This window comes from Kitasatospora sp. NPDC024654, from assembly GCF_055559155.1.
In genome coordinates this window covers 89,957-147,045 of record NZ_JBVHLF010000005.1, presented here as the reverse complement: position 1 = coordinate 147,045, position 57,089 = coordinate 89,957, and the positions used below count along the sequence as shown (strand labels likewise).

Sequence of the window (57,089 nt, the reverse complement as noted above, 5' to 3'; positions counted from 1 at the left end):
ACCGCCCCCGAGCTGTTCGACCAGGCCCCCGAGGACGGCACGGTGATCCTGCTGGCCCCCGAGCCCCCGCCCGAACTCGCCGCCCGGGCCCGCCAGGCCGCCGAACTCTGCCCGGCCGGCGCGATCAGCCCCCAGTGACTTCGCCCTCTTCCCGCCCCGTCCGTCGCGAGCCGAGGCCCGCCGACGGTGAGGCGGGCGAGGCGGCGCACCTGGAGTCGACCTCCGGACGGCCGCACGGCCGTGCCGTGGGCGACAGCCGTACGACGTCGACCGTGAGGTGACGCCACCGGGGCCGGGACCCCGCACAGGTGTGGGGTCCCGGCCCCCGTGCCATCCGACGCTGCCGTGCCCAGGACGTTCCCGTGCGGTCTCACACCGTGTCAGCGACCGCCCCCGTCCCGCCGGGAGGAACAGCTCCTCACGCGCCTCGAGAAGGGCCGGTGACCTCCCAGGCCGCCTCGATCATCCGGAAGATCTCGTCCACCGCGGCCTGCGGATCGGCCGCCTCACGGGCCAGCGAGTAGGCGTCGATCACGAACCTCGCGATCGTCCGGCAGACCGTCGTGGTCCGTGACAGGTCGGGATCGGCGGCGATGGCCGTCGCCAGCGACTCCGCATGGCGCAGTCTCATCGACTCCTCGTACTCCCGCAGGGCGGGTGACCCGTCGATCATGTGCCAGGTCGGGGCGGCGCTGTCCGCCGTGCAGTGTCGCACCAGGGCCTGGATCTCCCGGCGCAGCGCGGGGACGAGCGGTTCGTGCGGTGCCCGGCTGGTGACCGCCTGCGTGAGGCGTTGCTCGAAGTCATGGTCCTGCTCGAACACCAGGGCCTCTTTCGAGGCGAAGTGGGAGAAGACCGTGGTGACGGCCACGTCGGCCTCGGCGGCCACGTCGCGGATGCCCACCGCGTCGTACCCGCGCTCCAGGAAGAGTCGCAGGGCGGTGTCGGCGATCTTCTGGCGGGTCGCGGCCTTCTTGCGTTCGCGGCGCCCGGACGGCACGGTCATGCCCTAACACTATCAGATCCAAAGACACAACCGTTGTTAAACACTAACCGTTAGGCTTATGGTCGACGGCATGAAGAGAGTGAGCTTCGCCGAGTTCGGCGGTCCGGACGTCCTGCGACTCGTCGACGCCGAGGAGCCCCACGCGGGCCCCGGCCAGGTACGCATCGCCGTACGGGCGGCGGGCGTGAACCCTGTCGACTGGAGGATCCGCGAAGGCCAGATCCTGGAGGCCCATCCGCTCGAGTTGCCCTCCGGAGTCGGGCTGGACGCCTCCGGGGTGGTGGACGAGGTCGGCCAGGGCGTCGAAGGGGTCGAGGTCGGCGACCACGTGTTCGGCGAAGGCTCGAGCACCTACGCCGAGTTCGCCGTGCTGTCGGCCTGGGCCCGGATGCCCGAGGGGCTGACCTTCGAAGAGGCGGCCGGGTACCCCTCCGTGGTGGAGACCGCGCTGCGGATCATCCGCGAGGTCGGTGTGCAGGCCGGGCAGACGCTGCTGGTCAGCGGTGCGTCCGGAGGAGTCGGATCGGCGGTGCTGCAGATCGCCCGCGACCGCGGCATCACGGTGATCGGCACGGCCGGAGCCGCGAACCAGGACTACCTGCGCGGCCTGGGCGCCCTCGCCACGACGTACGGCGAAGGCTGGGTCGAGCGGGTGCGGCGGCTCGGCCAGGTCGACGCGGCTCTCGACCTGGCCGGCTCCGGCGTGATCCGCGAGCTCGTCGAACTGACCGGGGATCCGCGGAAGGTGATCTCCATCGCCGACCTCGCCGCGCCGCAGTTCGGTGTCCGGTTCTCCGGCGTGGCCGGGAGCGTGCCGGAAGCACTCGCCGAGGCCGTCGGCCTCATCTCGCGGGGAAGGCTCCACATCCCGGTCGAGAGGTCGTACCCGCTCGCCGAGGCCGCGGCGGCCCACATCGACAGCCAGACCGGTCACACGCGCGGGCGCCGGGTCCTGGTCGTCTGAGCCGTTTCCCGCGCGGTTGTACGGCCCGGCGCGCTGATCCCCTCCCGGAGGTCCCGGAGGGGCCGGGTTCTCGGCGCGCCTTGCGCGTCGCACAGCTGCCGGGTGGGTCCCCGCACGCGAGCAGGCGCTGTTCCCCGCAACAGGCCTGTTGGTGTGTGCCACGCCGGGTTCGCCGGATCTCAGGCTGGCGTCGGCCCCGGTCCGGAGCGACGAGCCCTGTCGTGCGTGCCCGCGTTCGGACGTGACGTGGTGGGTGGTCGTCCCGTCCATCCGGTGTGGTGCAGCCAGTCCTCGAAGGTCATCAAGTCGGGGTGCAGGCGGCGCAGGAGGTTGATGTCCCGGTCTCGGGCGTAGGGATCACGGTCGGCGAAGAACTGGAACATCGCTGCGTAGTCGTGGCTGAAGTCGGGGACGGCGGCGCGCAGGTCGCCATGCGGCATCGGGATGTACGTGCTGGGGTGCCCGTGACCTGGGCGAAGGTCGCGGCGATCTCGTCGCCGGTGAGGCTGTCACCGATCACCGCGAGGTCGCGGGCGCCCCAGGACTGCCAGTTGTCGAACATGTGGCAGGCGAACCAGGCGATGTCGTCGAGGGCGACCAGCGGGTAGTGGGCGGCGCCGAGGGGGAGCCTGAAGGTCGGGCCGCCCCGGCCGTCCGGTCGGGGGGGTGAGTCGGTCCCGCAGGTTCTCGAAGTACGGCGCCGTGGTCAGTACCGAGACGTGGTCCGTGTACCAGCCGTCGGTCTCCTCGCGGAGCATTTCCTCCGACCGCATCAGGTCGATGTGGGCGGCGACGGCGGCTTTGCCGTCGAAGTGCGGGACGGGGTGGCCGGTCAGGGACACCGCGCTGTCCAACGAGGACCAGATGAAACGCTCCACGCCGGCCCGCTCCGCGGCGGCCAGCAAGTGCGGCCCTTGCCGACACTCACCCACGGCGCTGCCCGTCGCGAAGAAGTCGGTGTTGGCGAACACGCGGTCGGCCTGCCCGATCAGGACCTCGAGGGCCGCCGGGTCGGAGCGGACCAGTCGCACGCGGTCGGGCGCGGTGGCGGCGAGTTCGGTGGCGTGGGCGGACTCCGGGTGGCGGGTGGGGACGGTGATGGTGGCGTCGGTGGTGGCCAGCAGGTGGTGGATCACGTGGCTGCCCATGGCTCCGGTGCCGCCGACGACGAGGACGTGGGTCATGGCGTTCTTCCCTGGTGTGTCAGGACGTGGTCGGCCACCTGGGCGTGGGTGGCGACCCAGACGTCGCCGGACTCACGGATGTGGTCGAGGATCTGGCCGACCATGCCCGCGAGGAGCGGTCGGCCTCCGACGTGGGCGTGGATGGTCAGGCGGAAGACGCCTGGGCCGGGAGCGGCGAGCATCTGGTTCAGTAGCTCAGGGTGCAGGTCGCGGTAGGCGTACGGGCCGGCCGCAGCGTCGCGGACGTCGGAGTGGTCGCTGTGCATGAAGGGAGACCAGAGGACCGTGAGCGGTGGACAGGACCTGCGGGAGGTCGTGGTCGCCGTGGTCGCCGGTCCAGCGGTAGCCGGCCTCGGCGAGCAGGTCGACAGTGCGCCTCGAACCGGTGGCGCGTGGGCTCATCCACCCCGTCGGGCGGACGCCGGTGACTCGGCGAAGGATGTCGGTGCAGCGACGGATATTGGCCCGCTCGGCATCGACATCGAGCAGCGCGGGCACCACGTCCTGGGCCCAGGAGTGTGCGGCGATCTCGTGCCCCGCCTCGTGCACGGCCATGACGGTCTCGGGGTGCCGCTCGGCCACCAGTCCATTGACGCCGACGGTGGCGGGCAGGTCACCGAGGACGTCGAGCAGCCGCCAAATGCCGGTGGTGACGCCGTAGTCCGCCCAGGAGGTGCTGTGCGTGTCGTCGACGCCGGACAACGGCCACGCCGCGGCCATCGGCGCGTAGGCGGGCCAGTGCCCTGGTGACCACAGCTCCAACGCGACGGTGACCAGCGCGACGACCTTCCGCCCGCCCGGCCAGTCGGTCACTGCCCTCATTCGGTTCCCCCACTCGGTAGCCTCCGCCGTGGACGCTGGTGAGGCGGTAGGTACCTCCAGGTTCCTGGCAGCGGGCTACCGTCGGGGCATGCGTGAGTACTCCGGCAGCGTCTTCCTCGCCGACTGCCCGGCTCGGCTGGCGATCGAGATCATCGCCGACAAGTGGGCGGTGGTCGTGCTGTTCGCGTTGAGCCGGGAACCGTGCGGGCACGGCGAGCTGGTCGACCTGATCGGCGGAATCTCGCGGAAGGTGCTGACCCAGACGTTGCGGCGGTCGCAGGGGTACGGCCTGGTCGACCGCCACGCCGAGGCCGGGAAGATCGAGTACGTGCTGACAGACTTGGGCCGGACGCTGGTGAAGCCGATCGCGGTGCTGACTGCGTGGGCTCACGAGCACGGCGCGGCCGTGGTGGGATTCCAGGAGTCCAAAACGGACTAGCCTACTCGGCCTCCCCCTCACGTCCGCCACCGCCGTTCGAGGGCAGACGGTGCCTGGCCTCGGATGCGGGCGATAGTCGGCGACGAGTGACTGGCTGATCGGCGCGGGGCCGGACCAGAATCACCGTCACCCGAAAGGGTGAAAGCTCCGACCAGGGAGTCTCACAACGCCGGCACAAGTGCCACGGTTGTGCCACCGCGACTGAGCTTAGCTGAGACCATGCCACGAAATCCGAGGCCCCTACAGGCCCGGATCAGTCCCGGGTCATGTCGACGAAGCGCGAGTAGTGGCCCTGGAAGGCCACGGTGATGGTGGCGGTGGGGCCGTTTCGGTGCTTGGCGACGATCAGGTCGGCCTCGCCGGCGCGGGGTGACTCCTTCTCGTAGGCGTCCTCGCGGTGCAGCAGGATGACCATGTCGGCGTCCTGCTCGATCGAGCCCGACTCGCGCAGGTCGGAGACCATCGGCTTCTTGTCGGTGCGCTGTTCGGGACCACGGTTCAGCTGGGAGAGCGCGATCACCGGCACCTCCAGCTCCTTGGCCAGCAGCTTGAGGTTTCGCGACATGTCGGAGACCTCCTGCTGCCGGCTCTCGGCCCGCCGGGAGCCGCCGGACTGCATCAGCTGGAGGTAGTCGATGACCACCAGCTTCAGGTCGTTGCGCTGCTTCAGCCGGCGGCACTTGGCGCGGATCTCCATCATCGACAGGTTCGGCGAGTCGTCGATGTAGAGCGGGGCCGCGGTGACCTCGGGCATCCGGCGGGCGACCCGGGTCCAGTCGTCGTCCGTCATGTTGCCCGAGCGCATGTGGTGCAGGGCGACCCGGGCCTCGGCGGAGAGCAGGCGCATGGCGATCTCGTTGCGCCCCATTTCGAGCGAGAAGATCACGCTGGGCAGGCCGTTGGTGATCGAGCAGGCCCGCGAGAAGTCGAGCGCCAGGGTGGACTTACCCATCGCCGGCCGGGCCGCGATGACGATCATCTGACCGGGGTGCAGGCCGTTGGTGAGCTGGTCCAGGTCGGCGAAGCCGGTCGGGACGCCGGACATCTGGCCGGCCCGGGAGCCGATCGCCTCGATCTCGTCGAGCGCGCCCTCCATGATCTCGGAGAGCGGCGCGTAGTCCTCGCTGGTGCGCTGCTCGGTGACGGCGTAGATCTCGGCCTGCGCGGCGTTGACGATCTCGTCCACGTCGCCCTCGGCGGCGTAGCCCATGCCGGCGATCCGGGTGCCCGCCTCGACCAGCCGGCGCAGCACCGCGCGCTCGTGGACGATCTCGGCGTAGTACTCGGCGTTGGCGGCGGTCGGGACGGAGTTGACCAGGGTGTGCAGGTAGCCCGGGCCACCGACCCGGCTGAGCTCACCGCGCTTGGTGAGCTCGCTGGCCACGGTGATCGGGTCGGCCGGCTCGCCGCGGGCGTAGAGGTCGAGGATCGCGCTGTGGATCAGCTCGTGGGCCGGCCGGTAGTAGTCGAGCGGCTTGAGCACCTCGACCACGTCGGCGATGGCGTCCTTGGAGAGCATCATGCCGCCGAGGACGGACTGCTCGGCCGCGAGGTCCTGCGGGGGGACCCGCTCGAAGCCCTCGACACCGCCGGAACGGTCGCCGTCCCGGCCGCGGTCCTGGTCACGGTCCCGCTTGCGGAACTCGCCGCCCTGCTGGCCGGCGGGAGCGCCGGAGCGGTTGCGGGAGACCGGCAGCCGGTCACTCGGACCGTCGGGCTGGTAAGGGCCGGCGAAGGCGTCGTCGGACGGCTGCCAGTCGTCCTCCGGGGGCGGAGGCACGTCGTGGGCGTCGTACTGGGGGCCGGTCACGCGTGTTCCCCGATCAGCGAGCGGTGCGAGTGTGGTGCGGGAGCCTGGGGGCCGAGACGGGTGGGTGCGGTCATGGCCGTGCCCACCTCTTTCTTACGCCACTCGGCCGACGAAACGGACGCCGGGTGCGAGCGTGGCGCGTCGGATGAGCGACCACGCTAAGGGGCCGGTGGGCTTTCGACCAAGATGGTTATCCACAGGGCGTGTGGATGATGGTCCCATCACTGTGGACAACTGCCCGAAAGCTGTGCACAAGCATGTGGACGACCCTGTGGATAACCAGACCATCCACCCGGTGTCAACTCGCTGACCTGCAGGGACTTAATCCACCGGCTGTGCATGAGAAATACTTCACACAGTTGGGGACAGTGCCCGACCGAGCACCGATCGACCTCACCGCCCCCAGTAAGAAGTAACAACCAATCAGCCATTGCGCCACTTACCTGTGGATGGTTACGGTGTCCCCATGACACCTCCGCCCGCCGTCCGGAGCACCCTGCCGCTCCGAATGCCCAGGCCGGACCGACCCGACCGGACCGAGCGGCGCCGCCAGGACCGGGAGATCCTCGCGCTCGCCGTGCCGGCCTTCGGCGCACTGGTCGCCGAGCCGCTCTTCCTGATGGGCGACTCGGCGATCGTCGGCCACCTCGGCACCGCCGAACTGGCGGGCCTCGGCGTCGCGGGCACCGTGCTCTCCAGCCTGACCGGTGTCTTCGTCTTCCTCGCCTACGCCACCACCGCCGCGGTCGCCCGCCGGATCGGCGCCGGGGACCGCCGGGCCGCCGTCCAGCAGGGCGTCGACGGCATCTGGCTGGCCCTGCTGCTCGCCGTCCCGCTGGTGCTGCTCACCCTGGTCGGCGCGCCCCTGGTGGTCGCCGCCCTGGGCGCCTCGCCCACCGCCGCCCCGTACGCGGTCGAGTACCTGCGGATCAGCGCGCTGGGCATCCCGGCGATGCTGATGGTGCTGGCCGCCACAGGGGTGCTGCGCGGGCTGCAGGACACCCGCACCCCGCTGCTGGTGGCGCTGGCCGGCTTCACCGCCAACCTGGGCCTGAACCTCGGCCTGGTCTACGGCGCCGGCCTGGGCGTGGCCGGCTCCGCCTGGGGGACGGTGCTGGCGCAGACCGGGATGGCCGCCTGCTACCTCGCCGTGGTGGTCCGCGGCGCCCGCCGCGAACGGGCCGGGCTGCGCCCCGACCGGGCCGGCATCCGGGCCTGCGCCCGGGCCGGCGGCCCGCTGCTGGTCCGCACCCTCAGCCTGCGCGCGGTGCTGGTGCTGGCCACCGCGGTGGCCGCCCGGCTGGGGGACCGTGAGGTGGCCGCCCACCAGATCGCGATGACCCTGTGGAGCTTCCTGGCCTTCGCACTGGACGCGATCGCGATCGCCGGGCAGGCGATCATCGGCCGCTCACTGGGCGCCGGCGACCTGCCGGGCGCCCGCGCGGCCACCCGGCGGATGGTCGAGTGGGGCGTCGGCTCCGGCGTCCTGCTCGGCCTGCTGGTGGTGCTCTGCGGGCCGCTCTACGTGCCGCTCTTCACCCCGGATCCGGCGGTCCGGCACCAGCTCGCCACCGTGCTGCTGCTGGTGGCGCTGACCCAGCCGACCGCCGGCCTGGTCTTCGTCCTGGACGGGGTGCTGATGGGCGCCGGCGACGGCCGGTACCTGGCCTGGGCGATGCTCGGCACGCTGGCCGCCTTCACCCCGGTCGCGCTGGCGGTGCCGGCATGGGGCTGGGGGCTGGTCGGCCTCTGGTCGGCGATGAACCTGTTCATGCTGGTCCGTGGCGCCTTCCTGGTCGCCCGGGCCCGCACCGGCCGCTGGCTGGTGGCCGGTGCGGTCCGTGGCTGAAACGCGGAAGCACGGTTGAGGGCCGGGGCTCGCGAGGAGCCCCGGCCCTCAACCGGTCACTGCGGGTGCTGCGCTCAGGCGGAGACGACGGCGACGTCGAGGTCGGCCTGGACGTCGGCGTGCAGCTTGACCGAGACCTTGTGGGTGCCCACGGTCTTGATCGGCGAGGCGATCGTGACGGCGCGCTTGTCCACCGCCGGGCCGCCGGCGGCCTTGACGGCCTCGACGACGTCGGCCTGGGTCACCGAGCCGAACAGGCGGCCGGCGTCGCCGGAGCGAACGGCCAGCTTGACCTGCAGACCCTCGAGCTTGGCCTTGAACTCGTTGGCCGCCTCGATGGTCTGGATCTCGTGGATCTTGCGGGCGCGACGGATCGCGTCCACGTCCTTCTGGCCGCCCTTGGTCCAGCGGATGGCGAAGCCACGCGGAACCAGGAAGTTACGGGCGTAGCCGTCCTTGACGTCGACGATGTCGCCGGCGCCACCGAGGCCGGAGACCTCGTGAGTGAGGATGATCTTCATTCTTCGGTCACCCTCTCTTAGCGCGCGGTGCTGGTGTAGGGCAGCAGCGCCATCTCACGGCTGTTCTTCACGGCCGTGGCGACGTCACGCTGGTGCTGGGTGCAGTTGCCGGTGACCCGGCGGGCACGGATCTTGCCACGGTCGGAGATGAACTTCCGCAGCAGGTTCGTGTCCTTGTAGTCAACGTAGTTGACCTTGTCCTTGCAGAAGACGCAAACCTTCTTCTTCGGCTTGCGAGCAGGCGGCTTCGCCATCATGTGCTCCAAAAGGGGTTCACGATCCGGACCGGTGCCAGGGCACCGGGCCGGGTCGCACGAAATCTGTCAGCTCTAGAACGGAGGCTCTTCCGAGTAGCCGCCACCGGCCGGGGCTCCCCAGCCGCCGCCACCCTGGTTGCCACCAGAGGGAGCGCTGGACGCCCACGGGTCGTCGGATGGGCCGGACTGGCCGCCGCCGGAGTTTCCACCCCAGCCGCCGCCGCCCTGCTGGCCGCCACCGCCGTAACCGCCGCCGCCCTGCTGGCCACCGAAGCCGCCACCGCCAGGACCGCCGGACCGGTTGGCCCGGGTCACCTTGGCGGTCGCCGAGCGCAGGCTCGGCCCGACCTCGTCGACCTCGACCTCGAAGACGGTCCGCTTCTCGCCTTCCTTGGTCTCGTAAGACCGCTGGCGCAGTCGGCCCTGCACGATGACGCGCATGCCGCGCTGCAGCGACTCGGCCACGTTCTCCGCAGGCTGACGCCAGACGTTGCACGTGAGGAAGAGGCTCTCGCCGTCCTTCCACTCGTTGGTCTGGCGGTCGAAGGTGCGGGGAGTGGACGCGATGCGGAACTTCGCGACCGCCGCACCCGAGGGGGTGAAACGCAGCTCGGGGTCGTCGACGAGATTGCCGACGAGTGTGATGACGGTCTCGCCTGCCATGGTGTGCTGACCTCTCGGGAGGAGGAGTTCCGTTCAGCGATGTTTCACGTGAAACATCGGACGCGAGCTACCGGAGGCCCGGGGGCCTCAGCGGTGGCTCAGTGGGTGTCCGGGCGCAGGACCTTGGTGCGCAGAACCGACTCGCTCAGCGACAGCTGGCGGTCGAGCTCCTTGACGACCTCGGGGGTGGCCTTCAGGTCGATGACCGTGTAGATGCCCTCGGACTGCTTGTTGATCTCGTACGACAGGCGACGCCGGCCCCAGGTGTCGACCTTCTCCACGTTGCCGCCACCGGTGCGGACGACGTTGAGGAAGTTCTCGATCATGGGGGAGACAGCGCGCTCCTCGACCGAGGGGTCGAGGATGACCATCACCTCGTAGTGACGCATGGGTAACCCACCTCCTTTGGACTCAGCGGCCACGGTCTCTCCGTGGCAGGAGGGTTGTACAGCGCCGGCACCGGTGCGGTGACGACACCGGCTCACCGTAGCGGCCGGGTCGGACATCGGTCGGCCACCCACCCACGAAGGGGTGACCCGCGAACGGGCACAAGGCGGCACAACTACACCAGTGCAGACCGCACAGCCTACCCGCACCCATCCGGCCGAACAAAACGCGTACGGGTTGAGATCAGGGGGTCAACCGGAGCAATCTGGGCAGAACGGGTTCACGCGCAGTCCTCGCCCCCGCAGGAGGTGGGTTTCATGGCACAGACGCTCCGCCGAATCCCCGTACTCACCCTCAACACCGACGGCCACCCCCACCCCAAGGAGAACACCCTGGTCGGACTGACCGTGGTCTTCGGCCTGGTGGCCATCATCTCGGCCTTCTTCGCCAATCTGCACATCCTCGGCTCGTGGGCCGGGCTGGCCGGCATCGTCACCGGCCTGTGGGGTCAGTTCATCTCGGCGACCACGGCCGAGCGGTTCGTGGTGGTGATCGCACTGGGCGCGTCAGCGGTGGGCTTCGGGATCGCCCTGGCCCACGGCGGGCTCTTCGGCGGGGCCTGGTAGCAGGCCGCGCACCCCGGGACGGCGCTCTCCGCACGGGGAGCGCCGTTCGCCGTCCAGGACAGGTTCTAGGGTTCCGTCAACGCGCCGCAGTGGGACCCACCCGAATCGGACTATTCGGGCATTAAGGTGCAATTAGCCCCTCCCGAAGCCAAGGAGCACCCCGAGCATGAGCCTGCGTCTGAGGACGATCACCCGCGAGGAGCACCTGGCCTTCGTGCGCAGCCGGCCCTCCGCGAGCCACATGCAGGTGCCCTCCTGGGGTGATGTGAAGGCGGAGTGGCGCACCGAGTCGATCGGCTGGACCGACGCCTCCGACGCGATCGTCGGAGCCGGCCTGGTGCTCTACCGGCAGCTGCCGAAGGTCAAGCGCTACCTGGCCTACCTGCCCGAGGGACCGGTGATCGACTGGTTCGACCCGGACCTCGACCGCTGGCTGCAGCCGCTGCTGGCGCACCTCAAGGCGCAGGGCGCGTTCTCGGTGAAGATGGGCCCGCCGGTGGTGATCCGGCGCTGGGACGCCGCCGCCATCAAGGAGGCGATGGCCAACAAGGACGCCAAGCGGCTGCGCGACCTGGAACCGGACTGGTACGAGCCGCGCGCCTTCGACCTGGCCGAACGGCTGCGCCGGTCCGGCTGGCTGCAGGGCGAGGACGGCGGGGCCGGCTTCGGCGACGTCCAGCCGCGCTACGTCTTCCAGGTGCCGCTGGCCAACCGCTCGCTGGACGACATCCAGCGCGGCTTCAACCAGCTGTGGCGGCGCAACATCAAGAAGGCCGAGAAGAGCGGCGTCGAGGTGGTCCAGGGCGGCTACCAGGACCTGGCGGTCTTCCACCAGCTCTACCAGGTGACCGCCGAGCGGGACCGGTTCACCCCGCGCCCGCTCGCGTACTTCCAGCGGATGTGGCAGGCGCTCACCTCCGAGGACCCCAACCGGATGCGTCTCTACCTCGCCTACCTGGACGGCGAACCGCTGGCCGCCACCACCATGCTGACGGTCGGCGACCACGTCTGGTACTCCTACGGCGCCTCCGCCAACCACCTCCGCGAGGTCAAGCCGTCCAACGCGATCCAGTGGCGGATGATGCGGGACGCCTACGCGCTCGGCGCGAGCGTCTACGACCTGCGCGGGATCAGCGACACGCTGGAGGAGGACGACCACCTCTTCGGGCTGATCCAGTTCAAGGTGGGCACCGGCGGCCAGGCCGCCGAGTACCTCGGTGAGTGGGACTTCCCGCTCAACAAGCTGCTGCACCGGGCGCTGGACCTCTACATGTCCCGCCGCTGAAACAGGAACCATCCGGCACCACCTCGGAGAGTCCGATGACCCTCTCGCTGTACGTGGACACCGAACGCTGGCGGGCCCATCAGCACGCGCTGCTCGCGGAGTTCCCGGGGCTGGTCCCGGTGGCCAAGGGCAACGGCTACGGCCTGGGCAACCGGCGGCTGGCCACCGAGGCCGGCCGGCTGGGCCGGCCGATACTGGCGGTGGGCACCGCGGCGGAGGCCGCCGAGGCGCTGCCGGGCTACCCGGGCGAGCTGCTGGTGCTGACCCCGTACCGGATCGGTGAGGAGGGCGGGCCGCTACCGTCCCGGGTGGTGCGGACGGTGGCGAGCGTGGAGGCGCTGCGGGCGCTGCCGGGGGCGCGGGTGGTGGTGGAGTGCATGACCAGCATGCGCCGGCACGGCATCTCGCGCGCCGAACTCCCGCACCTGGCCGCATCGCTGGGCGTGGTGAGCTTCGAGGGCTTCGCGCTGCACCTGCCGCTGGACCGGCCGGACGACTCCGACCCGGCACTCGAGGTCTCCGACTGGGTCCGGGCGATCGCGGCGGTCGGGCTGCCGGTCCGCACGGTGTTCCTGAGCCACCTCGGCTCGGCCGGGATCGCCCGGCTGGCCGAGCGGCACCCGGCCACCGAGTTCCGGTCCCGGATCGGCACCCGGCTCTGGCTGGGCGACATCGGCGCGCTGGAGGCCCGCGCCACCGTGCTGGACGTGACGCCGGTGGCGCGCGGCGAGCGGTACGGCTACCGCCAGCACCGGGCGCCCTCGGACGGCCACCTGCTGGTGGTCTCCGGCGGTACCGCGCACGGCGTCGGCCTGGAGTCGCCGAAGTACGTGCACGGCGTGCTGCCGCGGTTCAAGGGCATCGCCCGGGCCGGGCTGGCCACGCTCAACCGGGTGCTGTCGCCGTACCAGTGGAACGGGCGGCAGCTCTGGTTCGCCGAACCGCCGCACATGCAGGTGAGCATCCTGTTCCTGCCCGGCCCCGGCAAGCCGCCGGCCATCGGTGACGAGTTGAGCGTCAACGTCCGGCACACCACCACGCACTTCGACCGGGTGGCCGATCGTTAGGGGACGGGGACGGCGGGCTCCTCCGCGCGGTAGGACTCCTCCGCGCGCAGCCGGCGGGCCTGGCCCAGCGCGAAGACGTCCGCGGCGAAGTCCAGCACCCCGCCCGACGGGTCGTCGCTGCCGTCCCAGCGGACCGGGTCGAGCTCCGGGCGGAGGATGTCGCGGATCACCATGCCGCACAGGTAGAGCGTGCCCAGCAGGTGCAGCAGGACCGCGAAGTGGTACCAGTCCTGGCCGATGCCGTGCTGCTTGGTGTCCCCGAGGTAGGCCAGGTAGGACCAGATGCCGAGGAAGTACAGCACCTCGCAGGCCTGCCAGATCAGGAAGTCGCGCCAGCGCGGCCGGGCCAGCGCGGCCAGCGGGATCAGCCAGAGCACGTACTGCGGCGAGTAGACCTTGTTGGTCACCACGAAGGCCGCCACCGCCAGGAAGACCAGCTGGGCGTAGCGCGGCCGGCGCGGGGCCGACAGGGCCAGCCAGCCGATGGCCAGGAAGCAGAGCACCAGCAGCACGCCGATCCAGGTGTTCAGGCCGTCCAGGGACTGGTCGCGGTCCTGCATCAGGATCATCCAGAAGGACCCGTAGTCCTCCTTGCGGGTCTGGCTGAAGGTGTAGAAGGTCGCCCAGCCGTCGAAGTTGGCCAGCATGATCGGCAGGTTGACCACCAGCCAGGCCGCCACCGCCGCGCCGGTGGCCCGCCAGAACTCCCGCCAGCGGCCGGCCCGCCAGCAGAGCACGAAGAGCGGGAAGAGCAGCAGCACCGGGTAGAGCTTGGCGGCGGTGGCCAGGCCGATGAAGACACCGGCCCAGACCGGGCGGCGGCCGGACCAGTAGGCCATCGCGACCGCGGTCAGCGCGATCGCCAGCAGGTCCCAGTTGATCGTGGCGTCCAGCGCCAGGCAGGGCGCCAGGGCGAACAGCAGGGCGTCCCACGGCCGGCGGCGGTGGGTGCGGGAGAGCGCGATCACGGTGATCACCGCGCAGATCAGCAGCATCCCGGCGTTGACCATCCAGAACCAGCGCTCGCGGTCCTGGATGACCCCGGCGGTGGGGGTGAGCCAGCTGGCGATCTGCATGAAGAACCCGGTCAGCACCGGGTACTCCAGGAACTTCATGTCCGGGGTGGCCGAGGGGATCTGGTCGAGGTAGGGGTGCAGCCCGACCGAGAAGCCGCGCGCCGTGTAGAGGTGCGGGATGTCGCTGTAGCAGGCGTGGGTGTACTGCGCGGTGAGGCCGAAGAACCAGCCGCTGGTGTAGCAGGGCAGCTTCTGCACCATGCCGGCCAGGTAGGACACGATGGTCAGCAGGGCCAGCACCCGGGCCGGGATCCACCAGGAGACGCCCAGCAGGGCCCTGCGACCGGGCGGGCCGCCGAGCAGTTCGCTGCCGGCCGCCGCGACCGGATCCTCGTCCGCGGGAACGACCACGGTGTTGGCCGGGGGGCCCTCGACCATGGTCGGCCCGGGCTCGGCGGATTCGTCACGCGCGATCGAGGTCATGGCGGACATACTGCCGTACCTCCCGGGCCGCCACGAGGACCACCCCGGAAACGGCCGCGGCGGCCCTGCGAGGTGCAGGGCCGCCGCGGGCGGTCATCCTCCGACGAGTCCGCCCTCGCCGTCGGTGGGACCGGCTGTCGCGGTGTCGGTCGGGCTCGGCGAGTGGCCGTGGCCCCTGGTCGGCGTCGCCGTGGGCGGGCAGCCGAAGAAGCCGCAGCCGCCGCCGTTCGGCGGGCCGGTCGGGGTCGAGGTCGGCCCGGTGGTCGGCTCCTCGGTGGTCGGCGCCGGGGCCACCGGGGTCGGCGACGGCGACGGTGCCGCCGTGGTGGCCGGCGCGGAGACCGTCGGCGAGGCGGAGACCGAGGCGGAGACCGAGGGGGACGGCGAGGCGGTGCTCGGCGCGCCCGACTCGTCGACCTCGGTGTTGACCGGCTGCGGCGTCGGGAAGTCCTGGACCGGGGAGTTGCCCAGCGCGGCCTTCATGTACTGGGCCCAGATCTCGGTCGGGACGTCACCGCCGTAGAAACCGTCGGTCGAGCCGCCGGTGCCGTTCAGCGACATCAGCACACCCTTGTTCGGGTCCTCGCGGAAGATGCTGACCGCGGTGGCCAGCTGCGGGGTGTACCCGTCGAACCAGGCGGACTTGTAGTCGTCGGTGGTACCGGTCTTACCGGCCACCGGCCGGCCCACGGCCTGCGCCTTGGTACCGGTGCCGTTCTGCACCACGCCCTGCAGCACCTGGGTGATGTTGTCGGCGACCGCCTGGTCCAGCACCGGCTTGGGGGTCGGCTTGCCGAAGCCCGGCCGGGACTGGCCGCTGAACTCGACCTTGGTCACCGAGTACACGTCGGTCTGCTGGCCGCGGGCGGCGAAGACCGAGTAGGCGGAGGCCATCTGGATCGCGTTCGGGGTGGAGGTACCGAGGGCGAAGGAGGCCGTGTTGGGGTCGGCGAAGCTCGCCTTGCTCAACCCCATCTGCTGGGCCAGCGCCTCGACGTTGGTGCCGCCGACGTTCTCGCCGAGCTGCACGTACGGCACGTTGAAGGACTGCGCCATCGCCTTGGCCAGCGTGACGTACCCCTGCGGGCCGGGCTCGTCGTTCTTCTGCCGGAACGGCTGGTTGTTGCTGTCCAGCACCGGCGTGCCGTCCGGCTTGTAGATGATGCTCATGTCGTCGGCCAGGTACCGGCTGTCCTGGTTGATCTTCTTGGTACCGCTCGGCGTCTGCACCCCGACCTGCATCGCGGTGGCCAGCACGAACGGCTTGAAGGTCGAGCCGACCGGGACACCGGAGGCGTTGGCGTTGTTGGTGAAGTACTTCTGGTCGTACCCCGGACCGCCGTAGATCGCCACCAGCGCGCCGTCGCCCGGCACCACCGAGGCGGCACCGACCTGGACGTTGGTGTCCGTGTCGGGGCGCTTGGTGGGGTTCAGCTTCGCGTCGGCGTCGTCGACGGCCTGCTTCAGGTCGTCGACCTTGTCCTTCTGGAAGGTCGTGTAGATCCGGTAGCCGCCCCTGGTCAAGGTGGCGTCGGTGATCGTCGGATCCTTGCTCTCGATGTACTGGTTGGCGGTGTCGACCAGGTAGCCGATCTCGCCGGTCAGGCCGGCCTGCGGCTGGAGCTTGATCGGCTCCGGCAGCCCCGCGGAGATGCACTGGTTCATCTGGTCCTGGGTGATGGCCTTGGTGCTCACCATCTTGCCCAGGATCCACTCCCAGCGGCCGCTGGCCGGGTCGCTCGGGGTGCCGAACATCCGGGCGTGGTTGCCCGCGCTCAGGCTGGGGTCGTAGAGGCCGGCGCCCTTGAGCAGGCCGGCCAGCATCGCGGACTGGCAGGGGTTCAGGTTGCTGGCGTCGATGCCGTAGTAGGCACGGGCGGCGGCCTGGATGCCGTTGGCGTTGCGGCCGAACCAGCTGGTGTTCAGGTAGCCGTCGAGGATGTCGTCCTTGGACATCTTCTGGTTGATCTTCAGGGTGATGAAGATCTCCTTGAGCTTGCGGGAGACCGTCTGATCCTGGTTCAGGTAAGCGTTCTTCACGTACTGCTGGGTGATCGTCGAACCGCCCTGGGTCGACTGGCCCTCCGCCATGTTGACGATGGCTCGGGCCATGCCCTGGGGGTCGATGCCGCTGTCGGTGCGGAAGGTCTCGTTCTCGGCGGCGATCACCGCGTTCTGCACGTTGACGCTGATGTTGCTCAGCGGGACGATCTGCCGGTTGGTGCTGCCGGTGCGGACCATCTCCGAGCCGTCGGCCCAGTAGTAGATGTTGTTCTGGTCGTTGACGATGCTGTTGAGGTCCGGAACCGTCGTCTCGGCGTAGGCCACGCCGACGGCCGCGGTGGTGCCGCCGAAGAAGATCAGGAACAGCGACAGGATCAGCTTCCACGAGGGCAGCCAGCGACGGATGCCGCTCTTGCCCCAGCGCGGGTAGTCGATGAACCGCTTCTTGCCGGGCGGTTTGGCACCGCCGCCGCGGCCACCCCGGCCGCCACCGCCCGCGGGCGCCGCGTTGCGGCCCCCCTTCTGGGCGGCCTTGCGCATCTCGGCCCGGGTCATCCGGGGCTGCTGGGCGGTCTCCCGCAGGTTCTGCGGACCGCGCGCGCCGGCCCGGCCGGAGGCGCCGTAGGACGGCGCACCCTCCGGCGGCGTGCCGTAGGCGTACGGACGCCCGCCGCCATAACCGGGCGGTTGCTGATTGCCGTCACCATTCGGCGACCTTCGCCGTCGTTCGCTCATAGTCCAGTAACTCCTAGGCCAGGCACAGGCGCCTGGAGACGGATTCCACTTCCGATGCCCGCAACCGCCCTAGGCCTGTGGTCGTGCGGCCCGTTGCCCCGGTGGTGGTCCTCGTGCACACGCGACAGCGTACGCATCCAGAAATACGAGCTAATCGGGCATATCCCCACAAGAGTTACGAAACGTCAGCAGATCATTACATGGCCGTTGCCAATAACCCCCGAGTTGGCCTTGACGTGAGGGTGCCCGAACCCCCTCAGAAGTCCTGTGATCACATTCACCCGTGCCCCCCTTGCCCGAATCGTGACCCCGGCCTATCGTTCTCGATATATCGAGTCGATACATCGCAGCGGCATACCGCGTGCGATGTGTCCGCGGAGACACCGCAGGAGAGGAGGCCGGAGAGGGTGAGCAGGCGCTCTGGAGTGCTGGAGTTCGCCGTCCTCGGCCTGCTGCACGACGCCCCGATGCACGGGTACGAACTGCGCAAGCGCCTCAACGTGCTGCTGGGCTCGTTCCGCGCCTTCTCCTACGGGACGCTCTACCCGTGTTTGAAGGGCCTGGTCGCCCAGGGCTTCCTGGTGGAGGACAACCCCGACACCGAGTACGTCCCGGCGACCGCGCTCAACGGCAAACGATCGAAGATCGTCTACCGGCTCTCCGCCGAGGGCAAGCAGCGCTTCGAGGAGCTGCTCGCGGACTCCGGTCCGGACGCCTGGGAGGACGAGCACTTCGGGGTGCACTTCGCCTTCTTCGGCCAGACCGACCGGGCGGTGCGGATGCGGGTCCTGGAAGGACGCCGTAGCCGCCTGGAAGAGCGGCTGGAGCGGATGCGCAGCTCGATCGCCCGCACCCGCGAGCGGTTCGACGACTACACGCTCGAACTGCAGCGGCACGGGCTGGAATCGGTGGAACGCGAGGTCCGGTGGCTCAACGAGCTGATCGAGACCGAGCGGGCCAACCGAACCGGCCGGGACCGCCCCGGGCGCTCCGGCTAGGAGCAGCCCGCGCCACCGGCCCCGGTGCCACGTGGCGGGAGTGGGCGCAGCGCGCCATTCAGATTGTCAGATGAGTAGCAAAGAGGCCCGTCGATCTCCGGCGAGTCTCACGAGATCACAGGGAGCAACCGGAATGGGTTCGGTTCGCGTAGCCATCGTGGGCGTGGGCAACTGCGCCGCGTCGCTGGTGCAGGGTGTCGAGTACTACAAGGACGCCGACCCGGCCGGCAAGGTCCCCGGGCTGATGCACGTGCAGTTCGGCGACTACCACGTCCGTGACGTGGAGTTCGTCGCCGCGTTCGACGTCGACGCCAAGAAGGTCGGCGAGGACCTGGCGCACGCCATCACCGCCAGCGAGAACAACACCATCAAGATCTGCGACGTGCCGCCGACCGGCGTGACCGTGCAGCGCGGCCACACCCTGGACGGCCTCGGCAAGTACTACCTGCAGACCATCGAGGAGTCCGACGAGGCCCCGGTCGACGTCGTGCAGGTCCTCAAGGACAAGCAGGTCGACGTTCTGGTCTGCTACCTGCCGGTGGGCTCCGAGGAGGCCGCCAAGTTCTACGCGCAGTGCGCCATCGACGCCAAGGTCGCCTTCGTGAACGCCCTTCCGGTGTTCATCGCCGGCACCAAGGAGTGGGCCGACAAGTTCACCGAGGCCGGCGTGCCGATCGTCGGTGACGACATCAAGTCGCAGGTCGGTGCCACCATCACGCACCGCGTGATGGCGAAGCTCTTCGAGGACCGCGGGGTCATCCTGGAGCGCACCATGCAGCTGAACGTCGGCGGCAACATGGACTTCAAGAACATGCTCGAGCGTGAGCGCCTGGAGTCCAAGAAGATCTCCAAGACCCAGGCCGTCACCTCGCAGATCCGCGACCGTGAGCTGGGCGCCAAGAACGTCCACATCGGTCCGTCCGACTACGTCGCCTGGCTGGACGACCGCAAGTGGGCGTACGTCCGCCTCGAGGGCCGCGCCTTCGGTGACGTTCCGCTGAACCTGGAGTACAAGCTCGAGGTCTGGGACTCCCCGAACTCGGCCGGTGTGATCATCGACGCGGTGCGCGCCGCGAAGATCGCCAAGGACCGCGGCATCGGTGGCCCGATCCTCTCCGCGTCCTCGTACTTCATGAAGTCCCCGCCGGTCCAGTACTTCGACGACGAGGCCCGCGAGAACGTCGAGAAGTTCATCCGCGGTGAGGTCGAGCGCTGAGCGCAGCGAAGTTCGCGACTGTAGGAGCTTCGCGCTGAGCGCAGCGAAGTTCGCGACTGTAGGAGCTTCGCGCTGAGCGCAGCCAAGTTCGCTCCTGTAGCTTCGCGCTGAGCGGTCCGCGACCGTAGGGGCTCAGTGCCGGTCCGAGCGCCGAGCCCATGACGGCGGCCGATGTTTCACGTGAAACATCGGCCGCCGTCATGACACCCTGGGCGGGTGGCGATCACCCGACGGCCGGCTCCGGCTCCCGACAACCCGTCCACCGGCCGCGCCACGCTCGGCGCTCTGGTACGCACCCGCGACTTCCGCCGGCTGCTCACCGCCCGGCTGCTCTCGCAGCTCTCCGACGGGGTCTTCCAGGTCTCACTGGCCTCGTACGTGATCTTCTCGCCGGAGCGGCAGTCCAGCCCGGCCGACATCGCCTCGATGCTGGCCGTGTTGCTGCTGCCGTTCTCGGTGATCGGCCCGTTCGCCGGGGTCCTGCTGGACCGCTGGCGCCGCCGGCAGGTGCTCTACCTGGGCAACCTGGCCCGCTTCGGGCTCGGCCTGGTGACCGCCGCCCTGCTGCTCGGACAGGCCCCGGACTGGCTGTTCTTCGCCGCCGCCCTGCTGGTCACCGCGCTCAACCGGTTCATCCTGGCCGGCCTCTCCGCCGCACTGCCCAGGGTGGTCGACCCCGCCCAGCTGGTCACCGCCAACGCCCTCTCCCCCACCCTCGGCACCGTCGCGGCGGCCTGCGGCGGTGGGATCGGCTTCCTCTTCCACCAGGTGATGGCCCCCGGCCCGGAGGCGGACGCGGCGCTGGTCACGGTCGCCGCCGCGCTCTACCTCGCCGCCGCGCTGGCCGCGCACCGGATGGCCCCCGAGCTGCTCGGCCCCGAGCACCACCCGGACCGGCCCGATCTGCGGCAGGCGCTCGGCCAGGCCGGGCACGAGTTCGCCGCCGGCCTGCGCCACCTGCTCCGGGACTGCCGGCCCGCCGTGCACGCGCTCGCCGCGGTCACCGCTGCCCGGTTCTGCTACGGCGTGCTGATCGTCACCGTCCTGATGCTCTCCCGCTACACCTTCAACGACCCCGAGGACAGCCAGGCCGGCCTGGCCACCCTGGGCACCGCGCTGGGCTTCTCCGCGGTGGGCTTCTTCCTCGCCGCGGTGGTCAGCCCCTGGTTCACCCGGCGGCTGGGGCTGGCCGGCTGGCTGACCGGCTGTCTCGGCTCGGCCGCCGTCTTCGTGCCGGCGCTCGGGCTGCCGTTCCGGGTCGCGCCCGCGATGGCCGCCGCGCTGCTGCTCGGCGTGGTCACCCAGGGCAGCAAGATCTGCACCGACACGATCGTGCAGAACTCGGTGGAGGACGCCTACCGCGGCCGGGTCTTCGCGCTCTACGACGTGCTCTTCAACGTGGCCTTCGTGGCGGCCGCCGGAGTGACCGCGCTGGTGCTGCCGCTGAACGGACGATCGGTGGGCGTGGTGGCGGGGGTCGCGCTGGTGTACGCGGGCAGTGCGGCGCTCTACGTCCGCGCCGCCCGGCGGACGCCGCCGCCCGTCAACTGAGCGGCGTCAACCGAGCCGTGGCGCACGGCACCCGGCCGGCGCGGACTCGCTAGGGTACCTGCCGCCCGCCTCACTCCGTCACCGGGTGAGGACAGTCCGTCGTCGCAGGGGGAGCCTGTGAGCACGCCACCGAATCCCCACCCTTACCCCGGCTTCGGCCCATCGCCCGCCTCGTACGGGCCACCGCCCCCGCCGACCGGCGGCCCGCCGCTGCCCGGCCAGGGCTACCCGGCCCCACCGCCGGCGATCCCCGAGCGTCGCGCCACGTCCGTACCGGACGGACCGGCCTGCCGGTTCTGCGGCGGCCGCCCGGCCTTGGCGGCCACCGTGCGCGGTCACCGCGGCCGGGGCCTGCTGGCCCGACCGCTCCGTCGCCCGGGCCCGTACTGCGTGGTCTGCGGCACCGCGACGATCCGCGACCTCTCCCAGCAGACCCTGCTGCGCGGCTGGTGGAGTTACCCGTCGCCGGTCCTCGTGCCGGCCGCCCTGTTGCGCAACCGCGCGGTGCACCGACGGCTGCGCGAGCTGCCCCCGCCGCCGCCCGGCAGCCACGGGCCGCAGCTCGACCCCGGGATGCCGCTGACCAGGCGCCCGGCGATCGGGATGCTGGTGGTGCCGGCCCTGCCGGTGCTGGCGCTGGCCGTGCTGCTGACCGTCGGCCCGGGTGACCGGCCGCTCGCGAACCGTCCCTCCGAGGCGGGTGTCGCGCCGAGCCCCCGGGCCGTCACCGCCCCGCCGGCCGATCCGGCCGGCGGCCCGACCGGCGCCGCGGTCGGCGACTGCCTGCGCGACGACCACCCGAGCGCCGGCGCGGACGACCCCGTGCCGGTCATCGAGCTGCTCCCCTGCACCGACCAGCGGGCCGAGTACCGGGTGGTCGAGCGGGTTCCCGGCAGCAGCGACGGACCGAGCGCCTGCCGGGCGGTGCCCGGCGCGGACAGCTGGTACAGCCGCGAGCAGGGGTCGCGGCGGCTCGTGCTCTGCCTGACCGCCACCCGCTAGTCGGCCGCCGGCCGCTCGGCCTCCCACCACTGCTTGAGCGCGGCCACCGCGGTCTCCTCGTCCATCGGGCCGTGCTCCAGCCGCAGCTCCAGCAGGTGCTTGTAGGCCTTGCCGACCAACGGGCCGGGCTTCAGTCCGAGCAGCTCCATGATCTGGTTGCCGTCCAGCGCCGGGCGGATGGAGTCCAGCTCCTCCTGCTCCTTGAGCTGCGCGATCCGCTCCTCCAGGCTGTCGTAGGTGCGGGAGAGCGTGAGCGCCTTCTTGCGGTTGCGGGTGGTGCAGTCGGAGCGGGTCAGCTTGTGCAGGCGCTCCAGCAGCGGACCGGCGTCCGTGACGTAGCGGCGGACGGCGGAGTCGGTCCACTCGCCGGCGCCGTAGCCGTGGAAGCGCAGGTGCAGCTCGACCAGCCGGGCGACGTCGTCGATCAGCTCCTTGGAGTACTTCAGCTCCCGCATCCGCTTCCGGGTCATCTTCGCGCCGACCATCTCGTGGTGGTGGAAGGAGACCCGGCCGTCCGACTCGAAGCGGCGGGTGCGCGGCTTGCCGATGTCGTGCAGCAGCGCGGCCAGCCGCAGCGTCAGGTCCGGGCCGTCCGTCTCCAACGCGACGGCCTGCTCCAGGACGGTCAGCGAGTGCTCGTAGACGTCCTTGTGCCGGTGGTGCTCGTCCCGCTCCAGGCGCAGCGCCGGCAGCTCGGGCAGCACGTGGCCCGCCAGCCCGGTGTCGACCAGCAGCCGCAGCCCCTTGATCGGGTGGTCCGCCAGCAGCAGCTTGTTCAGCTCGGCTTGCACCCGCTCGGCCGACACGATGGTGATCCGCTCGGCCATCGCGGTCATCGCCGCGATCACCTCGGGTGCGGGGGTGAAGTCGAGCTGGGCGGCGAAGCGGGCGGCCCGCATCATCCGCAGCGGGTCGTCGGAGAACGACTCCTCGGGCGTGGCCGGGGTGCGCAGCACCCGGACCTCCAGGTCCTCCAGACCGCGGTGCGGGTCGACGAAGCCGCGACCGGGCAGGTCGACGGCCATCGAGTTGACCGTGAAGTCCCGGCGGACCAGGTCCTCCTCGATGGTGTCGCCGAAGGTCACCTCGGGCTTGCGGGAGGTGCGGTCGTACGCCTCGGAGCGGTAGGTGGTGATCTCGATCAGGTAGGACCCGTCCGCGGTGTCCTTGCGGGCGCCGACCGTGCCGAAGGCGATGCCCACGTCCCAGACCGCGTCCGCCCAGCCCTTGACCAGCTTGAGCACCTGCCGGGGGCGGGCGTCGGTGGTGAAGTCCAGGTCGTTGCCGAGCCGGCCGAGCAGCGCGTCCCGCACCGAACCCCCGACCAGCGCCAGCCGGAAGCCGGCGTCCTGGAAGCGCCGGGCGATCTCGTCCGCGACCGGCGAGACCCGGAGCAGCTCCTGCAGGCCGAGGGTCTGCGCCTCGCTCAGGCCTGGCAGGGCGGAGCCGGCGGCGGGCGGGGCGAGCGGCGCGGAGCTGGAATCATTGGTGGTGGACACGGCACACAAGGGTACGTGGCCCCGACCACCGGTGGCCCGTGGGTTTTCCGGCCGGTCCGCATCGCCCGGCCCGCAACACTGCCGACCGGGCGGCGTCGTTACCATGCCGGTGGGGAACCTCCGGTCCGGCGCGGCGCGTCGTCCCGGGCAGTGCCGCGACAGCGGTCGGCGCGGAGCGGCACCGCAGGATGTTGACGGCAGCGGACCAGAACGGTGAGGGCGAACGGCGTGAGTGAGCCAGCACGGCACACGGGAGGTCCTCGCGGGCTGGTCCGGGGGCCCCGACGCGCGGGCCGGACCGGACTCGCCGCCCTGGCCGGTGGCTGCGCGCTGGCGCTGCTGGGCGCGGTGGTGGCCCCGCAGGCGCTGGCCGCGCCGACGCTGGCCGGCGTGACCCCGGACTTCCCGGTCGCGGTCAGCATCAACAGCGTCGAGCCGACCGCGCCCGGCGCGAACGGCACCCTGGTCGTCAGCGGCCAGGTCACCAACGGCGGCACCGCCCCGGTCAGGAACGCCCACGCGGGCCTGCTGGTCGGTGGCCGGACCAAGGACCCGCTGAGCACCCGCAGCGACATCGACACCATGCTGGCCAGGACCACCCCGACCGCTGCCGACGGCCGCGAGCTGGACAACCCGACCCAGCAGCTGAACGACCTCGCGCCGGGTGCCTCGGCGCCCTTCACGCTCCAGGTCTCGATGGGCGACCTGAAGCTGGACCAGGGGGTCTACGAGCTCGCGGTGGACGTCCAAGGCGGCACCCAGGACGACGACAGCACCCACCAGGTGGGCATCGCCCGCAGCCTGCTGCCGTACTTCCCGGACCCCAAGGACACCAAGCCCACCCAGATCGGCACGCTCTGGCCGCTCACCCACGCGCCCGAGCTGGTGGCCCAGACCGTGGCCGGCAACGACACCGACCAGACCCCGGTGCTGCGGGACGACTCGCTGGCCACCGAGCTGGCTCCGGGCGGCCGGCTGGACCAGCTGGTCAAGATCGGGGCCACCGTCCCGTCGCTGACCTGGGTGATCGACCCCGACCTGCTGGACACCGTGTACGCGATGACCCAGGCGTACCGGGTGCAACAGCCCGGCCACGGCGGCGAGCCGGCCAAGGACGACAACACCACCCCGGGCAAGGGCCAGGCGGTGGCCACCGCCTGGCTGAACGAGCTGCGCGCCGCGGTGACCAAGAACGGCGACGAGGTGGTCGCGCTGCCGTACGCCGACCCGGACCTCGCCTCGATCGCGCACAACGGCCAGGGCCTGGCCGGCCTGGACACCGCGCTGGGCAAGGCGAGCACGGCGGGCAAGGTCACCGTCGAGGGCCGGCTGTCGGTGGACGTCCGCAACGACGTCGCCTGGCCGTACCAGGGGGAGCTGGACCAGGAGATCGCGGGCACCGCGCAGAAGCTGGGCGACTCGCTGGTGCTGGTGAACGGCACCAGCCTGCCGGACTCCCCCTCGCTGGCGCACACCCCGAACGCGGCGCGGCCGATCGGCGACAACCTGACCGCGGTGGTGGCCGACAGCGGACTGTCCGCGCCGTTCCAGTCCGACCTGAGCACCCAGGCCGAGCGCACCCTGGCCGAGCAACGCTTCCTGGCCCAGAGCCTGGCCATCACCCAGGAGCAGCCGAACAACCAGCGCAGCCTGCTGGTGATGCCGCCGCGCGAGCTGACCGCCAACACCGCGCAGGCACTGGCCGAATCGCTGAAGGACGCGCAGAACGACAAGTGGACCACGCCGGCCACGCTGGACGCGGTGGCGAGCGCGCCGGCCGACCCCGGCGCCACCACCACCGTGCCGGGCGCCGACTCCTACCCGGGCAACCTGCGCTCCTCCGAGCTGACCAGCTCGGACTTCGCGGCCGTCTCGACCATGCAGCAGGGGGTCGACCAGCTGCTCCGGATCCTGACCGTGCCGCAGCGGGTGAGCAGCCCGTTCGGTGCCGCCATGGTCCGCTCGGTCTCCACCGGCTGGCGCGACCAGCAGTCGGCCGGCACGGGCTACCGCCTCAACGTGCGGAAGTACCTGGACCAGCTGACCTCCGCGGTGAGCATCCCGGCCAAGAGTAAGATCATCACTCTTCCGGGTGACTCCGGACTGTTGCAGGTCAGCGTCAAGAACGACCTCAACCAGACCGTGGAGAACCTGCAGCTGCGGCTCACCTCCGGGCAGCCGAACCGGCTCAAGGTCAGCGTGCCGGTGCCGGTGGTGCTGGGCGCCGCGCACAGCAACTCGCTGCGCTTCACCGCGCAGGCCAAGCAGAACGGGCTGGTCCCGATGACCGCCCAGCTGTGGACGGTCGGGCCGGACCCGCAGCCGTACGGGCCCGCGGTGCAGTTCAACGTCGAGGTCACCAAGGTGCCCAGCGGGGTCTGGTGGGTGGTCGGCGCCGGCGGCGTGCTGGTGCTGCTGGCCGGGGCGCGAATCTACCTCCAGCGCAAGAAGCAGGACGGGGAGCCCGAGGACCCGGACGCGCCCCTGGTGCCGGATGCGGCGGACCGGGTCACCGACCAGGGGACCACCACGGCGCAGGCGTAGCGGTCGGCGTCGAAAGCCGGGTTCGGCCGAGCCGTGATGAGACAGTAGGTCTCCGAGACCAGCCGGACCAGGACGCCTAAGAGGTGGCATGAACGCGCCGCGTGACGACCGAGTGCAGGGCCAGGAGCGCGACCGGAACCGGACCGGGAGTGCGCCCGCACCGGAGGCCGCGGCGGAGGAACCGGACTGGTACCTGGCCGACACCTACGCTCGGGACCCGTACGCCGCCGATCCGTACGCCGGCGCCGACCAGCCCGGGCCGTACCACCGCGCCACGGACGACGCGGGGCCGACTCCGGAGCCGGCCCCGGAGCCCGTCGAGGAATCCGCCGAGGAGCCCTTCGAGGCGGCCGCCCCGAAGGCGGACGGCCTGGAGGCGGTGATCCCGGCCTCCCGCTGGGCCCGCCCGGCCCCGGTGCAGGCCCCGGTCCAGGTCCCGGTGGCCGCCGGCACCGCGGGGGACGGCGAGCCCGACGAGTTCATCGGGGTGGACGACCTGCTCGGCACCGCGACGGCCACCGCGGAGAAGCCGTTCGTCCCGGTGATCGAGTTCGACCCGCCGCTCACCACCGCGGAGACCGGGGGGCGGGCCGCCACCGCGCCGCCGGCCCCGCCCGGCCACCGGCCCGAGGAACCCGTCAGGCGCAGGGAACCGGACCGGGGCTCGGGGAGCGCCGTCGGAGAACCGCCGGAGACCCCTGGCGAACCGGGCGAACCCGCCGAGCCGCTCGAGCCGTCCCCCGCCGCCGCGACCCCCTCGGTCGGCGGCCGGGTGGTCAACCTGGTCAACTCCAGCGCCGTGATGGCCGCCGGCACCCTGGTCTCCCGCGCCACCGGCTTCCTGCGCACCATGGTGATCGCCGCCGCGATCGGCGTCGGCACCATGGGCGACTCCTACTCCGCCGCGAACACCCTGCCCACCCTGCTCTACATCCTGATCGGCGGCGGCGCGCTCAACGCGGTCTTCGTCCCGCAGCTGGTCCGCAGCATGAAGCAGGACGAGGACGGCGGCACCGCCTACGCCAACCGGCTGCTCACCGTGGTGATCACCGGCCTGGCCGGGGTCGCCTTCGTGGCGGTGCTGGCCGCCCCGCTGCTGGTCCAGCTGATCTCGCACTCGCTGATGCGCGACCCGGTCGGCGCCGACACCACGGTGACCCTGGCCCGTTACTGCCTGCCGACCATCTTCTTCATGGGCGTTCACGTGGTGATGGGTCAGATCCTCAACGCCCGTGGCCGGTTCGGCGCGATGATGTGGACCCCGGTCCTCAACAACATCGTGGTGATCTTCAGCTTCGGGATGTACCTCTGGGTCTTCGGGACCTTCCAGCACAGCCGGGTCACCCCGGAGAGCGTCTCTCCCGAGGGCCTGCGACTGCTGGGGATCGGCACCCTGCTCGGGCTCGCGGTGCAGGCGCTGTCGATGATCCCGTACCTGCGCGCCGCCGGCTTCCGGTTCCGGCCCCGCTTCGACTGGCGCGGGCACGGCCTGGGCAAGGCGGCCCGGCTGGCCAAGTGGACCTTCCTCTTCGTGCTCGCCAACCAGGCCGGCTACCTGGTGGTCACCCAGCTCGCCACCGCGGCCGGCGCCCGGGCCGCGCAGACCGGCGTCCTCGGCGTGGGCCTGGCGGCCTACTCCAACGCGCTGCTGATCTGGCAGCTGCCGATGGCCGTGATCACCGTCTCGGTGATGAGCGCGGTGCTGCCACGGCTCTCCCGCTCGGCCGCCGACGGTGACGCCGGCGCGGTCCGCGACGACCTCTCGTACGGGCTGCGCACCTCCGCGGTGGCGATCGTCCCGGCCGCCTTCCTCTTCCTGGCCCTCGGCCCGCAGATCGGCACCGCGATCTACGGGCTGGGCAACGGCGGCGGCGTCGCGCACGCCACCACCGCGGTCGGGTACATGCTCTCCGCCTTCGCCCTCGGCCTGATCCCGTACTCCGTGCAGTACGTCCTGCTGCGCGGCTTCTACGCCTACGAGGACACCCGGACCCCGTTCTCCAACACCGTCTGGGTGGCCGCCGCCCAGGCCGGCGCCGCGGTCCTCTGCTACCTTGTGCTCCCCGCCCGGTGGGCGGTCACCGGGATGGCACTCGGCTACGGCGCCTCCTACGCGCTCGGGGTCGCGGTGGCGCTGCCCAAGCTCAAGGCACGGATCGGCGGCCTGGACACCGGGCGGATCGCCCGGACGTACGCCCGGCTCAGCATCGCCTGCCTGCCGGCCGGCCTGCTCGGGTTCCTGGTCTCGTTCGGCCTCGGCGACCTGCTCGGCGGCTGGTTCGGCAGCGTGGTCGCGGTGGCGGTCGCGGCCGCCGTCCAGCTGTCCGCCTTCCTGGCGCTCGCCCGCCGGATGCGGATCGAGGAGCTGAACGCGATGATCGGTATGGTCCGTAGTCGACTGGGCCGCTGACCCCGGCTCAGTTTGTCCACCAACCGAATGGAGTAATCAGGCCGCAACCAGTTGGCCCCCTCACCGGTCGTACTCCGGTGAGAAGAGTAGGCACAATTGTCTTCGAACGACGGGCTCTGCGGACCCGGGTTCTCGCGCGCCCGCCCCTCCCGGGGCACCCCGCCGAGGGCACCCAACCGGGCGATACAAGGGGAGGCAGGACGACGGTGACTGATCGCACCAAGGCAGTCGTCGACACGTCAGCGGCCGAGGAGGGGGCCGAGGTCACCGCACCGCTCTCGGCCGAGGAGATCGCGGCCGAGATCGCCGCACCGGCCGGCTCGAGCGGCGAACCGCCGGCGGGCTCCGGGAGGACCCTCCCGCTCCGCGCCCTGCCCGACGACGCCACCGAGCTCCTGCCGGCCTCGGCCGACCCCGCCACCACGCCGCTCGGCACCGTGCCCCCCGCCGGGGCGGTCGCCGAGCCGCCGGCGCCGGTCCGGCACAGCGGTGACATGATCGCCGAGCGCTACCGGCTGGAGGAGTGCATCTCCCAGGCGGAGTACTTCAGCAGCTGGCGCGCGGTGGACGAGAAGCTGCGCCGCGCGGTCGGCGTCCACCTGCTGGCCGCCGGGCACAGCCGGGCAGACACCGTGCTGGCCGCGGCCCGCTCCGCCGCGCTGCTCAACGATCCGCGTTTCGTCCAGGTGCTCGACGCGGTGCGGGACGGCGAGCTGGTCTACGTGATCCGCGAGTGGCTGCCCGGCGCCACCGACCTGGCCACCCTGCTCGCGGCCGGCCCGCTGGAGCCCTACGACTCCTACCAGCTGGTCAAGCAGGTCAGCGACGCGATCGCGGCCGCCCACCGCAGTGGCCGGGCGCACCTGCGGCTCACCCCGCGCTGCGTGCTGCGCACCGAGACCGGCCAGTACCGGATCAACGGCCTGGCGGTCGACGCCGCGCTGCGCGGCCTGCCCGAGGACGACGCCGAGCTGACCGACACCCGCGCGATCGGCACCCTGCTCTACGCCGCCCTCACCCACCGCTGGCCCTACCCGGAGGACCGTTACGACCTCCAGGGGCTGCCCAAGGGCCTCGGCTGCCTCCCGCCGGACCAGGTCCGGGCCGGGGTGCACCGCGGTCTGGCCGAGCTGGCCGCGCGGGCGCTCTGCGACCCGCCCCCGCACCACCTGGCACCCATCCGCACCCCGGAGGAGCTGGCCAAGGCCGTCGCGCTGCTGCCCAGAATCCGCCAGCCCGAGCCCGATCCGGCGCAGCCCGGGCTGGCCGCGCCGCGCTACTCGGCCCCGCAGCCGGTGGCCGGCCGGGTCGGCCGCGAACCGCGCCCGGTCCAGCCGGCACCCACGCACCCCGCTCCGCCGGCCGGACCACGCTCCGCCGCCCGGGCCAACCGGGGCCGGGGCAGGCGGCTGCTCACCTGGACGGTCTCCGCCGTCCTGCTGGCCGCGATCGGCTACGGCTCCTGGGAGCTGGTCGGCCGGCTCGGCAACACCGGCAGCCCCGGCACCCAGCACCAGGCGCTGGGGCCCTCGGGCGCCGCCAGCGCGCCCGGTCGGCCGTCCGCCGGCAGCGGCACCGCCGCCCCGGTCCAGCTGCAGATCTCCAACGTCACCTCGTTCAACCCGTACGGCGACCCGGACGTGCACGCCGACCAGCTGCACAACGCCTACGACGGCAACCCGAACACCGTCTGGACCACCGAGGGCTACTACGACGACCTGCCCAGGCTCGGGCACGGCACCGGCCTGCTGGTGGACCTCGGCTCGGCCAAGCCGGTCAGCTCGGTCACCGTGCAGTTCGCCGGCGGCAGCACCACCGCCGAGCTCCGGGTGCCCAACGCGACCGGCGGCGCCGTGCCCACCGCCTTTGGCGACTTCGGCAACCCGGTCGCCCAGGGCAGCGGCACCACCGTGAACTTCCAGCCCACCTCGCCGGTCAACAGCCGTTACCTCTTGATCTGGCTGACCAGCCTCCCCAAGGATGTGGATGGAAGCTACCGGGGCCAGGTCGCGGAGATCACGGTCACCGGCTGAGGACGAGCCTCGATGGGGGGCGGATGGCGGAGCCGACCGAGCCGCGCGCGACGGCGGCCGAGGAGTGCAGCGACGCCGAGCTGCTCGCCCGGCATGTCGCCGGGGACCGTACGGCCTTCGGCCGGCTGGTCGAGCGGCATCGCGAGCGGCTCTGGGCGGTCGCCGTGCGTACCCTCGGCGACCGCGAGGAGGCGGCCGACGCCCTGCAGGACGCCCTGGTCTCGGCGTTCCGCTCGGCCGGCGGCTTCCAGGGCCGCTCCGCCGTGACCACCTGGCTGCACCGGATCGTGGTCAACGCCTGTCTGGACCGGGCCCGCCGGGCCGCGGTGCGGCGGACCACGCCGCTGGACGACGATCCGCAGAAGCTGGACGCCCTGGTCGGCAGTGCCGAGCCCACCGACGTCCAGGTGGTCCGGCACGAGCTGCGCCGCGAGTTGGCCACCGCGCTCGCCGCCCTCCCCGCCGAGCAGCGGGCCGCCCTGGTCCTGGTGGACATGCAGGGCTACCCGGTCGCCGAGGCCGCCGAGGTGCTCGGGGTCGCGGTCGGCACGGTCAAGAGCCGCTGCGCCCGCGGCCGGGCCAGGCTGCTGCCGCTGGTCCGACACCTGCGGGAGACCGGCGTTTCACGTGGAACACCGCCGGGTGGGCCCGGGGGGAACCCGGAGGGCCCCGGCCCCGTCCCACCGGAGGACCCTGGTGTCCGCTCCGAGTTGCGCCTGGAAGGAGATGCGACGGCCCGATGACGCACCAGACACCCGAACCGGTCGAGTCGGCCCGGTCCGCCTCCCATCCCTCCCTCGACCAGCTGGCGGACCTCCAGGAGGAGTTGCTGGCCGCCGCCGAGGAGCGGTCGGTCCGCGCCCACGTCGCCGGCTGCCCCGAGTGCGCGGAGACGCTGACCGCGCTGGCCGGCGTCAGCGAGCTGCTCGCCGCCGAGCCGGCGCCCGCGCTGCCGGCCGAGGTGGCCGATCGGATCGACGCCGCCCTGGCCGCCGAAGCCGCGGCTGCTCCCGCCCGTCCGTCGGCGGCCACGCCTACCCGCCCGGCCGTCCCCGTCCCCGCCGGCGCGGCCGGCCGCGCCCGCCCGCCCGGCCGCGCCGACCGGTCCGCCGGCCCGGCCCGGAGCCCGCGCCGCCGCCGGCTGCTGGCGGCGGCCGCCGGCACCTTCGCGGCGCTCGGCCTCGGCGCCGGCCTGCTGCTCTCCGGCGTGCTCGGGCAGCAGCAGCCGAGCACCACGGCCGGCGCCCCCGCCCGGCCCACCCCCGCCGTCGTGGCCGGGCCGGCCTTCACCGCGGCCCAGCTCCCGGCCGAGGTCCAGCACCTGCTCGCCGGCGGCGCGTCGGCCGCCGCCCAGACCCCCGGCAACGTTCCGCACCTCGCCACCGAGCAGGTTCCGAGCGCCACCAGCGCCGCCCTGCCGCCCTGCGTCCAGCAGGCCGTCGGCGTCCACCGGGCCGAGCAACCGCTGGCGAGCACGCACGGCTCGTACGACGGCTCGCCGGTCGACCTCTACGTGTTCCGGATCGCGGGCGACCCGGGCCACCTGGACGTCTACCTGCTCAGCCCGGACTGCGCCCAACACCCGGGGACGACGGCCTCGGTGGCGCTGCACCAGGTCGTCCCGGCCGGCTGAGCCGGTCCCGCTCACTCGTCCACGCGGTGGGCGGCTGGTACCGGCGTCCGGGGGAATGCGGGACACTGGGGACTCGTTGTCCCGGGCGGCGGAGCAGGACCGCCACCCCTCCCCGCCCTGGGCGGGTCGCGATGCGAACCAGGAGATGCAGTGAGCGACGTCCGTAACGTGATCATCATCGGCTCCGGCCCGGCCGGCTACACGGCCGCGCTCTACACCGCGCGGGCCTCCCTCGAGCCGCTCGTCTTCGAGGGCGCGGTCACCGCCGGCGGCGCGCTGATGAACACCACCGAGGTCGAGAACTTCCCCGGCTTCCGGGACGGCATCATGGGCCCCGAGCTGATGGACAACATGCGGGCCCAGGCCGAGCGCTTCGGCGCCGAGTTGGTGCCGGACGACGTCGTCGCGGTCGACCTCACCGGTGAGATCAAGACCGTCACGGACTCCGAGGGCACCGTGCACCGGGCCCGCGCCGTGATCGTCACCACCGGTTCGCAGCACCGCAAGCTCGGCCTGCCCCGGGAGGACGACCTGTCCGGCCGCGGCGTCTCCTGGTGCGCGACCTGTGACGGCTTCTTCTTCCGCGACCAGGACATCGCGGTGGTCGGCGGCGGCGACACCGCCCTGGAGGAGGCGACCTTCCTCTCCCGCTTCGCCAAGAGCGTCACGGTCATCCACCGCCGGGACACCCTGCGCGCCTCCAAGGCCATGCAGGAGCGCGCGTTCGCCGACCCGAAGATCACCTTCGCCTGGGACAGCGCGGTCGAGGCCATCCACGGCGACCCCAAGCTCACCGGGGTGACCCTGCGCGACACCACCACCGGCGAGCTGCGCGAGCTGCCGGTCACCGGTCTGTTCATCGCGATCGGCCACGACCCGCGCACCGAGCTGTTCAAGGGCCAGCTGGAGCTGGACGCCGAGGGCTACCTCAAGGTGGAGGCCCCCTCCACCCGGACCAACCTCACCGGTGTCTTCGGCGCCGGCGACGTGGTCGACCACACCTACCGCCAGGCCATCACCGCCGCCGGCACCGGCTGCTCCGCCGCGCTGGACGCCGAGCGGTTCCTGGCCCACCTGGCCGACCAGGAAGCCAAGGCCGCCGCCGCGGTCACGGTCTGAGTCACCCCCGGCCCCCGGTTCCGCCCGCCGCGTTTCACGTGAAACAGTGCGGGCGGAGAAACAGATTCCGCTCCCCCGTTGTTCTGCCTGTAGAACCCCGTAACAGACCTTAGGAGATCCCGTGGCCGGCGCCACCATCACCGTGACCGACGCGACCTTCGACGCCGAGGTCCTCAAGAGCGACAAGCCCGTCCTGGTGGACTTCTGGGCCACCTGGTGCGGCCCGTGCAAGCAGGTCGCCCCCGTCCTGGAGGAGATCGCCAAGGAGCACGGTGACCAGATCACCATCGCCAAGGTCGACGTTGACAAGAACTCCGCGGTGGCCGCGCAGTACGGCGTCATCTCGATCCCGACCCTGAACGTGTACCAGAACGGCGAGCTCGTGAAGAGCATCGTCGGCGCCCGCCCCAAGGCGGCGCTGCTGCGCGAGCTGGCCGACTTCATCCAGGCCTGATCCAACGGCGAAGGGGCGTGGTCCGGACCACGCCCCTTCGCCGTCTTCCGACCCGGGGTCAGAACGCGACCCGGGGTCAGAACGGTCGCAGCGCGGGCTCCTTCCGCGCGCCGCCGAGCAGGCGCTCCAGCGCCCCCTCGACATCACCCTTCCAGGAGAGCGTGGAGCGAGCCTCCAGCCGCAGCCGCGGATGGCGGTGGTGCGGCCGGACCGTCTTGAAGCCCACCGCCAGCAGGTGGTCGGCCGGCAGCAGACAGCTCGGCCGCTCGCCCCCGGCCGAGCCGAACGCCTCGATCGCGCGGAACCCCCGCCCCAGCAGGTCCTTGGCCACCGTCTGCACCAGCACCCGCCCCAGCCCCTGCCCCTGGAACTCCGGCAACACCCGGCTGATCATCAGCTGGACGGCGTCCGGCGAGACCGGACTGGTCGGGAAGGACTGCGAGCGCGGCACATAGGCCGGCGGCGCGTAGAGCACGAAGCCGGCCGGAGCCTCGTCCACATAGACGATCCGACCGCAGGACCCCCACTCCAACAGCACCGCGGAGATCCAGCTCTCCTTCTCCAGCTCCGGCTTGCCAGACTCCACCGCCTCCCGGCCGCGCACCGGGTCGAGCTCCCAGAAGACACAGGACCGGCAGGGCCCGGGCAGGTCCGCCAGATTGTCCAGTGTCAGGGGAGCGATCCTCCGTCCCATCCACCACACCTCCTCGTGGTTCCTACCCGCGGTACGCGGACGGCACAGACGCCTGTGGGTGCATGTTTCACGTGAAACATGCACCCACAGGGTGGCACCGCGCGATCAGCGGGTCCCGATCAGCTCTGCGAGAGCCGCAGTCCGTCCTCCCCCGGAGCCAGGCTGTCGAGGATCCGGTTGAGGTCCTCCACCGAGGCGAACTCCAGCACCACCTTGCCCTTGCCGAGCTTGCCGTTGCGCTGCGAGACCTCGACCTTGACCCGGGTGTCGAAGCGGTCGGAGAGCCGGCCGGCCAGGTCGTTGAAGGCCGGGGAGAGCAGCTTGCCGGCCTTCGGGCCGACCGGGCGCGGCGGCTTCTCCTCGCTGTCCATCAGCCGCACGATCTCCTCGGTGGTCCGCACCGAGAGGCCCTCCGCGATGATCCGGGTGGCCAACTGCTCCTGCCGCTCGTGCTCCGGGAGGCCCACCAGGGCCCTGGCGTGACCGGCGGTCAGCACTCCGGCGGCCACCCGCCGCTGCACGGTCGGCGAGAGCTTCAGCAGCCGCAGGGTGTTGGAGACGTGCGAACGCGAGCGGCCGATCCGGTCGGCCAGCTCGTCATGGGTGCAGGAGAAGTCGTGCAGCAGCTGCTCGTAGGCGTTCGCCTCCTCCAGCGGGTTGAGCTCGGCCCGGTGCAGGTTCTCCAGCAGCGCGTCCAGCAGCAGCTTGTCGTCCTCGGTGGCACGGACGATCGCCGGGATCTGCTCCAACCCGGCCTCCCGGGAGGCCCGCCAGCGCCGCTCGCCCATGATCAGCTCAAAGCGCTCCGGTCCCACCTGGCGCACCACCACCGGCTGCAGCAGGCCCACCGCCTTGATGGAGTCGACCAGCTCCTCCAGCTTGTCCTCGTCGAAGACCTCACGCGGCTGGCGCGGGTTCGGCGTGATCGCGTCCAGCGGCAGCTCGGCGAACCGGGCGCCGTCCACCGGGCTCAGCTCGGCACCGCGCGCGCTCTCCTCCCGGACGGCCGAGGCCGCCCGGGCCGCCACCGTGCCTCGGCCGGAGGGCAGCAGCGGCACCGCGCTGGGCGCCACCGCCCCGCTGCCCGCCGCGGCGAGAGCCCCCGACGGCGCGGAGGCGGCCGGCGAAGCGGGCCGTTCCTGGGCCTCCGTGGCCACCCCACCGCCGACCCCATCCGCCGTGGTCGGCGGGATCAGCGCCCCGAGCCCTCGTCCCAGACCCCTGCGACCGCTCACCGATTGCCCTCCATCGTGCTGTGCTGTGCCGTCGGCGTCGCCTGCGCGCCGATCGTGGTCCGCTGCTGCCCCACCGCGCCGAGCGCGTCCGCCGCCGTCTGCTCGGCCGCGGTGGGCGACGCCGCCAGCCCGGGGGCGCGCAGCGCCAGCTCACGGGCGGCCTCCAGGTAGGAGAGTGCACCAGCCGAGCCCGGGTCGTAGGTCAGCACGGTCTGCCCGTAGCTCGGGGCCTCCGAGATGCGGACCGAGCGCGGAATGGCGGTCCGCAGCACCTCCGCGGTGAAGTGGGTGCGCACCTCCTCGGCGACCTGGGCGGCCAGCCGGGTCCGGGCGTCGTACATGGTGAGCAGGATGGTCGAGACGTGCAGCGTCGGGTTGAGGTGCGCCCGCACCAGATCCACGTTGCGCAGCAGCTGCCCCAGCCCCTCCAGCGCGTAGTACTCGCACTGGATCGGGATCAGCACCTCCTGGCCGGCCACCAGGGCGTTGACCGTCAACAGGCCCAGCGAGGGCGGACAGTCGATCAGGACGTAGTCCAGCGGCTGCTCATAGGCGGCGATCGCGCGCTGCAGCCGGCTCTCCCGGGCCACCAGCGAGACCAACTCGATCTCCGCGCCGGCCAGGTCGATGGTGGCGGGGACGCAGAACAGGCCCTCGACGTCCACCACCGGCTGCACCACGTCGGCGAGCGGCTTCCCCTCCACCAGGACGTCGTAGATCGATGGCACCTCGGCGTGGTGGTCGATCCCCAGCGCGGTGGAGGCGTTGCCCTGCGGGTCGAGGTCCACCACCAGGACGCGCAGTCCGTGCATGGCCAGCGAGGCGGCCATGTTGACGGTGCTGGTGGTCTTCCCCACCCCGCCCTTCTGGTTGGCCACCACGATCACGCGGGTCGCCGACGGCCGGGGAAGCCCCTCACCCGCCCGCCCCATCGCCTGGACCGCGGCCTGGGCCGCCCGCCCGATGGGGGTGTCATCGATCTGGTCGATGGTCTCCGAGTCCTGCATGGGGGTCAGTGTTTCACGTGAAACCGGAGCGGCAACAGTCGCCGCCCGGCTGAGACCCAGCCCGCGGCGGAGCCGCAAGTCAAAACCGGCCGAGAGGAGAGAGCGACGTTTCACGTGAAACACCATGCCGGTAATGTCGCAAATCTGACGGTGCGACACTCCGGGGGAACGACAGAGGCCCGGGGCAACCGCCCCGGGCCTCGAACGACCTCACTCAGCGCCGACGACGCCCCGCGCCCCGGCCGCCGTCACCCGGCCGCCCCGCCCGGCCGGCCCGGGCCACCTTGGCCCGCCGGGTCGCCGCCCTCACCCCACCCGGGCTCTCCCCCGCCTTCACCTGCACCACCCGGGTCGCGGCACCGAGCAGGTTCGCCCCCACCGGGATCACCGCCCACTCCACCGCGCCCAGCCGGGTCAGCGCCGCCCGCGAGTCGACCAGCTCCTGCTCGGCGGTGTCACCCTTGAGCGCCAACATCTGCCCGTACGGGCGAAGCAGCGGCATCCCCCAGCCGGCCAGCCGGTCCAGCGGGGCCACCGCCCGCGCGGTGACGATGTCCACCGAGACCTTGCCGACCATCTCCTCCGCGCGCCCGCGCAGCACGGTGACGTTCGACAGCTCCAGCTCCCGGACCACCTCCTCCAGGAAGGTGGTCCGCCGCAGCAGCGGCTCCAGCAGCGTCACCGAGACGTCCGGCCGAGCCAGCGCCACCGGAATCCCGGGCAGCCCGGCACCCGAGCCGACGTCGCAGAGCGTGGCGTCGGCCGGCAGCAGCTCGGACAGCACCGCGCAGTTCAGCACGTGCCGGTCCCAGAGCCGCGGCACCTCCCGCGGCCCGATCAGCCCGCGCTGCACCCCCGCCGTCGCCAGCAGCTGGGCATAGCGCTCCGCGGCCGCGAACCGCTCCCCGAAGACCTCCCGCGCCGCCTCGGGCGTCGCGCCGAGCTCATCCGGGCCACCGTCGGCCGCCGCACTCTCCGTCGCCATCTCAGCTTCTCCGCTCACCGATTCCACCGACCGCACTCCAGCACCGTTTCACGTGAAACACCACTCGCCAACTCAGGCACGACGACCCCGTCCGCACCGGGCGGACGGGGTCGGACGAGGGACTCGTGCCGCGGGCGTCAGCCCGCCAGGACCACGACGCAGCGCTGGGGCTCCTCGCCCTCCGACTCGCTGCGCAGACCCGCCGCGGCCACCGCGTCGTGCACCACCTTGCGCTCGAACGGCGTCATCGGCCGCAGCTTCACCGCCTCACCGGTGCGCTTCGCCTGCTCCGCCGCCTCGGCGCCCAGCGCCGCCAGCTCAGCCCGCTTGCGCGCCCGGAAGCCCGCGATGTCCAGCATCAGGCGGCTGCGCTCACCGGTCTCGCGGTGCACCGCCAGTCGGGTCAGCTCCTGGAGCGCCTCCAGCACCTCACCGTCCTGTCCGACCAGCCGCTGCAGGGTCCGGTCGTCGCTGTCGCCGACGATGGAGACCAGGGCCCGATCGCCCTCGACGTCCATGTCGATGTCGCCATCGAGGTCGGCGATGTCCAGCAGGCCTTCCAGGTAGTCGGCGGCGATCTCGCCCTCCTGCTCCAGGCGGGCGATCAGCGCATCGGAATCAGTGGCCTGAGCGGTCTGTCCGGCGTCGACGGCAGAGGTGGTGCCTTCCGTCACGAGAGAGACTCCTTCGAGGATGGGGCCCGAGGGACCGGGCCGAGAACGAAGATCGGGAAGAGATCCGGCTCAGGACTACTTCTTCTTCGGCCGCTGGCCGCTCTGCTGCGGACCGCGCTTGGCGGCGCCGCCACCCTGCTTGGTCGCCGGACGCTTGCTCCCCGCCGCCGGCTTGGCCGCGCTCTGCGCGGTGGGCACCACGTCCTGCACCGGGACGTCCTCGGACGCCTCCGGCTCGGCCTCCTTGGTCAGGCTCGCCTTGGCCGTGCCGGCGCTCACCTGCTGCCGCTGCGCCTTGGTCTGCTTGCGCGGCTGCTGCCGACGGACCTGCGCGGACTCCTCGACCACCGCTGCGGCCTGCTGCTGCGCCGGCTTGGCACCGAAGAGGCCGAACAGACCGGCACCCTTGATCACCGTGCCGTCCGGGTTCAGCCGACCGGCCGCCTTCAGCCGGGCCTGCCGCTCCTGCCAGGCCTTGCTGCCCGGAGTCGGGTTGTTGCGGATGACGACCAGCTGCTGGCCCATCGACCAGACGTTGGTGGTGAGCCAGTAGACCAGCACACCGACCGGGAAGTTGATGCCCATCACGGCGAACATCAGCGGGAAGACGTACATCAGCATCTTCTGCTGCTGCATGAACGGCGTCTTGACCGTGAGGTCCATGTTCTTGGTCATCAGCTGGCGCTGCGTGATGAACTGCGAGGCCGACATCATCACGATCATCACAGCCGTGACGATCTTGACGGTGGTGTCACCGCTGTGCACGAAGGTGGCCGACAGCGGCGCGCCGAAGATGTGCGCCTTCTGCGCGCTGGCCAGCAGAGCCCCGTGGATGACGCCGATCTGCTTGTTGTGGGCGACCGAGCTCAGCACCCCGTACAGGGCGGTGAAGAACGGCATCTGCACCAGGATCGGAAGGCAGCTCGAGAAGGGGTTGGTGCCCGCCTCCTTGTAGAGCTTCATCATCTCTTCGGACTGGCGCTGCTTGTCGTTCTTGTAGCGCTCCTGGATGGCCTTCATCTTCGGCTGAATGACCTGCATGGCCCGGGTCGCCTTGATCTGCTTCACGAAGAGCGGGATCAGGCAGATCCGGATCACGACCACCATCGAGGCGATGGCGAGGCCCCAGGCCCAACCACTGTTGGGGTCGAAGACGTTGCTGTAGAGCGAGTGGAACTGGACGATGATCCAGGACACCGCGGTGTAGAGAGGACTCAGGAAGGACCAGGTCACCGGTCAGACTCCTTGGGCGTTGGGCTTGGTCGTCAGGCTTGCGGACATCGGGCCTACCGACGTCTGACCAGCAGCCGTCGAGCCTGAGGTGACCGGGCCGTCCGCCGGGGAGCCGGCGGGCTCCGGGCTCGCGGAGCCACCGGTCCTGGACTGCACCAGGGCGCGGAGCCGCTGGTGCCAAACGGGACGCTTGCGCGGCGGTACGTGATCCACGCCGCCGGGGGACCAGGGGTTGCAGCGCAGGATCCGCCAGGCGGTCAGGGCGCTGCCCTTCACCGCTCCGTGCAGGCGTACCGCCTCGTACCCGTAGTGCGAACACGAGGGGTAGTAGCGGCACACCGGACCGAGCAGCGGACTGATAGTCCACTGGTAAACCCTGATCAGTCCCATCAGCAGGTACTTCATCGCCCTGATCCTGTCGCCGAGGCGGCCTGCTCCGTCCGGAGCAGGCGCCTGAGCGCCGCATCCAGGTCTTGCGCAAGATCCGAGTACGCGGCCGTCCCCGCCGGGGGCAGCGCCCGTACCACTATCAGGCTACCTGCGGGAAGACGGGCCAGCCGATCCCGGACCAGGTGACGTAGGCGACGCTTGACCAGGTTGCGCACGACGGCCGGACCGACCGCCTTGCTCACGACGAAACCCGCACGCACCGAGGGAGTCCCCTCGGCGACGTGCGGGTGGGAGTCGCTGTTCCCGCTGGCCTGCCCGACCTGGTCGGCCACTCTGAGGTGGACCACCAGCAGGGGCCGGCCGGCTCGGCGACCGCGTTTCACCGCGGTCGCGAAGTCCTGGCGCCGCCGCAGCCGATTCTCGGAGGGCAGCACTGCAGACCCTGGGCGCGGATCAGGCGGAGATGCTGGCGCGGCCCTTGCCACGGCGGGCCGCCAGGATGGCGCGGCCGGCGCGGGTACGCATACGCAGCCGGAAGCCGTGGGTCTTGGCGCGACGACGGTTGTTCGGCTGGAAGGTGCGCTTGCTCACTCGGGGGCTCCTGGGGTGAATCGTAGGGTGACGAATTGCAGCTTGGCCGTCACCGTGCGTCCGCGTGATCTCCCCTTCGGTACTGGGAAATCCGGCCCAACGTCCCAGGTCTGCTGGGGTTGAGGCAATCCACGGCGCCCGTGCTGCGCGCCTTTTGGAAGCGGGAAGGACCCGCGGACATGCGGCAGCGGCCATCGACAACTCGACCTGGTTACGGTACGCGGGACGAGGGGCGAGGGTCAAACCGGCCTGGCGACGCGGTCGATTCCGACCTTGATCGCCCAATCATGCACAGCCTGTGGACAACAACTTGAATCAGCTCTGTCAGCTGACTACCGTTGCAGGACTTGTCTGGTTTTGTTCATCCACACAGACCAGCCCATGATCCTGGCCAGGACCACCACCCCGTTCCGGGGAACCGAGAAAGCGTGCACCAGTGGCTGATGTCAACAGCGATCTCGCTCCCGCCTGGGCGAAGGTCGTCGAGCGGCTGGTCAACGACACCTCGGTCGGCGACAAGGACAAGCTGTGGGTGCAGCGCACCCAGCCGATGTGGATGATGCACGACACCGCCCTGCTGGCGGCCCCCAACGAGTGGGCCAAGCAGGTGCTGGAGGGCCGGCTGCTGCCGCAGCTGACCGACGGGCTGAGCCAGCAGTTCGGCCGCCCGGTCCGGATCGCCGTGATGGTGGACGCCAACGCCGTCCCGCCGACGCCGGCCCCGACCATCCCGGCCGCCCCGCAGCCCGCCGCGCCGGAACCCGTGCCGCCGGCCCTGGAGGAGCCCTCCCCCTGGCCCAGCACCCCCCAGCAGCCCGGCTACCCGGCGCAACCCCCGGAGTACGGCCGCAGCCGCTACGACACGGCCGGCTACGAACAGCGCCCCGCCCCCTACGCCGAGCGACCGGAGCAGCCCGAGCGGGCCGCCGAGGCCGAGCCGGCCGACTGGGGTGCGCAGGGCGAGGGCTGGGAGGGCCCCGGCGGCGGCTACCCGCCGGCCGGCTACCCCGAGCAGCCCCCGTACGGCGAGTACCCGTACCCCGAGCGCGGCGGCTACCCCGAGCAGGGCTACCGCGAGTGGTCCGGCCAGGTGGCCGAGGGCCCGCGGCAGCCCGGTCCGTCCGGTCCGCCCGCCGGTCAGCCGTCCGCCGCTCAGCGCGCCGGCGACCCGGCGCAGGGCGACCTGTTCGGCGGCGCCTACGACGCCTCCGGCGAGGAGCGGCGCCGGGCCGGCCGCCCGTCCGGGCCGCGGCGGGAGGGCCCCACCGGGGGCCCCACCGGGGGCCGCCCCGGCGCCCCCGGCCAGGAGCGCCGGCCGCTGCCCGAGCCGCCGCGCCCCGGCGGGCTGCCGGTCGCCCGACCCGGCGCCGAGTCCGACCGCCCGGGCCCCACCGAGCCGCCGGAGCGTGCCGGCGTCCCCGGGGCCGCCGAGCGGACCCCGGTCCCCGGCGTGCCAGCGCCGCCCGGCGGTTCCTCGGACAGCGGGTCGCGCAAGGACGAGCCGGCCGCCCGGCTGAACCCCAAGTACCTGTTCGACACCTTCGTGATCGGCGCCAGCAACCGCTTCGCGCACGCGGCCGCGGTGGCGGTCGCCGAGGCCCCGGCCAAGGCGTACAACCCGCTCTTCATCTACGGCGAGTCCGGCCTCGGCAAGACCCACCTGTTGCACGCCATCGGGCACTACTCGCGCAGCCTCTTCCCCGGCACCCGGGTCCGGTACGTGAGCTCGGAGGAGTTCACCAACGAGTTCATCAACTCGATCCGGGACGGCAAGGCGGACGCGTTCCGCAAGCGCTACCGGGACATGGACATCCTGCTGGTCGACGACATCCAGTTCCTCGCGAGCAAGGAGTCGACCCAGGAGGAGTTCTTCCACACCTTCAACACCCTGCACAACGCCAACAAGCAGATCGTGCTCTCCTCCGACCGGCCGCCCAAGCAGCTGATCACCCTGGAGGACCGGCTGCGTAACCGCTTCGAGTGGGGTCTGATCACCGACGTCACCCCGCCCGAGCTGGAGACCCGGATCGCGATCCTGCGCAAGAAGGCGATCCAGGAACGGCTGAACGCGCCGGCCGACGTGCTGGAGTTCATCGCCTCCCGAATCACCCGCAACATCCGGGAGTTGGAGGGCGCGCTGATCCGGGTCACCGCCTTCGCCAACCTCAACCGGGCACCGGTGGACCTGGAGTTGGCGGGCATCGTGCTCAAGGACCTGATCCCGGGCGGGGACGAGGACGCCGGACCGGAGATCACCGCGCAGGTCATCATGCAACAGACCGCCGCCTACTTCGGGTTGAGCGTGGAGGACCTCTGCGGCTCCTCGCGCAGCCGGGTGTTGGCGACGGCACGTCAGATCGCCATGTACCTCTGCCGGGAGTTGACCGACCTCTCGCTGCCGAAGATCGGCGCGCAGTTCGGCGGGCGCGACCACACCACCGTGATGCACGCGGACCGCAAGATCCGCTCGCTGATGGCCGAGCGGCGCTCGCTCTACAACCAGGTCACCGAGCTGACCAACCGCATCAAGAGCTAGCCACGGCAGGCCAGTTGCCGGCCCACAGGGGCACCGGGAGGACCCTCCCGGTGCCCCTGTGGCGTTCCCGGCCGCGGGCGGCCCTCCGGGCTCCGGAAACAGGCAGATCCGACGGTGTGAAACCCGGTGGACCGGGGAAGCCTTCAAGCGACTGACGCTCCACCACCCCTGGTCCGCCATCGCACATCTGAGCAGCAATTCGAACAGCGTCGACCGCGGGGCGAGTAGTCCACAGGATCGGGTGGTTTTCCCCGTCCACAGCGTGGGGAGCGCCGAGTTATCCAGAATTCCTCCACAGGCGGTCCGCCGCTACGCTCTTCGGCGCAGGTCAGCGGGCTGTGGACTTGTGCACAACCGTTATCCACAGGGTGTGGACAGCTGGCTGCCCGCCATCCCGCCCCGAAGGTTGTCCACCGCCCGTCCCCAGGCTCGGGCCGGTTGTCCCCAGCTTCTCCACAGGGATATCCACTGTTCGACAACGGACGGCCGCTGTTCATCGCCCGGTGTGAAAGGCGTCACGCGATGTTGACCGGCAGGCGTGGATAACTGCCCTACGATCTGGGGACGGCCCTGGGGAAAAGCTGTGGATACTGAGCGTGGCTTGTGGGTAACGCTTCGCCGTCCACAGCGGCGGCTGGTTATCCACCGCGGCGGTCCACATCGAGTGTGGACAAAAAACCAGCCTTGACCTGCGGAAACGCGGTTATCCACGGTATCCACAGGACCTACTACTACGGCTACACCTATAGACCCCTCGACTCGTTCAACAGCGGGGTGGCCCGAAATCTGTGGACAAGCCGCCCCCGACACCTGTTCGGGGTTGCTCCGGCCCGTCTGCCCCGTCTGTCCGTGGAGTACGTCAGACTGTCCTCGGCACCAGGAGCCGGGCCCGCTCGGCCGAGGCACGGTGCCGGCAGACGATCAAGAGCAGAAGCGACAGCAGGATCCAGGAGGCGGTTACCGGTGAAGTTCCGGGTGGAGCGTGACGTCCTCGCGGAGGCGGTGGCCTGGGCTGCCCGCAGCCTCCCGGCGCGGCCGCCGGTGCCGGTGCTGGCCGGCCTCCTGTTGACGGCACAGGAGGGCACCCTCGCGCTCTCCGGCTTCGACTACGAGGTCTCCGCCCGGGTCGAGCTGGAGGCCGACGTCGAGGAGCAGGGCACCGTGCTGGTCTCCGGCCGGCTGCTCAACGACATCTCGCGCAACCTGCCGAACCGCCCGGTGGAGATCTCCACCGACGGCCAGCGGGTCAGCGTGGTCTGCGGCAGCTCGCGGTTCACCCTGCCGACCCTGCCGGTGGACGAGTACCCGGCCCTCCCGGTGATGCCTACCGCGACCGGCACGGTCTCCGGCGAGGTCTTCGCCTCCGCCGTCAGCCAGGCCGCGGTCGCCGCCGGCCGGGACGACACCCTCCCGGTGCTGACCGGTGTCCGGGTGGAGATCGAGGGCGACCGGATCACCCTCGCCGCCACCGACCGCTACCGGTTCGCCGTCCGTGACCTGCTCTGGAAGCCCGAGCAGCCGGACATCTCCGCGGTCGCCCTGGTCCCGGCCCGGACCCTGCAGGACATCGCCAAGTCGCTGGGCAGCGGCGACCAGGTCTCGATCGCGCTCTCCTCCGGCGGCGCCGGCGAGGGCCTGATCGGCTTCGAGGGCGCCGGCCGGCGGACCACCACCCGGCTGCTGGAGGGCGAGTTCCCCAAGTTCCGCACCCTCTTCCCGACCGAGTTCAGCGCGATCGCGGCGATCCAGACCCAGCCGTTCCTGGAGGCGCTCAAGCGCGTCTCGCTGGTGGCCGAGCGGAACACCCCGGTCCGGCTCAACTTCGAGCAGGGCGTGCTGACCCTGGAGGCCGGATCGGGCGACGACGCGCAGGCCACCGAGCGGATCGACGCCGACCTCGAGGGCGACGACATCTCGATCGCCTTCAACCCGGGCTACCTGGAGGAGGGCCTGAAGGCGATCGACGCCACCTACGCCCAGCTGGCCTTCACCACCTCGACGAAGCCCGCCCTGCTGAGCGGCAAGCCCTCGGTCGAGGCCGAGGCGGACGCCTCGTACCAGTACCTGATCATGCCGGTCCGGCTCTCCGGCTGAGCCCGCTCCGCCCCGACCTGACGACGCCCGTGGTGTCCACAGGCCTGCCCGGCCCTGTGGGCACCACCGCGGCGTAGGCTCTTGAGTCGCGGCAACGGCGCCGTCCTCAAGTACGACACCCCAGGTAAGGACTTGTCATGGAGCTCGGCCTCATCGGTCTCGGCAAGATGGGCGGCAACATGCGTGAGCGCATCCGCCGCGCCGGCCACACCGTCATCGGCTACGACCGCAACCCCGACCTCGCCGATGTCGCGAGCCTCCAGGAGCTGGTGACCAAGCTCCAGGGCCCGCGCGTGGTCTGGGTGATGGTCCCGGCTGGCGCCCCGACCCAGGCGACCGTCGAGGAGCTGGCCGAGCTGCTCTCCCCCGGCGACGTGGTGGTCGACGGCGGCAACTCGCGCTGGACCGACGACGTGGCGCACGCCGAGCTGCTGGCCGCCAAGGGCATCGGCTTCGTCGACTGCGGCGTCTCCGGCGGTGTCTGGGGCCTGGAGAACGGCTACGCGCTGATGTACGGCGGCGCCGCCGAGCACGTCGCCAAGGTCCAGCCGATCTTCGAGGCGCTCAAGCCCGAGGGCGAGTCCGGTTCGGTGCACGCGGGCAAGGTCGGCGCCGGCCACTTCGCCAAGATGGTCCACAACGGCATCGAGTACGCGATGATGCAGGCCTTCGCCGAGGGCTGGGAGCTGCTGGAGGCCGTCCCCGAGGTCACCGACGTGCGCGAGGTCTTCCGCAGCTGGCAGGAGGGCACCGTGATCCGCTCCTGGCTGCTCGACCTGGCCGTCCGCGCGCTGGACGACGACGAGCACCTGGAGAAGCTCAAGGGCTGGGCCGCCGACTCCGGCGAGGGTCGCTGGACGGTCGAGGCCGCGATCGACCACGCCGTGCCGCTGCCGGCGATCACCGCCTCTCTCTTCGCCCGGTTCTCCTCCCGGCAGGACGACTCCCCGCAGATGAAGATGATCGCCGCGCTGCGCAACCAGTTCGGCGGCCACGCGGTCGAGTCGAAGTAGTTCCGAGGTCAGAAGGCGGGCGCAGTCCACACCCATGCATGTCGCGCATCTGTCGCTCGCCGACTTCCGCTCCTACGCCCGGGTCGAGGTGCCCCTCGACCCGGGCGTGACCGCGTTCGTGGGCCCGAACGGTCAGGGCAAGACCAACCTGGTCGAGGCGATCGGCTACGTCGCCACCCTGGGCAGCCACCGGGTGGCCACCGACGCCCCGCTGATCAGGATGGGCGCGCAGCGGGCGGTGATCCGCTCCTCGATCGTGGACCGGTCCCGGACCACCCTGGTCGAACTGGAGATCACCCCGGGCAAGGCCAACCGGGCCCGGATCAACCGCTCGGACAACGTCCGGCCGCGGGACGTGCTGGGTCTGCTGCGCACGGTGCTGTTCGCGCCCGAGGACCTGGCCCTGGTGAAGGGCGACCCCGGTGAGCGCCGGCGGTTCCTGGACGAGCTGCTGACCGCCCGCGCGCCCCGGCTGGCCGGGGTCCGGCAGGACTACGAGCGGGTGCTCAAGCAGCGCAACGCGCTGCTGAAGACCGCCGCGATGGCCCGCCGGGCGGGCGGTGGCAAGGGCGCCGACCTCTCCACCCTGGAGGTCTGGGACGGCCATCTGGCCCGGGCCGGGGCCGAGTTGACGGCCTTCCGGCTGCAGCTGGTGGCCGTGCTGCAGCCGCTGGTGGCACAGGCGTACGAGCGGCTGGCGCCGGGCGGCGGACCGACCCGGCTGGAGTACCGGTCCTCCTTCGAGGGTGAGCTGCCGACCAGCCGGGAGCAGGCGCACGAGCAGCTGCTGGCGGCGCTGCGGGCCGCCCGCAAGCAGGAGACCGAGCGCGGGCTGACCCTGGTCGGTCCGCACCGGGACGAGCTGCAGCTGTTGCTCGGACCGCTGCCGGCCAAGGGGTACGCGAGCCACGGGGAGTCCTGGTCGTTCGCGCTGGCGCTGCGGCTGGCCTCGTACGAGCTGCTGCGCGCGGACGGCGGCGAGCCGGTGCTGATCCTCGACGACGTCTTCGCCGAGCTGGACGCCAAGCGGCGGGAGCAGCTGGCCGGGCTGGTGGCGGGCGGCGAGCAGGTGCTGGTGACGGCCGCGGTGCCGGAGGACGTGCCGAAGGAGTTGCGGGGGGCACGGTACGCGGTCGCCGAGGGGGCGGTGACCCGGATCGGCTCGTGAGTCTCCACCCGCCGCCGGAACCTCGTACGCTGGTCTGTCCACAGCATGTGTACAGAGCCTGGGGAAAGGTGCGCGCCGGGATGAGCAAGGAGTCCGAGCTGTCCGGGGTGGACCTGGCCCGGGTGGCGTTGCGGGCGGCGAAGGAGCAGGCCCGACAGCGCGGTGAGCAGGTCCGGGAGAAGCGCGAGGCGAAGCGGCACGGGCTGCGCAGCGGGGCGCGGGCGGACGGCCGGGATCCGGTGCCGCTGGGGGCGGCGCTCAACCGTCTGATCACCGAGCGGGGCTGGGAGGCGCCGGCCGCGGTCGGCGGGGTGATGGGGCGCTGGGCGCAGATCGTCGGCCCGGACATCGCGGCGCACTGCGCGCCGGAGCACTTCGCGGAGGCCGAGGCGGTCCTGACCGTGCGCTGCGACTCCACCGCATGGGCCACCCAACTGCGCCTGTTGGCGAGGCAGTTGGTGGCACGCCTGAACCACGAGCTGGGGCACGGCACGGTCCGGGTGATCAAGGTGCTGGGGCCGGCGGCGCCGGAGCGGCGGTACGGCCGGCTGCGGGTGCCGGGCAGTCGCGGGCCGCAGGACACCTGGGGCTGAGACCGGGGGACCGCCGGGTGTCGCACGACGGGGAGGAGCTCTTGACGGACGACCTGACTCCGGAATCGCTGACGGCCCTTTCAGGGCCGCTGAGCCCCCTGGGCGAGTATCGGGACATGTGCAGAGGGGATTCAGAGCGGCACATCCGCCCTCAGGGCCTGCCAAACGCCCATCTCTGTCGGTGGTACCGGTAGACTAGGGGTCAAACACTGCCGCTTGCGGTAACTGAGTCGAAACACTGTGGTCGCACGCCTGCCCGGATCCCGGGTGGGGATGCGGCCCGTGCTGTGCCAGAGAGGGCGCTTCGTGGCCGATTCCGGCGAATCCAGCCAGTCCCCAGTCCCCACCGACCCGGCCACCGGGTCCTCCGCCACGGACCGCACGGCGTACGACGCCAGCGCGATCCAGGTGCTGGAGGGCCTCGACGCGGTCCGCAAGCGCCCCGGCATGTACATCGGTTCCACCGGGGAGCGCGGCCTGCACCACCTGGTCCAGGAGGTGGTGGACAACTCCGTCGACGAGGCCATGGCCGGGCACGCCGACACCATCGAGGTGACGATCCTGGCCGACGGCGGGGTGCGGGTGGTCGACAACGGCCGCGGCATCCCGGTCGGCATCGTCCCGGGCCAGGAGAAGCCGGCCGTCGAGGTCGTGCTGACCGTGCTGCACGCGGGCGGCAAGTTCGGCGGCGGCGGCTACGCGGTCTCCGGCGGTCTGCACGGCGTCGGCGTCTCGGTCGTCAACGCGCTCTCCACCAAGCTCGCGATCGAGATCCACACCGACGGCCACCGCTGGACCCAGGACTACAAGCTGGGCGCCCCGACCGCGCCGCTGGTCAAGCACGAGGCCACCGACCGCACCGGCACCAGCGTCACCTTCTGGGCCGACCCGGACATCTTCGAGACCACCGTCTACTCGTTCGAGACGCTCTCCCGGCGCTTCCAGGAGATGGCCTTCCTCAACAAGGGCCTGACCATCTCGCTGATCGACGAGCGCCCCGAGCACACCGACGACGAGGGCAAGCCGCTGTCGGTGACCTACCACTACGAGGGCGGCATCGCCGACTTCGTGAAGCACCTCAACTCCCGCAAGGGCGAGCCGGTGCACCCCTCGGTGATCGACTTCGAGGCCGAGGACAAGGACAAGACGATCTCGGTGGAGATCGCGATGCAGTGGAACGCCTCGTACACCGAGGGGGTCTACAGCTTCGCGAACACCATCCACACGCACGGCGGCGGTACCCACGAGGAGGGGTTCCGGGCGGCGCTGACCGGCCTGGTGAACCGCTACGCGCGGGAGAAGAAGCTGCTCCGCGAGAAGGACGAGAACCTCTCCGGTGAGGACATCCGCGAGGGCCTGACCGCGATCATCTCGGTCAAGCTCGGTGAGCCGCAGTTCGAGGGCCAGACCAAGGACAAGCTGGGCAACACCGAGGCGAAGACCTTCGTCCAGAAGGTCGTCCACGAGCACCTGAACGACTGGCTGGACCGCAACCCGAACGAGGCCGCGGACATCATCCGCAAGTCCATCACGGCCGCCACGGCCCGGATGGCGGCCCGCAAGGCGCGCGACCTGACCCGGCGCAAGGGCCTGCTGGAGAGCGCCTCGCTGCCCGGCAAGCTGAGCGACTGCCAGTCCAAGGACCCGGCCGAGTGCGAGATCTTCATCGTCGAGGGTGACTCCGCCGGTGGCTCGGCCAAGCAGGGCCGCGACCCGCGCACCCAGGCCATCCTGCCGATCCGCGGCAAGATCCTGAACGTCGAGAAGGCCCGGATCGACAAGGTGCTGCAGAACACCGAGGTCCAGGCGCTGATCTCGGCCTTCGGCTGCGGCATCCAGGAGGACTACGACGAGGCCAAGCTGCGCTATCACAAGATCGTGCTGATGGCGGACGCCGACGTCGACGGGCAGCACATCCGGACCCTGCTGCTGACCCTGCTGTTCCGCTTCATGCGCCCGCTGGTCGAGGCCGGCTACGTCTACCTGGCGATGCCGCCGCTGTACAAGATCAAGTGGGGCAAGGACGACTTCGAGTACGTCTACTCCGACCGCGAGCGCGACGCCGTGATCGAGGCGGGCGTGTCGGCCGGGCGCCGGCTGCCGAAGGAGGACGCGATCCAGCGCTTCAAGGGTCTGGGCGAGATGAACGCCGAGGAGCTCCGGGTCACCACCATGGACCAGGCGCACCGACTGCTGCTCCAGGTGACCCTGGAGGACGCCGCCCGGGCGGACGACCTCTTCTCGGTCCTGATGGGCGAGGACGTCGAGGCCCGCCGCTCGTTCATCCAGCGCAACGCCAAGGACGTCCGCTTCCTGGACGTGTGACGCAGAGTCACTCATCGGTCCAGTCACGCGTGAAAGGAAACTGACCACCAGTGGTCGACGACAACCGTCCCGACGGCGACGAGCAGCCGGAGAGCAGCCCCGTCCTCCTCGAAGGACAGACCGCGCTGCGGATCGAGCCGATCGAGCTCGAGACCGAGATGCAGCGCTCCTACCTCGACTACGCGATGAGCGTGATCGTCAGCCGGGCCCTGCCGGAGGTCCGCGACGGCCTCAAGCCGGTGCACCGCCGGGTGCTGTACGCGATGTACGACGGCGGGTACCGGCCCGAGAAGGGCTACTACAAGTGCGCCCGCGTGGTCGGCGACGTGATGGGCAACTACCACCCGCACGGCGACACCTCGATCTACGACACCGTGGTCCGGCTGGCCCAGCCGTGGTCGCTGCGGATGCCGCTGGTCGACGGCAACGGCAACTTCGGCTCGCCGGGCAACGACCCGGCCGCGGCCATGCGCTACACCGAGTGCAAGATGATGCCGCTGGCCATGGAGATGATGCGGGACATCGACGAGGAGACCGTCGATTTCGCCGCCAACTACGACGGCCGCTCGCAGGAGCCGACGGTGCTGCCGTCGCGCATCCCCAACCTGCTGATCAACGGCGCCACCGGCATCGCGGTCGGGATGGCCACCAACATCCCGCCGCACAACCTGCGCGAGGTCGCCTCGGGCGCGCTGTGGGCGCTGGAGCACCCGGACGCCTCCAACGAGGAGCTGCTGGAGGCCCTGGTCGAGCGGATCAAGGGCCCTGACTTCCCGACCGGCGCGCTGATCGTCGGCCGCCGCGGCATCGAGGACGCCTACCGGACCGGCCGCGGCTCGATCACCATGCGCGCGGTGGTGGAGGTCGAGGAGATCCAGGGCCGGCAGTGCCTGGTGATCACCGAGCTGCCGTACCAGGTGAACCCGGACAACCTGGCGCTGAAGATCGCCGACCTGGTGAAGGACGGCCGGATCGCGGGCATCGCGGACGTCCGGGACGAGTCCTCCTCGCGGACCGGCCAGCGCCTGGTGATCGTGCTCAAGCGCGACGCGGTCGCCAAGGTGGTGCTGAACAACCTCTACAAGCACACCGATCTGCAGACCAACTTCGGCGCCAACATGCTGGCGCTGGTGGACGGCGTGCCGCGGACGCTCTCGCTCGACGCGTTCATCCGGCACTGGGTCAACCACCAGGTCGACGTGATCGTCCGGCGCACCCGGTTCCGGCTGCGCAAGGCCGAGGAGCGGGCGCACATCCTGCGCGCGCTGCTCAAGGCGCTGGACATGATCGACGAGGTCATCGCGCTGATCCGGGCCTCGGAGTCGGCGGACGCCGCGCGCACCGGCCTGATGAACCTGCTCACCATCGACGAGCTGCAGGCCAACGCGATCCTGGAGATGCAGCTGCGTCGCCTGGCCGCCCTGGAGCGGCAGCGGATCACGGACGAGCACGACGAGCTGCAGCGCAAGATCGACGAGTACAACGCGATCCTGGCCTCGCCGGCCCGCCAGCGGCAGATCATCTCCGAGGAGCTGACCGCGATCGTCGAGAAGTACGGCGACGAGCGGCGCTCCACGCTGATCCCCTCGGACGGCGACCTGTCGATCGAGGACCTGATCGCGGAGGAGGACATCGTCGTCACGATCACCCGTGGCGGCTACGTCAAGCGGACCCGGTCCGACCTCTACCGCTCGCAGAAGCGCGGCGGCAAGGGCGTGCGCGGTGCGCAGCTGAAGCAGGACGACATCGTCGACCACTTCTTCGTGACCACCACCCACAACTGGATCCTGTTCTTCACCAACAAGGGCCGGGTCTACCGGGCCAAGGGCTACGAGCTGCCGGACGCCGGTCGGGACGCCCGCGGCCAGCACGTGGCCAACCTGCTCGCGTTCCAGCCCGAGGAGCACATCACCCAGGTGATGGCGATCCGCACCTACGAGGACAAGCCCTACCTGGTGCTCGCCACTCGTGAGGGTTTGGTTAAAAAGTCCCCCCTCAAGGACTACGACTCGCCGCGCTCCGGCGGCCTGATCGCGATCAACCTGCGGACCGACGAGAACGGTCGGGACGACGAGCTGATCGGTGCCGAGCTGGTCTCGGCGGAGGACGATCTGCTGCTGGTTTCCCGTAAGGCGCAGTCGATTCGCTTCACCGCGACGGACGAGGCGCTGCGGCCGATGAGCCGGGCCACCTCCGGGGTCAAGGGCATGGCGTTCCGTGAAGACGACGAGTTGTTGTCGATGAACGTGGTCCGTCCGGGCACGTTCGTCTTCACCGCGACCGACGGCGGGTATGCCAAGCGCACCTCGGTGGACGAGTACCGTGTCCAGGGTCGTGGTGGTTTCGGCACCAAGGCGGCGAAGATCGTCGAGGGCCGTGGCTCTCTGGTCGGGGCGCTGGTGGTCGAGGAGACCGACGAGATCATGGCGATCACCCTGTCGGGTGGGGTGATCCGGACCAGGGTTTCCGGTGTCCGTGAAACCGGACGTGACACGATGGGCGTCCAACTGATCAACCTCGGAAAGCGCGACGCGGTGGTGGGCATGGCCCGCAACGCGGAGGCGGAGGACGAGGAGACCACGGAGGATGTCGCGCAGGACGCTTCGCCGGACCAGGACGGTCCGGGCGGGGTCGGTCCGGTGGACGAGGGCGGCCAGGCGCCGTCGGACGACGCCGGTCAGGTCTGACGAGGCGTCCGGTAGCGGGTGCCCCGCCCTCGGGCGGGGCCTGGGTCGGCCCGGTCCCGGGGATTTCGGCCCGATGCTGGACACTGGAGTGACGACCAGGGCGCAGAGCGCGGCCCTGGCGGGGAACTGGGAGGACCAGGGTGAGTGGGACCACGGGTGCCGCGGGAGGTGCCGCACCGGGCGGTGTGCCGTACGGGGGTGCGCCCCAGCCGCCGGCCGAGAAGCCCGCGGCGTCCACCTCGCTGATGTCCGCGGTGGGTTCGGGCGGCGGCTTCGGCGGCACCCCGGCACCGGGACAGCCGGCGGGTGGCAGCGGCTACTCGACGCCGACCACGTACACCAAGGGCCAGCCGACGCCCACGCCCGCCCGGGGCACCCGGACGGGTGCGGGCCAGGGCGGCGCGGCCCGGCGGCCCGGGGCGGGCCCGACGGTCCCCGGCCCGGCGGCCGGCGGTGCCGGGCTGGCGGGGCGGACCCGCAAGGCCCGGCTGCGGCTGCTCCGGGCCGACCCGTGGTCGGTGATGAAGGTCAGCTTCCTGCTGTCGGTGGCCATCGGTGTGATCATCATCGTGGCGGCCGCGGTGCTGTGGATGACGCTGGACGCGCTCGGCGTCTTCGCCTCGCTCGGCAAGACGCTGAAGGAGATCACCGGCTCTGACACCAGCGGTGGCGTCAACCTGATGGACTACATCGGGTTCGGTCAGGTGCTCGGCTACACCTCGCTGCTCGCGGTGATCGACGTGGTGCTGATGACCGCGCTGTGCACCCTGGCCTCGTTCATCTACAACGCGGCCGCCGGCTTCAGCGGCGGCATCGAGCTGACCCTGGCCGAAGAGGAGTGAGTCACGCCGGTCCGGCTGCCGGACCGGCCGTGCACTGACGGAACCTCACGTAGTAGTGCCGTTCCGGGTTGTTCGTGGAATCGACGGGCCCCACCGAGTGTTTGATCGGTGGGGCCCGTCGGCATTCGGGTGACCGGCGTGGGGCGACGGCGTGCCGCCGGGCGCCACGCGGTGGTTGCGGATTGGCTGGGCGGGTTTGAACGGCTACCGGTAGGACACGCGGGGCAGCATCCGTGGGGAGGGCTGTCCGCTCGGTCGCTTGGAGGTTTCGCGCCATGGCTCAGATCGCTCAGCAGCTGGTCGGATCGCTGGAGGGGCTGCTCGGTACGCACCTGCCCTTCCGGCTCCGCGCCTGGGACGGCAGCACGGCCGGCCGGCCCGGCCAACCGCTGCTCGTGCTGCGCAACCGGCGGGCGCTGCGCCGGCTGCTCTGGGCGCCCGGGGAGCTGGGGCTGGCCCGGGCGTACGTCGCGGGCGATCTGGAGCCGGGCCCGGGTGAGGACCTCTACCAGGTGCTGGCCGAGGTGGCGCACTTCGTGGAGCGTCCGGAGCTGCGCGGCCTGCACCTGGGCCTGTCGGACCTGAGCGGCCCCGCCGGGCGCCGGGTGCTGGCCGCCCTGCTGCGGGCCGGCGCGTTGGGCCCGCAGCCCGCGCTGCCGCCGGAGGAGGCCCGGCCGACCGGCCGGGTGCACAGCCGCAGCCGCGACCGGGCCGCGATCAGCCACCACTACGACGTCGGCAACGACTTCTACCGCCTGGTGCTGGGCCCCACGATGGTCTACAGCTGTGGGTACTGGACGCCGGAGGGCAAGAACCTGGAGGACGCCCAGCGGGCCAAGCTGGACCTGATCTGCCGCAAGCTCGGCCTGCGGCCGGGGATGCGGCTGCTGGACGTCGGCTGCGGCTGGGGCTCGCTGGTGCTGCACGCGGCCGAGCACTACGGCGTGACGGCGGTCGGGGTGAGCATCTCCGAGGAGCAGGTGGCGCTGGCCAGGGCACGGGTGGCCGAGGCGGGCCTGGACGACCGGGTGGAGATCCGGCTGCAGGACTACCGGGAGGTCGCCGACGGCCCGTACGACGCGATCTCCAGCGTGGGGATGGCCGAGCACGTCGGCAGCGAGCAGTACCGCGTCTACGCCACCGGCCTGTACGGCCTGCTGGCCCCGGGCGGGCGGCTGCTCAACCACCAGATCGCCCGTCGCCCCAGCCGGCCCGGCGAGCCCTACGTGACCAGCTCCTTCATCTCCCGGTACGTCTTCCCGGACGGCGAGCTGGCCCCGGTCGGCAGCACGGTCTCGCTGCTGGAGGAGGCGGGCTTCGAGGTGCGGGACGTCGAGTCGCTGCGGGAGCACTACGCGCTGACCCTGCGGGGCTGGGTGGCCAACCTGGAGGCGTCCTGGACGGAGGCGGTCCGGCTGGTGGGCCTGGGCCGGGCCCGGGTCTGGCGGCTGTACATGACGGCCTCGGCGCTGGCCTTCGAGGAGAACCGGATCGGCATCAACCAGGTGCTGGCGGTGCGCACCGGGCCCCGCGGTGTCAGCGGTCTGCCGGCCACCCGCGAGCAGTGGCTGGCCCGCCACGCGAGCGCTCCGGCCCCCCTGAAGTCGCCTGAGCTGCGGGTCGCGATCCAGGGGAGCTGAGCGCCTCGGGATACGGATTTGGGAGATCGGCCGTCGGTCCGCTAATCTTTCAGTGCGGCAAGGGCCTATAGCTCAGACGGTTAGAGCGCTTCCCTGATAAGGAAGAGGCCACAGGTTCAAGTCCTGTTAGGCCCACCTGCGGAGACGCCCCGGATGGTTCACCATCCGGGGCGTTTCGTCTTTCCGGGGGAGGAGTACGGGTGCTGATCAGTTCGGCCAGCGAGCCGGCGCCGGGCGGGCCCGCCAACGAGGACGTCGTGCTGGTGGGCGCGGGCTTCGTGGTGGTGCTGGACGGGGCGACGGCCCCGGCCGGGGTGCCGACCGGGTGCGTGCACGACGTGGCGTGGCTGGCCGGGCGGCTCGGGGAGCGGCTGGCGGCGGTGCTGACCGAGCGGCCGGGGCTGGAGCTGCGGGAGGTGCTGCGGACCGGGATCGAGCGCCTGTGCGCCCTGCACGAGGGCAGCTGCGACCTGGCGAACCCGGACAGTCCGTCGGCCACGGTGGCGATGGTGCGGTTGCACGACGGGCGGCTGGACCACCTGGTGCTGGCCGACTCGCCGGTGCTGGTGCAGGGCCGGGACGGCGAGCCGGAGGTCACCCTGGACGACCGGGTGGAACGGCTGCCGGCCTACGACCTGGCCTCGGTGCGCCGGCTCCGCAACGCCCCCGGCGGGTTCTGGGTGGCCAGTACCCGCCCGGAGGCCGCCGACCGGGCACTGACCGGCTCGCACCCGGTGGAGCGGGTCGAACGCTTCGCGGTGCTCACCGACGGCGTGTCGCGGCTGGTCGAACGGTACGGCTGGTCCTGGCGGCGGCTGCTCGACACACTGGACGCCGAGGGCCCGGAGCGGGTCGTCCGGGCGGTCCGGACCGAGGAACAGGCCGATCCGCCGGGCCGGTACCGCGGCAAGCGGCACGACGACGCCACGGTGGCCTTCGGGCGTCCGTGAGGCGTGCCGGACGGGGGACCGGAGCCGGGCCGTCAATCCGTCGGCGGAGTCGGCCGGTTGGGGGACCGAGTGCCGGTCTCGAACAGGACACGGGTGTGTATCATCGGCCGCATGGCGGTTTGCCCGTTCGACCGCCGGTTCGTACTTGTACATTCCAGGACTCGCAGTCCCGCTGTTGAGCCCGCCATTGCTGAGAAGGACGAGGTCCCGCGGTGAAGAAGCTCCTCCTGGTCGCCCTGGTCGCCCTCGGCGGCTTCTTTGTCTACCGTCAGGTGCAGGCCGACCGTGCCGAGCAGGACCTGTGGACCGAGGCCACCGACCCGATCCCGGCCGGCCGCTGACGTTCGAGTGCGACGGCGGGAGGCCCGTTGGGCCCCCCGTCCGCTCGTTCCGCGCGGGGAGTTCCGACTCCTCGCGTCGGACACTCCGACGGACCCGGTACGCTGTTCTCTGGCGTCGCCCAAGGTGCCGTCACGGGGCTTTAGCTCAGTTGGTAGAGCGCTGCCTTTGCAAGGCAGATGTCAGGAGTTCGAGTCTCCTAAGCTCCACATGGCAAGGCCGTCGGCCAGCCCGGATCACCGGGCCGGCCGACGGTCTTCTCCGTCTCCGGCGGCCCTTTCCGCCACGGTGGCCCTTTCCGTGTCCGACGGCGTCGCGCCTCCCGTGGCCCGGCTCACTACGGCTTGGGACGGTCCTGGCTGTCCGGGCCGGGGGAGTTCTCCTCGCCGTCGGGCGGGACGGACCCGTTGAGGCTGGTGGTGCCGCTGGCGGTCGCGCCGCCGAACTCCTCGCTCGCCGGGTGGACCCGGTTCGGCGGGCCCTGCACCTCCGGCGGCTCCACCAGCCACTCCGGCT

At 71.4% G+C, this 57,089-nt stretch carries 52 protein-coding genes and 2 tRNA genes (2 of these 54 running past the window's edge); 31 read left to right on the top strand and 23 right to left on the bottom strand.

The window, feature by feature from the left end; genetic code table 11:
* Positions 1-138, top strand: the 3' portion of a protein-coding gene (locus ACZ38L_RS05065; RefSeq protein ID WP_465689330.1) for a ferredoxin. Its footprint begins 54 nt before the window's first position; only the last 138 of its 192 coding nucleotides appear in the window; its start codon lies beyond the left edge, outside the window; it ends in the stop codon at positions 136-138.
* 280 nt (positions 139-418) lie between these two features.
* Here ACZ38L_RS05065 and ACZ38L_RS05060 read toward each other — a convergent pair whose 3' ends face one another.
* Entirely contained in the window at positions 419-1,006 is a 588-nt protein-coding gene (locus ACZ38L_RS05060; protein ID WP_465689328.1) for a TetR/AcrR family transcriptional regulator, read from the bottom strand.
* 70 nt (positions 1,007-1,076) lie between these two features.
* Here ACZ38L_RS05060 and ACZ38L_RS05055 point away from each other — a divergent pair, with 70 nt between their 5' ends.
* Positions 1,077-1,970, top strand: coding sequence for an NADP-dependent oxidoreductase (locus ACZ38L_RS05055; RefSeq protein ID WP_465689326.1), 894 nt, complete (start codon positions 1,077-1,079; stop codon positions 1,968-1,970).
* Positions 1,971-2,149: 179 nt separating this feature from the next.
* On the opposite strand, the gene ACZ38L_RS05050 is transcribed toward ACZ38L_RS05055, so the two are convergent.
* The 4 genes from ACZ38L_RS05050 to ACZ38L_RS05035 form a co-directional block, all read right to left on the bottom strand.
* Entirely contained in the window at positions 2,150-2,410 is a 261-nt protein-coding gene (locus ACZ38L_RS05050) for a hypothetical protein (RefSeq protein WP_465689325.1), read from the bottom strand.
* Between the two features lie 69 nt (positions 2,411-2,479).
* Positions 2,480-3,154, bottom strand: coding sequence for an NmrA family NAD(P)-binding protein (locus ACZ38L_RS05045; RefSeq protein WP_465689323.1), 675 nt, complete (start codon positions 3,152-3,154; stop codon positions 2,480-2,482).
* Positions 3,151-3,336, bottom strand: coding sequence for a hypothetical protein (locus ACZ38L_RS05040; RefSeq protein WP_465689321.1), 186 nt, complete (start codon positions 3,334-3,336; stop codon positions 3,151-3,153). The genes ACZ38L_RS05045 and ACZ38L_RS05040 overlap by 4 nt, the downstream gene beginning before the upstream one ends.
* A 13-nt stretch (positions 3,337-3,349) precedes the next feature.
* Complete coding sequence (locus tag ACZ38L_RS05035; protein WP_465689319.1) at positions 3,350-3,967, bottom strand: polysaccharide deacetylase family protein; 618 nt, start codon at positions 3,965-3,967, stop codon at positions 3,350-3,352.
* Between the two features lie 97 nt (positions 3,968-4,064).
* Between ACZ38L_RS05035 and ACZ38L_RS05030 the strand changes: the two genes are divergently transcribed.
* Entirely contained in the window at positions 4,065-4,415 is a 351-nt protein-coding gene (locus tag ACZ38L_RS05030) for a winged helix-turn-helix transcriptional regulator (RefSeq protein ID WP_465689317.1), read from the top strand.
* Between the two features lie 253 nt (positions 4,416-4,668).
* Here ACZ38L_RS05030 and dnaB read toward each other — a convergent pair whose 3' ends face one another.
* A complete protein-coding gene (gene dnaB / locus ACZ38L_RS05025; protein ID WP_465689442.1) occupies positions 4,669-6,195 on the bottom strand; it encodes a replicative DNA helicase in 1,527 nt (508 codons plus the stop codon).
* Between the two features lie 538 nt (positions 6,196-6,733).
* On the opposite strand from dnaB, the gene ACZ38L_RS05020 reads away from it, so the two are divergent.
* Complete coding sequence (locus ACZ38L_RS05020) at positions 6,734-8,074, top strand: MATE family efflux transporter (RefSeq protein WP_465689440.1); 1,341 nt, start codon at positions 6,734-6,736, stop codon at positions 8,072-8,074.
* Between the two features lie 74 nt (positions 8,075-8,148).
* On the opposite strand, the gene rplI is transcribed toward ACZ38L_RS05020, so the two are convergent.
* The 4 genes from rplI to rpsF form a co-directional block, all read right to left on the bottom strand.
* On the bottom strand, positions 8,149-8,595 hold the full coding sequence (rplI, locus tag ACZ38L_RS05015) for a 50S ribosomal protein L9 (RefSeq protein WP_396556757.1): 447 nt from the start codon (positions 8,593-8,595) through the stop codon (positions 8,149-8,151).
* 17 nt (positions 8,596-8,612) lie between these two features.
* Entirely contained in the window at positions 8,613-8,849 is a 237-nt protein-coding gene (gene rpsR, locus ACZ38L_RS05010) for a 30S ribosomal protein S18 (RefSeq protein ID WP_030304537.1), read from the bottom strand.
* A gap of 75 nt (positions 8,850-8,924) precedes the next feature.
* Entirely contained in the window at positions 8,925-9,515 is a 591-nt protein-coding gene (locus tag ACZ38L_RS05005; protein ID WP_396556759.1) for a single-stranded DNA-binding protein, read from the bottom strand.
* A gap of 98 nt (positions 9,516-9,613) precedes the next feature.
* Positions 9,614-9,904, bottom strand: a complete 291-nt coding sequence (gene rpsF, locus ACZ38L_RS05000) for a 30S ribosomal protein S6 (RefSeq protein ID WP_465689315.1) — start codon at positions 9,902-9,904, stop codon at positions 9,614-9,616.
* Positions 9,905-10,219: 315 nt separating this feature from the next.
* Here rpsF and ACZ38L_RS04995 point away from each other — a divergent pair, with 315 nt between their 5' ends.
* The 3 genes from ACZ38L_RS04995 (at position 10,220) to ACZ38L_RS04985 (ending at position 12,880) form a co-directional block, all read left to right on the top strand.
* Positions 10,220-10,528, top strand: a complete 309-nt coding sequence (locus ACZ38L_RS04995; RefSeq protein ID WP_465689313.1) for a hypothetical protein — start codon at positions 10,220-10,222, stop codon at positions 10,526-10,528.
* Positions 10,529-10,694: 166 nt separating this feature from the next.
* On the top strand, positions 10,695-11,813 hold the full coding sequence (locus ACZ38L_RS04990; RefSeq protein ID WP_465689311.1) for a lipid II:glycine glycyltransferase FemX: 1,119 nt from the start codon (positions 10,695-10,697) through the stop codon (positions 11,811-11,813).
* 35 nt (positions 11,814-11,848) lie between these two features.
* Positions 11,849-12,880 carry an alanine racemase gene (locus ACZ38L_RS04985; RefSeq protein WP_465689309.1) on the top strand — a complete coding sequence of 344 codons (1,032 nt, stop codon included), beginning with the start codon at positions 11,849-11,851 and terminating at the stop codon, positions 12,878-12,880.
* Here ACZ38L_RS04985 and ACZ38L_RS04980 read toward each other — a convergent pair.
* Positions 12,877-14,379 (bottom strand): glycosyltransferase family 87 protein, encoded by a 1,503-nt coding sequence (locus ACZ38L_RS04980; RefSeq protein WP_465689308.1) that lies wholly within the window; start codon positions 14,377-14,379, stop codon positions 12,877-12,879. The genes ACZ38L_RS04985 and ACZ38L_RS04980 overlap by 4 nt on opposite strands.
* 93 nt (positions 14,380-14,472) lie before the next feature.
* Complete coding sequence (locus ACZ38L_RS04975) at positions 14,473-17,118, bottom strand: transglycosylase domain-containing protein (RefSeq protein ID WP_465689306.1); 2,646 nt, start codon at positions 17,116-17,118, stop codon at positions 14,473-14,475.
* A 407-nt stretch (positions 17,119-17,525) separates the two neighbouring features.
* Here ACZ38L_RS04975 and ACZ38L_RS04970 point away from each other — a divergent pair, with 407 nt between their 5' ends.
* The 4 genes from ACZ38L_RS04970 (at position 17,526) to ACZ38L_RS04955 (ending at position 21,885) form a co-directional block, all read left to right on the top strand.
* A complete protein-coding gene (locus ACZ38L_RS04970) occupies positions 17,526-18,116 on the top strand; it encodes a PadR family transcriptional regulator (protein WP_396556773.1) in 591 nt (196 codons plus the stop codon).
* 133 nt (positions 18,117-18,249) lie between these two features.
* On the top strand, positions 18,250-19,332 hold the full coding sequence (locus ACZ38L_RS04965; protein WP_465689303.1) for an inositol-3-phosphate synthase: 1,083 nt from the start codon (positions 18,250-18,252) through the stop codon (positions 19,330-19,332).
* A 216-nt stretch (positions 19,333-19,548) separates the two neighbouring features.
* Positions 19,549-20,883 (top strand): MFS transporter, encoded by a 1,335-nt coding sequence (locus ACZ38L_RS04960; protein WP_465689301.1) that lies wholly within the window; start codon positions 19,549-19,551, stop codon positions 20,881-20,883.
* A 117-nt stretch (positions 20,884-21,000) separates the two neighbouring features.
* Positions 21,001-21,885, top strand: coding sequence for an LppU/SCO3897 family protein (locus ACZ38L_RS04955; protein WP_465689299.1), 885 nt, complete (start codon positions 21,001-21,003; stop codon positions 21,883-21,885).
* On the opposite strand, the gene ACZ38L_RS04950 is transcribed toward ACZ38L_RS04955, so the two are convergent.
* On the bottom strand, positions 21,882-23,324 hold the full coding sequence (locus tag ACZ38L_RS04950; protein WP_465689438.1) for a CCA tRNA nucleotidyltransferase: 1,443 nt from the start codon (positions 23,322-23,324) through the stop codon (positions 21,882-21,884). The genes ACZ38L_RS04955 and ACZ38L_RS04950 overlap by 4 nt on opposite strands.
* Positions 23,325-23,612: 288 nt before the next feature.
* Here ACZ38L_RS04950 and ACZ38L_RS04945 point away from each other — a divergent pair, with 288 nt between their 5' ends.
* The 7 genes from ACZ38L_RS04945 (at position 23,613) to trxA (ending at position 33,577) form a co-directional block, all read left to right on the top strand.
* Entirely contained in the window at positions 23,613-25,928 is a 2,316-nt protein-coding gene (locus tag ACZ38L_RS04945; protein ID WP_465689297.1) for a DUF6049 family protein, read from the top strand.
* Between the two features lie 88 nt (positions 25,929-26,016).
* Positions 26,017-28,338, top strand: a complete 2,322-nt coding sequence (gene murJ, locus ACZ38L_RS04940; RefSeq protein WP_465689296.1) for a murein biosynthesis integral membrane protein MurJ — start codon at positions 26,017-26,019, stop codon at positions 28,336-28,338.
* A 206-nt stretch (positions 28,339-28,544) separates the two neighbouring features.
* Entirely contained in the window at positions 28,545-30,371 is a 1,827-nt protein-coding gene (locus ACZ38L_RS04935; RefSeq protein ID WP_465689295.1) for a serine/threonine protein kinase, read from the top strand.
* A gap of 23 nt (positions 30,372-30,394) precedes the next feature.
* The gene (sigM, locus tag ACZ38L_RS04930) at positions 30,395-31,114 is read left to right on the top strand and encodes an RNA polymerase sigma factor SigM (protein WP_465689294.1); all 720 of its coding nucleotides are present in this window, start codon (positions 30,395-30,397) and stop codon (positions 31,112-31,114) included.
* Positions 31,111-32,004: a zf-HC2 domain-containing protein gene (locus ACZ38L_RS04925; RefSeq protein ID WP_465689292.1), complete on the top strand. Its 894-nt coding sequence runs from the start codon at positions 31,111-31,113 to the stop codon at positions 32,002-32,004. The genes sigM and ACZ38L_RS04925 overlap by 4 nt, the downstream gene beginning before the upstream one ends.
* Before the next feature lie 150 nt (positions 32,005-32,154).
* Positions 32,155-33,123: a thioredoxin-disulfide reductase gene (trxB, locus tag ACZ38L_RS04920; RefSeq protein WP_465689290.1), complete on the top strand. Its 969-nt coding sequence runs from the start codon at positions 32,155-32,157 to the stop codon at positions 33,121-33,123.
* Positions 33,124-33,244: 121 nt separating this feature from the next.
* A complete protein-coding gene (gene trxA / locus ACZ38L_RS04915; protein WP_465689288.1) occupies positions 33,245-33,577 on the top strand; it encodes a thioredoxin in 333 nt (110 codons plus the stop codon).
* Between the two features lie 76 nt (positions 33,578-33,653).
* Here trxA and ACZ38L_RS04910 read toward each other — a convergent pair whose 3' ends face one another.
* The 9 genes from ACZ38L_RS04910 to rpmH all read right to left on the bottom strand — a co-directional run bounded on the left by ACZ38L_RS04910 (position 33,654) and on the right by rpmH (position 40,386).
* A complete protein-coding gene (locus ACZ38L_RS04910) occupies positions 33,654-34,271 on the bottom strand; it encodes a GNAT family N-acetyltransferase (RefSeq protein ID WP_465689286.1) in 618 nt (205 codons plus the stop codon).
* 119 nt (positions 34,272-34,390) lie between these two features.
* A complete protein-coding gene (locus ACZ38L_RS04905) occupies positions 34,391-35,506 on the bottom strand; it encodes a ParB/RepB/Spo0J family partition protein (protein ID WP_465689284.1) in 1,116 nt (371 codons plus the stop codon).
* On the bottom strand, positions 35,503-36,486 hold the full coding sequence (locus ACZ38L_RS04900; protein ID WP_396557388.1) for a ParA family protein: 984 nt from the start codon (positions 36,484-36,486) through the stop codon (positions 35,503-35,505). The genes ACZ38L_RS04905 and ACZ38L_RS04900 overlap by 4 nt, the downstream gene beginning before the upstream one ends.
* A 241-nt stretch (positions 36,487-36,727) precedes the next feature.
* Positions 36,728-37,498, bottom strand: a complete 771-nt coding sequence (gene rsmG, locus ACZ38L_RS04895; protein WP_465689282.1) for a 16S rRNA (guanine(527)-N(7))-methyltransferase RsmG — start codon at positions 37,496-37,498, stop codon at positions 36,728-36,730.
* A gap of 137 nt (positions 37,499-37,635) precedes the next feature.
* Positions 37,636-38,172, bottom strand: coding sequence for a Jag family protein (locus tag ACZ38L_RS04890; protein ID WP_465689280.1), 537 nt, complete (start codon positions 38,170-38,172; stop codon positions 37,636-37,638).
* 75 nt (positions 38,173-38,247) lie between these two features.
* Positions 38,248-39,405: a membrane protein insertase YidC gene (gene yidC, locus ACZ38L_RS04885; RefSeq protein ID WP_465689278.1), complete on the bottom strand. Its 1,158-nt coding sequence runs from the start codon at positions 39,403-39,405 to the stop codon at positions 38,248-38,250.
* Positions 39,406-39,408: 3 nt separating this feature from the next.
* Positions 39,409-39,810 (bottom strand): membrane protein insertion efficiency factor YidD, encoded by a 402-nt coding sequence (yidD, locus tag ACZ38L_RS04880; protein WP_465689276.1) that lies wholly within the window; start codon positions 39,808-39,810, stop codon positions 39,409-39,411.
* Complete coding sequence (gene rnpA, locus ACZ38L_RS04875) at positions 39,807-40,229, bottom strand: ribonuclease P protein component (RefSeq protein WP_465689274.1); 423 nt, start codon at positions 40,227-40,229, stop codon at positions 39,807-39,809. Before rnpA ends, yidD begins: the two co-directional genes overlap by 4 nt.
* 19 nt (positions 40,230-40,248) lie before the next feature.
* On the bottom strand, positions 40,249-40,386 hold the full coding sequence (gene rpmH, locus ACZ38L_RS04870; protein WP_035847219.1) for a 50S ribosomal protein L34: 138 nt from the start codon (positions 40,384-40,386) through the stop codon (positions 40,249-40,251).
* A 436-nt stretch (positions 40,387-40,822) separates the two neighbouring features.
* On the opposite strand from rpmH, the gene dnaA reads away from it, so the two are divergent.
* The 13 genes from dnaA (at position 40,823) to ACZ38L_RS04805 (ending at position 56,782) form a co-directional block, all read left to right on the top strand.
* Positions 40,823-42,922: a chromosomal replication initiator protein DnaA gene (gene dnaA, locus ACZ38L_RS04865; protein WP_465689272.1), complete on the top strand. Its 2,100-nt coding sequence runs from the start codon at positions 40,823-40,825 to the stop codon at positions 42,920-42,922.
* A 963-nt stretch (positions 42,923-43,885) separates the two neighbouring features.
* The gene (gene dnaN, locus ACZ38L_RS04860) at positions 43,886-45,016 is read left to right on the top strand and encodes a DNA polymerase III subunit beta (RefSeq protein ID WP_465689270.1); all 1,131 of its coding nucleotides are present in this window, start codon (positions 43,886-43,888) and stop codon (positions 45,014-45,016) included.
* A gap of 137 nt (positions 45,017-45,153) precedes the next feature.
* Positions 45,154-46,029 carry a phosphogluconate dehydrogenase (NAD(+)-dependent, decarboxylating) gene (gnd, locus tag ACZ38L_RS04855; protein WP_465689268.1) on the top strand — a complete coding sequence of 292 codons (876 nt, stop codon included), beginning with the start codon at positions 45,154-45,156 and terminating at the stop codon, positions 46,027-46,029.
* A 34-nt stretch (positions 46,030-46,063) separates the two neighbouring features.
* Complete coding sequence (gene recF, locus ACZ38L_RS04850; RefSeq protein WP_465689266.1) at positions 46,064-47,197, top strand: DNA replication/repair protein RecF; 1,134 nt, start codon at positions 46,064-46,066, stop codon at positions 47,195-47,197.
* A gap of 80 nt (positions 47,198-47,277) precedes the next feature.
* Positions 47,278-47,790 carry a DUF721 domain-containing protein gene (locus ACZ38L_RS04845; RefSeq protein ID WP_396556816.1) on the top strand — a complete coding sequence of 171 codons (513 nt, stop codon included), beginning with the start codon at positions 47,278-47,280 and terminating at the stop codon, positions 47,788-47,790.
* 282 nt (positions 47,791-48,072) lie between these two features.
* A complete protein-coding gene (gyrB, locus tag ACZ38L_RS04840) occupies positions 48,073-50,115 on the top strand; it encodes a DNA topoisomerase (ATP-hydrolyzing) subunit B (protein ID WP_465689264.1) in 2,043 nt (680 codons plus the stop codon).
* A 50-nt stretch (positions 50,116-50,165) separates the two neighbouring features.
* Complete coding sequence (gene gyrA / locus ACZ38L_RS04835) at positions 50,166-52,802, top strand: DNA gyrase subunit A (RefSeq protein ID WP_465689262.1); 2,637 nt, start codon at positions 50,166-50,168, stop codon at positions 52,800-52,802.
* Positions 52,803-52,942: 140 nt separating this feature from the next.
* Complete coding sequence (locus tag ACZ38L_RS04830; RefSeq protein WP_465689260.1) at positions 52,943-53,644, top strand: DUF3566 domain-containing protein; 702 nt, start codon at positions 52,943-52,945, stop codon at positions 53,642-53,644.
* 275 nt (positions 53,645-53,919) lie between these two features.
* The gene (locus ACZ38L_RS04825; RefSeq protein WP_465689258.1) at positions 53,920-55,284 is read left to right on the top strand and encodes a class I SAM-dependent methyltransferase; all 1,365 of its coding nucleotides are present in this window, start codon (positions 53,920-53,922) and stop codon (positions 55,282-55,284) included.
* A 61-nt stretch (positions 55,285-55,345) separates the two neighbouring features.
* A tRNA-Ile gene (locus ACZ38L_RS04820) sits at positions 55,346-55,419 on the top strand.
* A 65-nt stretch (positions 55,420-55,484) separates the two neighbouring features.
* Positions 55,485-56,234, top strand: coding sequence for a protein phosphatase 2C domain-containing protein (locus tag ACZ38L_RS04815; RefSeq protein WP_465689256.1), 750 nt, complete (start codon positions 55,485-55,487; stop codon positions 56,232-56,234).
* 212 nt (positions 56,235-56,446) lie between these two features.
* Positions 56,447-56,575: a DLW-39 family protein gene (locus tag ACZ38L_RS04810; protein WP_211786189.1), complete on the top strand. Its 129-nt coding sequence runs from the start codon at positions 56,447-56,449 to the stop codon at positions 56,573-56,575.
* A gap of 134 nt (positions 56,576-56,709) precedes the next feature.
* Positions 56,710-56,782, top strand: a tRNA-Ala gene (locus ACZ38L_RS04805).
* A gap of 128 nt (positions 56,783-56,910) precedes the next feature.
* On the opposite strand, the gene ACZ38L_RS04800 is transcribed toward ACZ38L_RS04805, so the two are convergent.
* Positions 56,911-57,089, bottom strand: the 3' end of a protein-coding gene (locus ACZ38L_RS04800) for a DUF5324 family protein (RefSeq protein ID WP_465689254.1). Its footprint extends 616 nt past the window's final position; 179 of the gene's 795 nt are visible here — the last part of the coding sequence; its start codon lies beyond the right edge, outside the window — the gene reads right to left on this strand; the stop codon is at positions 56,911-56,913.

What these genes read in the sequence shown, in the direction of transcription:
- ACZ38L_RS05060 (WP_465689328.1), bottom strand. Translation starts at nt 1,006, where the DNA reads ATGACCGTGCCGTCCGGGCGCCGCGAACGCAAGAAGGCCGCGACCCGC.
- ACZ38L_RS05055 (WP_465689326.1), top strand. Translation starts at nt 1,077, where the DNA reads ATGAAGAGAGTGAGCTTCGCCGAGTTCGGCGGTCCGGACGTCCTGCGA.
- ACZ38L_RS05050 (WP_465689325.1), bottom strand. Translation starts at nt 2,410, where the DNA reads ATGCCGCATGGCGACCTGCGCGCCGCCGTCCCCGACTTCAGCCACGAC.
- ACZ38L_RS05045 (WP_465689323.1), bottom strand. Translation starts at nt 3,154, where the DNA reads ATGACCCACGTCCTCGTCGTCGGCGGCACCGGAGCCATGGGCAGCCAC.
- ACZ38L_RS05040 (WP_465689321.1), bottom strand. Translation starts at nt 3,336, where the DNA reads ATGCTCGCCGCTCCCGGCCCAGGCGTCTTCCGCCTGACCATCCACGCC.
- ACZ38L_RS05030 (WP_465689317.1), top strand. Translation starts at nt 4,065, where the DNA reads ATGCGTGAGTACTCCGGCAGCGTCTTCCTCGCCGACTGCCCGGCTCGG.
- ACZ38L_RS05020 (WP_465689440.1), top strand. Translation starts at nt 6,734, where the DNA reads ATGCCCAGGCCGGACCGACCCGACCGGACCGAGCGGCGCCGCCAGGAC.
- rplI (WP_396556757.1), bottom strand. Translation starts at nt 8,595, where the DNA reads ATGAAGATCATCCTCACTCACGAGGTCTCCGGCCTCGGTGGCGCCGGC.
- rpsR (WP_030304537.1), bottom strand. Translation starts at nt 8,849, where the DNA reads ATGGCGAAGCCGCCTGCTCGCAAGCCGAAGAAGAAGGTTTGCGTCTTC.
- ACZ38L_RS05005 (WP_396556759.1), bottom strand. Translation starts at nt 9,515, where the DNA reads ATGGCAGGCGAGACCGTCATCACACTCGTCGGCAATCTCGTCGACGAC.
- rpsF (WP_465689315.1), bottom strand. Translation starts at nt 9,904, where the DNA reads ATGCGTCACTACGAGGTGATGGTCATCCTCGACCCCTCGGTCGAGGAG.
- ACZ38L_RS04995 (WP_465689313.1), top strand. Translation starts at nt 10,220, where the DNA reads ATGGCACAGACGCTCCGCCGAATCCCCGTACTCACCCTCAACACCGAC.
- ACZ38L_RS04990 (WP_465689311.1), top strand. Translation starts at nt 10,695, where the DNA reads ATGAGCCTGCGTCTGAGGACGATCACCCGCGAGGAGCACCTGGCCTTC.
- ACZ38L_RS04985 (WP_465689309.1), top strand. Translation starts at nt 11,849, where the DNA reads ATGACCCTCTCGCTGTACGTGGACACCGAACGCTGGCGGGCCCATCAG.
- ACZ38L_RS04980 (WP_465689308.1), bottom strand. Translation starts at nt 14,379, where the DNA reads ATGACCTCGATCGCGCGTGACGAATCCGCCGAGCCCGGGCCGACCATG.
- ACZ38L_RS04975 (WP_465689306.1), bottom strand. Translation starts at nt 17,118, where the DNA reads ATGAGCGAACGACGGCGAAGGTCGCCGAATGGTGACGGCAATCAGCAA.
- ACZ38L_RS04965 (WP_465689303.1), top strand. Translation starts at nt 18,250, where the DNA reads ATGGGTTCGGTTCGCGTAGCCATCGTGGGCGTGGGCAACTGCGCCGCG.
- murJ (WP_465689296.1), top strand. Translation starts at nt 26,017, where the DNA reads ATGAACGCGCCGCGTGACGACCGAGTGCAGGGCCAGGAGCGCGACCGG.
- sigM (WP_465689294.1), top strand. Translation starts at nt 30,395, where the DNA reads ATGGCGGAGCCGACCGAGCCGCGCGCGACGGCGGCCGAGGAGTGCAGC.
- ACZ38L_RS04925 (WP_465689292.1), top strand. Translation starts at nt 31,111, where the DNA reads ATGACGCACCAGACACCCGAACCGGTCGAGTCGGCCCGGTCCGCCTCC.
- ACZ38L_RS04910 (WP_465689286.1), bottom strand. Translation starts at nt 34,271, where the DNA reads ATGGGACGGAGGATCGCTCCCCTGACACTGGACAATCTGGCGGACCTG.
- rsmG (WP_465689282.1), bottom strand. Translation starts at nt 37,498, where the DNA reads ATGGCGACGGAGAGTGCGGCGGCCGACGGTGGCCCGGATGAGCTCGGC.
- yidD (WP_465689276.1), bottom strand. Translation starts at nt 39,810, where the DNA reads ATGAAGTACCTGCTGATGGGACTGATCAGGGTTTACCAGTGGACTATC.
- gnd (WP_465689268.1), top strand. Translation starts at nt 45,154, where the DNA reads ATGGAGCTCGGCCTCATCGGTCTCGGCAAGATGGGCGGCAACATGCGT.
- recF (WP_465689266.1), top strand. Translation starts at nt 46,064, where the DNA reads ATGCATGTCGCGCATCTGTCGCTCGCCGACTTCCGCTCCTACGCCCGG.
- ACZ38L_RS04845 (WP_396556816.1), top strand. Translation starts at nt 47,278, where the DNA reads ATGAGCAAGGAGTCCGAGCTGTCCGGGGTGGACCTGGCCCGGGTGGCG.
- ACZ38L_RS04825 (WP_465689258.1), top strand. Translation starts at nt 53,920, where the DNA reads ATGGCTCAGATCGCTCAGCAGCTGGTCGGATCGCTGGAGGGGCTGCTC.